We start from the raw sequence: 55021 nt of genomic DNA on the forward strand, positions 1-55021 counted from the left end.
ACGCCATGTTCGACGGCTGCGGCTGATAGAAGTAGATGCGCCCCTGACCCTGCGCGATGGACGGGATCCGACCTTGCAGCGATTGATATTTCGGGCCCGCGCAGCCGGCCAGCAGGACGGCGGTCGCCACGGCCGCCGCGATCTTTAGCCAGGTCGTCATTGACGCATCTCCACGGGCAAAGCGACGGGGCGGGACAGGGGCAGATAGGCCGCCTCCCCGGGCAGGTAGAAGCCCACCAGCTTTCCGGAAGACGCCACGACGTAGGCTTCGTTCTGGCGGCGCGTCTGGATCGTGAACAGCCCGCCCAGCGAGCGATAGACGTCGCCCTGCGGCAGCGCCCCGACGCGTTGCCACTGCGAACCGGCCGGCAACGTTGCCACGCCGTCGTTGGGCAGCACGGCGGTGACCGCGCGCGACGGCTGGATGATGCTGACCGGATCGGCAGCCGCCACGGGCACCATCCTGACTTTCTGGGTGCTGACCGACATGCACGCGCCCAATGCAAGCGCGCAGACTGAAGCCAGGATCACCCCTCTGCCCGCACGCGCAACACCTTCAAGCTTATGAACCAGCAACGACGCCATGAAGACCTCGGAGGAAATAAAGCGTGTAAGTATATGAGTGCGTCAGTTTTTTACAAAACGTGTGGCGTCATCAGTAGCGCAATGCCTCTCTGTCCCGCCGCCCCGCGCCCCAGTACCGCAGATCCGACAGCGCCTGCCGGGCGGCATCGGCGGATTCCTCCAGGCGCAAGACCTGCTTGCCGCCCGTGATGTCCACGCGCACATACTGGGTCTGCCCGGCGGCCAGCGGAACATTCAGCGCCTCTTTGCGCTCCTTGCGGTCGGTCGCGGTCATGACGGCGACCTCGCCGGCGGCGCGATCCACGAAAAAGAAATGGCCCGGCTTGGAGCGGCCGACCTTCTGGCCGTCGACCAGGATGGCGGGCTGCGCGATTTTTCCGCCGCTGGAAGTCACGGGTTGATAGAAGTAGATCCGTCCGTCCGCGGGCTCGATCGCAGGGATGCGCGTCGCCACGTCGGCATAGCGGGGGCCGGCGCAGCCGGCCAGCAACACGGCCGCGCCCAGCGCGGCAACACTCAGTTTGACCCAGCTTTTCATGTGTCGTCCTTCATGGGGGATACGTCTTGCAGGCGCGCGCGAACCGCCGCGCGCCTTACGCGACGCGGCAGTATAAACGGGGGACGCCCCCCTCAATCAGGAGAAAACCGGGGGAATCGATGCCCGATCAGTGGCCAAGCGACGCCTGACGCCGCTGCTCGAACAGGCAGATGGCGGCGGCGGCGCCCACATTGAGCGACTCCACGGCGGCCATGTCGTGCGGAATGCGCACCTTGAGGCGGGCGGCGGCAAGAATCGCCGCGGCCACGCCCTGGCCCTCATGCCCGAAAACCCAGGCGCAGCGCTCCGGCAGGCGGCCGGCGTACAAGTCCTGCGCGCCGTCCAGGGCCGTGGCCACCAGCGGCACCCGCAGCTTGGGCAGCAAGGCGGCAAGGTCGACGTGCTCATGGATGGCCAGCGCAAAATGGGCGCCCTGCCCGCTGCGCAACACCTTGGGCGACCAGGCCGCGGCCGTGCCCGTCGCCAGGAACACCCGCTTCACGCCCGCCGCCGCGCAGGTGCGCAACAACGTGCCGACATTGCCCGGGTCCTGGATGCGGTCGAACAGCACGCAGTTCTCGTCCACCTCGGCCGGCTGATGCGGAACCGGCGGCGTGACCAGGAACGCCACGCCCTGCCCGCTTTCCACCGCGGCCAGGGACTGCATCAGCCGCGCGTCCAGCGCCAGGCAGTCCCTGTCGGGCACCGCGGCCGCCAGCGCGGCGATGTCGGACTGGGAAAGGCGTTCCACATCGAAGACCGCCTGATCGGGCGCGCCGTAATGCTGCAGCCACGCCTGGCACAGGTGCACGCCGTCCAGCAGCACGGGCGCGCCGCGCTTGCCTGCCGTGCCGGCGAGCTTGACCAGCGCCTTGACCGCGGGATTGTCGCGGGAACTGATGTGCTTCATGAAACCAGGCCGAAGGCCTTGATGGGTGCGAAGCTGCGGCGGTGCTCCGCGCAGGGACCGTGCTCGCGCAGCCTCTGCAAATGCAATGCGGTGCCGTAGCCCTTGTGCTGGTCGAACGCGTATTGGGGATACAGCGCATGCAGGCGCAGGAGGTCGGCGTCGCGGGCGGTCTTGGCCAGGATGGACGCCGCCGAAATCGCCGGCACCAGCGCGTCGCCCTTGATGACGGTCTGCACGGTGCAGCCGAGCTTGGGCGCCTGGTTGCCGTCCACCAGCGCAAGCTGCGGCATCGTGGCCAGGCCCTGGACGGCGCGCTGCATCGCCAGCATCGTGGCGCGCAGGATATTCAGGCTGTCGATCTCGGCCACCGTCGCGCTGGCGATGCACCAGGCCAGCGCGTGTTCCTTGATCTGGAGGGCCAGCTCCTCGCGCCGGACCGCCGTGAGCACCTTCGAATCGGCCAGTCCGTCGATAGGCCTGTCCGGGTCCAGGATGACGGCCGCCGCGTAGACCTCGCCCGCCAGCGGGCCGCGGCCGGCCTCGTCGACGCCGGCTGTCAGCATCGCGGGTTGTTCCGGGGCCGCGAACAGGTCAGGCTGCTCCACCAGCTACCTCCAGGATCGCCTGTGCGGCCAGCGCCGGCGTATCGCGCAGCAAGTCCTGGTGCATGGCGGTGAACCGCGCTTCGACGCGGGCGATCAAGGCCTCGTCGGTCAATGCCTGCCAGGTCGCTTGCGCCAGCTTTTCGGGGGTGGCGTCGTCCTGCAACAGCTCCGGCACCACAAAGTCGCGCAACAGCACGTTCGGCAAGCCTACCCAGGGCAGGTACGGCCTCTGCTGCCCGGACTTCCAGGACATGATACGGCGCATCCAGGGCGACAGCACGTAGGAAATCACCATGGGCCGCTTGAACAACGCCGTCTCCAGGGTGGCCGTGCCGCTGGCCACCAGCACCGCCGTGGCGGCTTCCATGACGGACCACGCCACGGGCGCCTTGCGGTCCCCGCCCTCGCCGTGCAGGTCGTGCGCGGTGATGCAGCGCAGCCCGGGCACGGGATACTGGGCCAGGATAGCCAGGAACTCCGCGCGCCGCTGGTCATTGACCATGGGCACGACGCATTGCAGGGCGGGATCCTTCTTTTGCAGCTGTTGGGCGGCTTGCAGAAAGCGCGGCGCCAGGAGGCGGATCTCGGACGACCGGCTGCCCGGCAGAATCGCCAGCACGCGGGCGTTCTGGTCGATGCCAAGGCGTTCGCGCGCCGCAGCGCGGTCAGGCTGCATCGGCACGGCGCCGGCCAGCGGGTGGCCCACGTACGTTACCGGAATGCCTTCCTTGCGATAGATCTCTTCCTCGAACGGAAACAGCACCAGCATGTGCGACACCGATTCGCGGATCTTGTGGATGCGTTCATAGCGCCACGCCCAGATCGACGGGCCGACAAAATGCACCGTGGGCGTGCCCGCCTGCCGCAGTTGATGTTCCAGCCGCAGATTGAAATCGGGCGCGTCGATGCCGACGAAAACCGCCGGCGGCTCGGCCAGCCAGCGGCGCTTGACGTCCCGATACGTGCCGAGCAGGCTGGGCAGGCGCTTGAGCGCGTCCACATAGCCAAATACCGTCAGCGCATGCATCGGATGCCAGGTGTCGAATTCCCGGGCCTGCATCTGCGGTCCGCCGATACCCTCGCATTGGACGCCGGGATCGCGCGCTTGCAGACCGGCAATGATGCGACCGGCCAGCAGATCGCCCGAAGGCTCGCCGGCCACCATGCCGATCCGCGTGGTCATGGACGGATGATGCCGCGGGAAGCGACGTCCAGGAAATCGAGCAGCGTCTGCAGGTGCTCGGCGGCCTCGGGGATGGCCTGCTGGCGCTCGCGCAATTCGGCGCGCGCCGCGTCCAGGGGCAGCCCCCGGCGATAGATGATCTTATAGGCTTCGCGCAGGGCCGAAATGGCGGCGGGCGTGAAGCCGCGGCGCTTGAGGCCCTCGACGTTGATGCCGACCGGGCGGCAGGGATTGCCGGCGGCCAGCACGAACGGAGGCGTGTCCTGCATGAGCGAGCTGTTGCCGCCCGTCATGGTGTGCGCGCCCACTCGCGAGAACTGGTGCACGCCGGTCAGGCCGCCGATGATGGCCCAGTCGCCCACGTGGACGTGCCCGCCCAGCTGGACGGAATTGGCCATGATCGTGTTATTGCCGATGTGGCAATCGTGCGCCACATGGACGTACGCCATGATCCAGTTGTCGTTGCCCAGCGTGGTGACGCCGCCGTCCTGCAGCGTGCCCGTATTGAGCGTGACGAATTCGCGCACCGTGTTGCGGTCGCCGATCGTCAGGCGCGTGGGCTCGCCCGCGTATTTCTTGTCCTGCGGCATGCCGCCGATGGAGCAATAGCGGTAGAAGCGGTTATCGCGCCCGATGGTGGTCACGCCGTCGATCATGCAGTACGGACCGATCTCGGTCCCGGCGCCGATGGTCACATCGGGTCCCACCACTGCGAACGGGCCGATGACCGCCGTCGGGTCGATTTTTGCCGCCGGATCAACGACAGCGGTGGGATGGATGTTTCCTGCCATTTACTCTTCCAGGCTACGAATCGCGCACATCAGCTTGGCCGAAGCCACTTCCTGACCGTCGACCGTTGCGCGTGCTTGATACTTACAGATGCTGCGGCTCAGGCGCTCGGCCTCGACCTCGATGCGCAGCTGGTCGCCCGGCACGACGGGGCGGCGGAACCGCGCGCCATCGATGCCGACCAGGTAGTAGGCCGTCTTGGCTCCTTCGCACTTCAGGCCGCCATTCTCGTCGGTAAACGAAAACAGCGCCGAGGCCTGGGCCATCGCTTCCACGATGAGCACGCCCGGCATCACCGGATGATGAGGAAAGTGGCCGTTGAAAAACGGCTCGTTGATCGAGACGTTCTTGATGGCGACAATGGACTTGCCGGGCACCATTTCAACAACGCGATCGATCAGCAGCATCGGGTAACGATGCGGCAGCCTCTCCATGATCCCCTTGATGTCGAGTTCCATTTTTCTATGCTTTCCTGCAATATGAAATAATTTTCGCGGCGCGGACGCGCCAGGACGGCGACGCGCCCTAGTCTTTTTCCAGCGTCCGCACGCGGCGGCGCAATTGCGCCAACTGTTGTATCACGGCGGCATTGCGCTGCCATTCGCCATGCTCCGCATAGGGGAAGACCCCGGTATAGCGGCCAGGCTTGGAAATATTGGACGTCACCGCGGTGCCGCCCGAGATATGCACATCGTCGCCCAAGGTCAGGTGTCCCGAGAGCATGGCCGCGCCGCCGATGGTGCAGCGCTCGCCGATGGTCGTCGAACCCGCCACGCCCACGCAGGCCGCCATCGCGGTATGCGCGCCGATGCGCACGTTGTGGCCAACCATGATCTGGTTGTCCAGCTTCACGCCGTCGGACACCACGGTGTCTTCCAGCGCGCCGCGATCGACTGTCGTGTTGGCGCCGATTTCGACGTCGTCCCCGATGGACACGCCGCCGAACTGCGGAATCTTGCCCCAGGCGCCCTTGCCTAACGCGGGGTCCGGCGCAAAGCCGAAGCCGTCCGCGCCAAGCACCGCGCCGCTGTGGATGATGGCGCGGGCCCCTACCTTCACGCCTTCGTACAGCGTCACATGGGCGTGCAGGCGGCTGCCCGGGCCGATCGACGAGCCAGCGCCGATCACGCAGCCCGGTCCAAGCACGGTATCGCGGCCGATGCGGGCGCCGGATTCCACGACGCAATTGGGCCCGATGCGCACGCCCTCTTCGATTGTCGCGTCAGGCGCGACCACGGCGGACGGATGCGTCTCGGCGGGCAGCGCGGGCCGGCGGGCGGCGTCGAACCACTGCGCGATCCGCGCGAAAAGCAGATAGGGATGCTTACAGACGACCAGCGCGAAAGACGGCCGGGCGCTGCCTTCGGCTTCCAGCGTCTCGGCCACTTCGGGCGAGACGATGACCGCCCCCGCCCCGGTTGCGCCAAGCTGGCTTTGGTAGCGGGGATTGGCCAGGAACGAGATTTCCTGGCGGCCGGCCGAAGACAGGGTTCCGATGCCGCAGACCCTGAAAGGGTCCGCACCGGGAACCGCACTGATACGCCAGTCCAATCCCTGGGTGTTGGCAGCGCTCAACAGTGCTTCGAGTGTTGGCGCGCGGGCAAGATCCAGTAAAACCGGCATGGCTTGACGGGTATCGCTTTACTTGCCCAGGCTCTGAATCACCTTGTCGGTGATGTCGATGCGCGGGTTGACCGTCACGGCGTCCTGAATGATCAGGTCGTAACTTTCTTGCTCAGCGATGCGCTTGATGGCGTCGTTGGCCTTGGTCACGATGCCGGAGAACTCTTCGTTGCGGCGGCGGTTGAAGTCTTCCTGGAACTCGCGGCGCTTGCGCTGCAGGTCGGTATCCAGGTTGGACAGTTCGCGCTGGCGCTTGACGCGGTCGGATTCCGACAGGACAGGCGCGTCCTTGTCGAACTTCTCGGCTTGCGAACGCAGGCTGTTGTTCAGGCGCTGGAGCTCGTCGTCGCGCTTCTTGAATTCGGCTTCGATCTTGCTTTGCGCAGTCTTGGCCGGACCCGATTCACGCAGGATACGCTCGGTATTGACGAAACCGATCTTGGTGCCTTGAGCATGCGCGGGGATCGCAGCAGCCGAACCGAGAATGAGCGCACCCACCAGGGCAATAGAGCCGCCCAACTTGCCGCGGCGCTTGGCGCCCAGCGTATTCGATGATTTAAGTGCGAAATCAGACATCATGAAAATCTCACCTTCCAGTAAGGCAAAGCCAAAGTGTGTATTGTGCCACTAAACAGCAAGGGAGCCGGGCCGGTGGGCCCCTCCCTTGTTTTCAACAGTAACGCCGCGCTTAGAAACCGGTCCCGATCTGGAACTGGAAGCTTTGCTTGTCGTCGCCAGCCTTGGAGTTGAGCGGACGGGCGTAGGACAACTGCAAGGGGCCCATCGGCGACTGCCACGACAGGCCGACGCCCGCCGAGAAACGCCAGCCGCAAGGATCTTCCACCTCGGTATTGTCCCGGCCGCGGGTGCAGCTCAAGCCGCTGCCGGCCGACACCTGGCCGGCATCGCCGAAGACGAACCAGCGCAGGGTACGGTCCTTGGAAGCGCCCGGGAACGGCAGGTACAACTGCGCGTTCGCGACGATACGGCGCGTGCCGCCCAGATAATCGCCCGTCTTCGTGTCGCGCGGACCCAGCGAGGAGCCGTCGTAGCCGCGAACGGTGCCGATACCGCCGGCATAGACGTTCTTGATGACCGGGTAGTCCTTGTTGCCGTAGCTCTGGCCCCAATCAACCATGCCGTTCAAGGCCAGGGTGTAGGAGCCGCCCAGCGGCACGAAGTACTGCTGCTGGCCGGTCAGCATCGTGTATTGCAGGTCGACCGTCGACACGTCGGCCTTCAGGCGGGTGTACGAACCCTTGGTCGGGGCCAGCGCGCTGTCGCGCGTGTCCTTGGACCAGCCGGCGCTGAAGATCACCGAGTTCGTGGAGTCGCCATATTGATCGACGAAATCGTCATAGGCCTGCGGCGAGTTGCTGAACAGATCGATCTGGTTGCGCTCGACGTTCGCGCCCAGGAAGATCCGGTCATATTCGGAGATCGGGATCCCGAAGTTCATGCCCAGGCCGATGGCCTTGACGCGGTAGTCGCCGTCGTTGTTGTTCCAGGGCTCGGTCACGCGGTAGTACGCGGACGTGGTGCGGCTGATGCCGTCCTTGGTCCAGTACGGATCGGTGTGCGACAGCACGATCGCGCGGTTCGTCTTGCTGGTGTTCAGCTGCAGGGTCAGGTTCGTGCCGCTGCCGAAGACGTTGTCTTCGCTGATGCCGGCCGAAAGAATAGCCTTTTCGGATGAGCCGTAGCCCACGCCCAGGTTGATCATGCCGGTGGGCTTTTCCTTCACGTCGACGTTGACGTCGACTTGGTCGGGCGAGCCCGGAACCGGATCGGTCTTGACGTTGACGTCGCTGAAGTAACCCAGGCGGTCGACGCGGTCGCGGGAGGTCTTGATGTCCTTGGCGTCGTACCAGGCGGCTTCCTGCTGGCGCATTTCGCGGCGCACGACTTCGTCGCGCGTGCGGGTGTTGCCGCCGATCTGGATGCGGCGCACGTAGACGCGGCGGCTCGGATCGACGTAGAACGTCAGGTCGGCTTCGTGCTTGGCGCGATCGAGCTGCGGGTTCGGGTTCACGTTGGCGAACGCGTAGCCCAGTTCACCCAGGTAGTCGGTGATGGCCTTGGCCGAGTCGTTGGCCTTGGCCGCCGAGAAGGTTTCGTCCGGCTTGACCTGCACCAGCGCGTTGATTTCCTTGTCCAGGCCCAGCAGATTGCCGGCCAGCTTGACGCTGCGGACCTTGTAGGGCTCGCCTTCGTGGACCGTGATCGTGATGCGGATGTCCTGGCGGTCGGGCGAAATCGTGACCTGGGGCGGTTCCACCGAGAATTCCAGATAGCCCTGGTCCAGGTAGAACGAGCGCAGGCGCTCCAGATCGCCCTCGAGCTTTTCGCGCGAATACTTGTCGGTATCCGTGTACCAGGTCAGCCAGCCCGGCGTCGTCAGCTTGAACTCGTCAAGCAGGTCGCTTTCCGAGAAGGCCTTGTTGCCGACGAAGCGGATTTCCTGGATGCGCGCCACCGAGCCTTCGAACACGTCAAAGCTCACGCCCACGCGGTTGCGGGGCAGCGGCGTCACGGTGGAGGTCACTTCGACGCCGTACTTGCCCTTGGACAGGTACTGCTGCTTGAGTTCGTATTCCGCGCGCTCAAGCATGGAGCGGTCGAAAATGCGGCCTTCGGCAAAACCCACCTGGCCCAGCGAGGTGGTGATGGCCTTGGAGTCGAACTCCCGCATGCCGCTGAAATTCACCGAGGCGATGGTCGGACGTTCCTGCACGACCACAACCACGACATTATTGTCGGTCTGGATCTGCACGTCGGTGAAAAAACCCGTGCCGTACAGGCGGCGGATCGCTTCAGTGGCTTCTTCTTCGGTGAATTGCTCTCCGACCTTGACCGGAAGATAACCAAAGACGGTGCCGGCGTCGGTTCGTTGAATACCCTCTACGCGGATATCCCGCACGACAAAGGGCTCGAAGGCGTGGGCCATGGCCGGTAACAGCAGTGCGGCGATGAGACCCGGCAGTACACCCTTTTTGTGATGAAACATCCGGCGAAAAGACATCCTTGAGTATCCTCGGTCGTGCAAATGGCGGGGGATTTTATGCTAAATCGCGTTTACGTGAATAAACGCGTGAAATCGTTAAACAGCGCAAGGCCCATGAGACCTGCCAATAAACCAATGCCGGCGCGTTGTCCGATGTCGATCCACTTCGCTGGCGGCGGGCTACCCCGCACAATTTCGACGAGATAGTACAGCAGATGGCCGCCATCCAGCATAGGAATGGGAAGCAAATTTAATACGCCCAGGCTGATGCTGATCAACGCAATATAGGCGATATACGCAACAATGCCGATCCGGGCGGTCTGTCCGGCGTAGTCGGCGATGGTGACCGGGCCGCTGACATTGCGCCAGGAAACATCGCCCGTCACCATGCGGCCCATCATGCGCAGCGAGAACCAGGCGGTGTCCCAGGTTCGGACGGCGCCGCGCCACAGGCTGTCGAACACGCCGTAGCGCACCGTCACCATCGGCACATTGCCGCCGAGTTGCACGCCCAGGCGGCCGATTTCCTGGCCGTCGACCAGTTCCGGACGAGGCGTGACGTTCAGCGTGATATTGGCGCCGTCGCGCACCAGCGTCAGCGCCAGCGTCTTGCCCGCGCTTTCCTGGATCTGCCTGACCAGCGCGCCGGTGTCGGGCGTGGGCTGGCCGTTCACGGCGACGACCAGGTCGCCCGTGCGCAGGCCGGCCGCCTGCCCTTCCCCGCCGTCGTTCACGGCGCGCACGGCGGGCTTGGGCTGGGCCAGGCGGATGCCGGCGGCGGCCAGCGGGTCGCCGCTGGCCGGGTCCATCGTGTTGGAGGGAAGATCCAGCTCGCGCTGGTGGACGGCGCCGGCGGGGGTGCTGACTTCGATCCGCGCGCGCCCGCCCGTCGCCATCACGTCCATCAGGCGCCAGCGGGCGTCCGACCAGGACGCGACTTCCTGGTCGTCGATCGCCAGGATGCGGTCGCCCGGCAGCAGGCCGGCGCGGGCCGCCGGCGTGTCGGCCGCGGGCTGGGCAATGATGGCCACCGGCTCTTCGGTGCCGGCCATGTTCAGCCCGGCATATAGAAAGACGGCAAGGATCAGGTTGAAGATGGGGCCGGCGGCGACAATGGCGATGCGCTGGCCAACCGGCTTGCTGTTGAAGGCGCCGGCCGCTTCCGCGGCGCTGGCGCCGGCCGGGGGATCGTCCTGCATCTTGACGTAGCCGCCCAGCGGCAGGGCGGAAACCGCCCATTCCGTGCCGTGCCGGTCGGTGCGGCGCAGGATGACCTTGCCGAACCCCACCGAGAACCGCAATACCTTCACGCCGCACAGGCGGGCGACCCAATAGTGTCCCAGCTCATGGAAAATGATCAGTGAGCCAAGTGCAACGGCAAAGGCCAGCAGGGTGAAAAGCATGGGGGTCGGAATCTAGGAAAATCGAATCTGGAAAATCGGATCTGGCAACCGGATCGGGCAATCGGCGATGGCAACCGGGTTTACCAACCGGGTCTGGCAACCGGTCTGGCAACCCGGTCTGCCAACCGGGGCTGGAACCTGATTTGGCAGCCGGAGCTGGAACCCAATCTGGCGCCAGACGCGGCCGGCTATCAGGCCAGCCCCAAGCCACCCGCAAAGGTGCGCGCGTCGGCGTCAAGTGCAAGTATGTCGTCAAGACTGCTGAGGGTAACAGATGCTTGTCGAGCCTGCCACTCCAGGGAGGCCTCGATGACTCGGGGAATCCACGTATAGGCCAGCCGTCCCTCCAGAAAGGCCTCGACCGCGACCTCATTGGCGGCATTGAGCGCCACGCAAGCGCCCTGCCCCGCGCGCAGCGCGGCAAAGGAAAGCGCCAGGCAAGGAAACCGGGACAGGTCGGGTTTCTCGAAATCCAACCGCCCCAGGCGAGTGAGGTCCAGCGGACCCACGCCGCTTTCCAGGCGCTCGGGGAATCCCAGGCCATAGGCGATGGGCGTGCGCATGTCGGGCTGGCCCAGCTGCGCGAGCACGGATCCGTCCTCGTATTCGACCATGGAATGCACCACGCTTTGCGGGTGCACCACGACCTCGATGCGATCGGCGGGCATGGCGAACAGCCAATGCGCTTCGATTACCTCCAGCCCCTTGTTGAGCATGGTGGCGGAGTCCACCGAAATCTTGCGGCCCATGCTCCAGTTGGGATGGGCGCACGCCTGGGCCGGCGTGACCTCGTGCAGGTCTTCCAGGTCCCGGCCGCGGAACGGCCCGCCGGACGCCGTCAGCAGCAGGCGGCGCACGCCCCGGCCGGGCTGCTCGGGCGCCACGGCGCGCCCGCCATGCGGCAGGCACTGGAAAATAGCGTTGTGTTCGCTGTCGATGGGCAGCAATTCCGCGCCGTTGTCGCGGATAGCCTGCATGAAGAGGGAGCCGGCCGCGACCAGGGCCTCCTTGTTGGCGAGCAACACGCGCTTGCCGGCGCGCGCCGCCGCCAGGGCGGCGGGCAAGCCCGCCGCGCCCACGATGGCGGCCATGACGGAATCGCATTGCGGATCGGCGGCGGTATCGGCCAGCGCCTGCGCGCCCACCCGGATTTCGGGCATGGCCTCGGCGCCCGCCCAGGCCTCGATGAATTTCTTCCGCGCCGCGGCGTCGGGCACCACCACGACGGCGGCGCGGCTGGCCAGCGCCTGTTCGGCCAGGCGCTTCATCTGGCTGTACGCCGACAGCGCGTAAACCGCCAGGCGCTCGGGATGGCGGGCGATGACATCCAGCGTGCTTTCACCGATCGAACCGGTCGATCCCAGCACGACGACGCGTTGAAAAGCCGTCAAAACAACACTCCAGACAAAAGTAGCGCGAACGGCGCGACGGGGAGAATCGCGTCGATGCGGTCATAGACGCCGCCGTGGCCGGGCAAGAGCGTGCTGGAGTCCTTGCGGCCCGCGCGGCGCTTGAGCAGCGACTCGAACAGGTCCCCGACAATGGACAGCACGCCCAGCAGCGCGGCGATGGGCAGGGCCAGCCAGAAGGTCCAGCGCTCCACCAGGGCGTGGCCGTAGGTTCCGGCCCACAAGCTCGAAAGGCCGATCCACACCACGGCGCCCAGGACGCCGGCGACGGCGCCTTCAATGGTCTTGCCCGGACTCACCCGCGGAGCCAGTTTACGCTTGCCGAACGCGCGGCCGGCAAAATATGCCGCGATGTCGGCCACCCACACCAGGGCCAGAAGCGACACGACGAACCCCGCGCCGCGCGCGACGAACATCTGCGCCAGGACGGCCCAGGCCGCAAACGCGGCCGGCACCGAGAAGACGGACCAGCCGAGGCTCGCGGGCGCTGCGTCGGAACGGCCGCGGACCACGGCGGCGACGGCGCCGAACAGCCAGACTGCCGACACGGCGGGCACCACGTAGCGCATGACCCAGGCCGGATCGCTCAAGCCGCTGCCGTCGCCCGCCAGCCAGGCGGAGGCCAGCGCCAGCATGCCGGCAAGCAGCAGCACGGCAACGCCGATGGAAATCAGGGGGGATGGCGGTTGCGGCAGCGTCAATCGCAGCCACTCCCAATTGGCGCAGGCCGCAGCCAGGGCCAGCAGGGCGACGAACCACCAGGGGTTCGCGCTGATCATTGCGGCGGCCAGAATGGCCAACAGAACCGCGGCGGTAACGATACGCTGGCCCAACATATGACGGTCTCCTCGTGTGCAGCTTTGGAAAGACGCGCTGGTCGCCGTCCGCTTATTTTGTGCCGTTTTCGCTGACTTGCGCGCTGGTGCGGCCGAAACGCCGTTCGCGCGTGCGGTACCAGTCAAAGGCGGCCGTGAGCTCATTGGCGCCGAAGTCCGGCCAGAAAAGATCCGTGAAGTAAAACTCCGCGTAGGCCATCTGCCAGATCAGGAAATTGGAAATGCGCTGTTCGCCGCCGGTGCGGATGAACAGATCGGGTTCGGGCGCCCATGCCATGGAAAGGTGCCTGGCCAGGCGCTCCTCGTCCACCAATTCGGGCCGGGCCGCCAGGCCGGGCTCCGCGGCCAGCATGGCGCGCGTGGCCTGGAGAATGTCCCAGCGTCCGCCGTAGTTGGCGGCAACCGTCAGGTGCAGGCGATCGTTGTGCGCGGTGCGGGCCTGCGCCGCCATGATCAGTTCCTGCAGGCGCGGCTCAAACGCGCTCAGGTCGCCGATCACGTGCAGGCGTACGCCCTGCTCGTCCAGCTTGCCGATTTCGCGTTCCAGGGCCTGCACGAACAGGCGCATCAGCAAGGACACTTCCTCGGCGGGGCGGCGCCAGTTCTCGGAACTGAAGGCGAACAGCGTCAGGTAGCGCACGCCGGCGCGGCCACAGGCCTCGACCACGCGCCGCACCGCCTGCACGCCCTTGGCATGGCCCGCCGTACGGGGCAGCAGCCGCCGCGTCGCCCACCGGCCGTTGCCATCCATGATGATAGCGACATGCTCGGGGATGTCGCGAGTATCGGGAACCGCCTGGGTCGAACTGGTTGCCATTAGTGTTGGACTGCGCGCGGTGAGCCGGCGAAAAAAACGGGAGTACGGGAAAAACCTGCGCCGTCGTTCCCATCGCGACGTGGAAGCACCGCGAGGCAATGGGCAGGACGGCGCATAGGCGAGAGAATCCTGACGCCCGGGGCGATCGGCAACGCCGACCGCCCCGGGACGTGCTGGGATTATACGGTCATGATTTCCGCTTCTTTCTGGACGACCATCTTGTCGATGTCGGCCACGGCGCGATCGGTCAGCTTCTGGACGTCGTCCTGGGAGCGACGTTCGTCGTCCTCGGAGATTTCCTTGTCCTTGACCAGCTTCTTCAGCGCTTCGTTGGCTTCACGGCGCAAGTTGCGCACGGCGATCTTGGCATCTTCGCCTTCGCTGCGGACAACCTTGGTCAGATCGCGGCGGCGCTCTTCCGTCAGTGCCGGCATCGGCACGCGGATGGTGTCGCCCATGGAGATGGGGTTCAGACCCAGGTCCGATTCGCGAATCGCCTTTTCGATCGGGCCGGCCATGTGCTTCTCGTAGGGCTGCACGCTGATGGTGCGGGCGTCCACGAGGTTCACGTTGGCGACCTGGCCGACCGGCACGGGCGAGCCGTAGTACTCGACCTGCACGTGATCCAGGATGCCGGTATGGGCGCGGCCCGTGCGGATCTTGCCCAGGTTGATCTTGAGCGTATCAAGCGACTTGGCCATCCTGGCTTCGGCGGATTTGCGGATTTCTGCGGCGCTCATGAAATTTCCTTTTCTTTAGACGTGTACCAACGTGCCTTCGTCTTCGCCGCTGACGACTCGCTTGAGCGCGCCGGACTTATTGATCGAAAACACTTTGATCGGCAGTTTCTGGTCACGGCACAGCGCGAACGCGGTGGCGTCCATGACTTCCAGACGGCGGACAATCGCCTCATCGAAGCTGATGCGCGCATAGCGCGTGGCGGTGGGATCCTTGTTGGGATCCGCGCTGTAGATGCCGTCCACCTTGGTGGCCTTCAGCACGATCTCCGCGCCGATTTCGGCGCCGCGCAAGGCGGCTGCGGTATCGGTGGTGAAGAAGGGGTTGCCGGTGCCCGCGGCGAAGATGACGACCTTGCCCTCTTCGAGGTAGCGCAGGGCCTTCGGGCGGATGTAGGGCTCGACGACCTGATCGATATTCAGGGCCGATTGTACGCGGGTGTCGATACCCTTGTGCTTGAGCGCATCTTGCAGCGCAAGCGCGTTCATGATGGTGGCCATCATGCCCATGTAGTCGGCGGTTGCGCGGTCCATGCCCTGCGCGCCCGGGGCGACGCCACGGAAGATGTTGCCTCCGCCGATGACGATGGCCAGTTCGACGCCGGTGGCGGCGACTTCGGCGATCTCATCGGTCATGCGGACGATGGTGGAGCGATTGATGCCAAATGCATCATCGCCCATCAGCGCCTCGCCGGAAAGTTTGAGAAGAACCCGTTTGTATGCTCTGCTGCTCATAGGTGATATCCCGAAGAACAATCCGACGAAAGTGTAAGACAAAGAATGGGGAGCCCCCAACGCCGCACCCGCTGCGCGGGTTTGCTGCCCCCAGGGGTTTTCACCTTGGGGCGGCCCTGCGGCGAAAAGGGCCGGACTAGACTTTAATCTAGCGCCGGCCCTTAAGCACTACCCTGGGGTTAGGCGCGGCCAGCGGCGGCGGCGGCAACCTCAGCGGCGAAGTCGCTGGTCTTCTTCTCGATACCTTCGCCGACGACGAACAGCACGAACTTGGTGATCGAAGCGCCCTTTTCCTTCAGATGCTGCTCAACCGTGTGCTTGTCGTTCTTGACGAACGGCTGCGACATCAGGGTAACTTCCTTCAGGAACTTCTGCACCGAACCTTCGACCATCTTGGCGACGATTTCGGCGGGCTTGCCCGATTCGGCGGCCTTCTGCTCGGCAACCGAGCGCTCGGCGGCGATGTCGGCCGGGTTCACGCCGTCGGCGTTCAGGGCCTTGGGCTTGGTGGCGGCGATGTGCATCGCCAGGTCCTTGCCCACTTCCTCGGCGCCGGAGTATTCGACCAGCACGCCGATCTTGCCGCCGTGCACGTAGCTGGCCAGCGCGTTCGGGGTCTCGATGCGCTCGAAGCGGCGGACCGAGATGTTCTCGCCGATCTTGCCGATCAGGGCGGTGCGGGTGGTTTCAACGGTGCCTTCGCCGTACGGCAGCGCCGACAGGGCGGCCACGTCGGTCGGGTTCTGCGTGGCGACCAGTTCGGCCAGCTTGTTCACGAAGCCGACGAAGTCGTCGTTCTTGGCGACGAAGTCGGTTTCGCAGTTGATTTCAATCACGGCGCCTTGCTTGGCATCGGCGGAGATGAACAGGCCGATCAGGCCTTCGGCGGTGACGCGGGCGGCAGCCTTGCTGGCCTTGTTGCCCAGCTTGACGCGCAGGATTTCCTCGGCGCGAGCCAGATCGCCTTCGGCTTCCGTCAGGGCCTTCTTGCACTCCATCATGGGCGCGTCGGTCTTTTCGCGCAGTTCCTTGACCAGGGCAGCGGTAATTTCAGCCATGTTTGCTCCAAATTTTGCTAAGACACGCCCCGGCGGGCCGGGGCAGTGGTTTGATTCGATGGGACGCCCGCGATTTGCGGGCCTGGAAGATGGGAGCCCACCTTCGCAGTGCCGGCGAGGCGGGAGCGGACCGTTTCGGCGCCGCTCCCAGACACTAACCGCCGGACATGACAGCAGGCTTAGGCCTGGTTGTCCTGCACTTCAACGAACTCTTCCTGACCTTCGCCCAGCTCTTCGACCAGACCGTTCAGGTTCTGTTCGCGGCCTTCCAGCACGGCGTCGGCGATGCCCTTGGCGTACAGCGCGATGGCCTTGGCCGAGTCGTCGTTGCCGGGGATGACGTAGTCGATGCCGTCGGGCGAGTGGTTGGTGTCAACCACGGCGACCACGGGAATGCCCAGCGTCTTGGCTTCAGCGATGGCGATCTTGTGGTAGCCGACGTCGATCACGAACATGGCATCGGGCAAGCCGTTCATGTCCTTGATGCCGCCGATCGACTTGTTCAGCTTGTCCAGTTCGCGTTGGAACAGCAGGCCTTCCTTCTTGATCATGCGCTCGGCGCCGCCTTCGGCGACGACGACTTCCATGTCCTTCAGGCGCTTGACCGAGGTCTTGACCGTCTTGAAGTTGGTCAGCATGCCGCCGAGCCAGCGGGCGTCGACGTAGGGCATGCCGCAACGGGCGGCTTCGGAGGCGACCAGCTCGCGCGCTGCGCGCTTGGTGCCGACGAACAGGATGTTGCCGCCGCGAGCAGCCAGCTGCTTCACGAACTTGGTGGCTTCCTGGTACTTATCAACCGTCTTTTCCAGGTTGATGATGTGAATCTTGTTGCGGTGACCGAAGATGTACTGAGCCATCTTGGGGTTCCAGTAACGGGTCTGGTGACCAAAGTGGACACCCGCTTCCAGCATTTCGCGCATCAAAGACATGTAATTCTCCAAGGGTTGATTTCTTGCGCCGCACCTGCATCAGCATCTTGCTGACACCCTGGGTGGTGTTGCGCGCGATTTCCCGCAAATGCGGGATGACATGATTTTAACCGGGCCGGCCGATCACTGCCGCAATAACTACGACGTTCCAGACATATCGCGTTCAACGACTCGCCTTTAACGACTTCTACTACGCTGCCGCGATAAACCCAGACGGCCGCCACGACAAGGAGCCTTGCGCCGCGCACTTGCATCGCGCCCATCCGACACTCCAGGAATCTCCTGGAAGTTTCTTCAAGGCGCACCCGGACTTGTTTTGTTGGCAGCGAAATCCAGCTCTTCGCGCCCTAAGCCTTTCAGCCTGGTCGCGCATCAGGCCGCTGGGGCATCTCTTCAAAAAACACGGACTTTTTCAAGACCCCGTTTTCAAGAAATTAATCCAGCGCCCATACCGAACCTGCATCGCCGCTCTAAAACATGACCAGGCTTACAAGCACGCCGCGCCCAGCCGATGCGCACTTTCGCAGCCCAAACGCTTCCAGCCGGCACCCTGCCTGGCGCGCTCGCCCCAGAACCTGACGACCTGCCCGAACTCGCTCCACAACCTTCGCTTGCGGTGAAACTTCAGGGCCTGCCATCGATCTCATAAGACGACCACGCAAAACCAAAATGCCTGCCGGGATTGCCTGGACCCACAAGGCCCGCACCCGCCGGGTCGACTCTTCGCCATAGCGCTCGGCGACCCCGCATGTAGGAGTTCTGCCCTCGCTATCGGCTCTTGCCGTAACCCGATTGCTCCCCAAATTTTTTGGGAAGCCTATAATTCTACTATTCTTTCAAGCAGACATTCAAGCGAGAGATCGCCAAGCTACTCCATGGGCACAATCACCAACCCGGCCGACCTGGCCAAGATGCGCGCCGCCTGTCAGGACGCCGCCAAAGTCCTCGATTTCATCACCCCGCACGTCAAGCCGGGTGTAACCACCGGGGAATTGGACCGCCTCTGCCTGGAGTACCTGACGGACGAACTCAAAGTGAAGTCCGCCACCGTGGGCTACGCCCCGCCCGGCTACCCGCCCTTCCCCGGCGCCATCTGTACGTCGGTGAACCACCAGGTCTGCCACGGCATCCCGGGCGACAAGGTGCTGAAAAACGGGGACTCATTGAATATCGATGTCACCATCATCAAGGACGGCTGGTTTGGCGACACCAGCCGCATGTACCCGGTGGGCGAGCAATCCATCCTGTCGCGCCGCCTGACCGACATCACTTTCGAGTGCATGTGGAAGGGCATCCAGCAAGTCAAGAACGGCGCCACGCTGGGCGACGTGGGCAACGCCATCCAGAAACACGCCGAAGCCAACGGCTTCTCGGTGGTGCGCGAGTTCTGCGGGCACGGCATCGGACAGCGCTTCCATGAAGACCCCCAGGTGCTGCATTACGGCAAGCCCGGCTCGGGCGTAAAACTGGTGACGGGTATGCTGTTCACGATCGAACCGATGATCAACGCCGGCCGCCGCGAGATCCGCCAGTTGTCCGATGGCTGGACGGTTGTCACGCGCGACCACAGCCTGTCCGCCCAGTGGGAGCATGCTGTCTGCGTAACCGAGACCGGCTACGAAGTGCTGACCCTGTCGCCCGGCATGCCCCAACCGCCGGCTTTCATTACCGAGCCCATCGTCATTCCCGCCGTCTGAAGCCCCGCTGCTTGCCATGACCGCCGAAATCCTCACCGCACTGCGCGAACGCATCCAGGAATCCCGGCGGGCCGTGGTGGCCCAGTTCCGCGAGCACGAACGCCCGGACGCCCTGCTGTCCGAGCTGCGGCGGGTCGTGGACGCCGCCCTGCGCGATCTGGTCAAGCACTATCCGCTGCCTGTCGGCGCCACGCTGGCGGCCGTGGGCGGCTACGGCCGCGGCGAGCTCTACCCTCATTCCGACGTCGACCTGCTGATCCTGCTGCCCCACGCGCCCACGGCCGAGGACGAAACCGCCATCGAGCACTTGGTGGCCTCGCTCTGGGACCTGGGGCTGGAGCCCGGCCACAGCGTGCGCACCATCGAGGATTGCGAGCGCGAGGCCGACGCGGACATCACCGTCGAAACCTCGCTGCTGGAATCCCGCTGGCTGGCCGGCAGCCGCGTGCTGATGAGAAAATTCGACGCCGCGACCAAGTCGCGCCTGGACCCGCGCGCCTTCTTCCTTGCCAAGCGCGTGGAAATGCAGCAGCGCCACGCCCGCTACCACGACACGCCCTACGCGCTGGAGCCAAACTGCAAGGAATCGCCGGGCGGCTTGCGCGACCTGCAAGTCATCCTGTGGATGGCGCGGGCGGCGGGCTTTGGCAACAGCTGGCGCTCCGTGGCGCAGGCCGGCCTGCTGACCTCCTCCGAAGCGCGCGACCTGCGCAAGGCCGAACAGGCCTTCAAGCGGCTGCGCATCGAACTGCACCTGCTGTCGAACCGGCGCGAGGACCGGGTGCTGTTCGACCTGCAGCCGGCGCTGGCCGAGGTTTACCGCATCCATGCCACCGCCACGCGGCGCGGCAGCGAACTGCTGATGCAGCGGTACTACTGGGCGGCGCGGCTCGTGACGCAGCTCAACGGCATCCTGGTGCAGAACATCGAGGAAAGGCTGTTCCCGCGCCCGGACAGCGACGCGCGCGACATCGACGACGATTTCCGCAACCTGCGCGACCGCCTGGACATCATTCGGGACGACGGTTTCGAACGCAATCCCACCCTGCTGCTGCGCGCCTTCCTGGTGATGCAGCAGCGCCCTGAACTGACCGGCATGTCGGCCCGCACCCTGCGCGCCATCTGGCATTCCCGCCACCGCATCGATGCGCAGTTCCGCCGCAATCCGGTCAACCGCAAGCTGTTCCTGCAGATCCTGCAGCAGCCGCGCGGCATCGTGCATGAGCTGCGGCGCATGACCATGCTGAACATCCTGCCGCGCTACCTGCCGGTATTCCGCCGCATCGTGGGCCAGATGCAGCACGACCTGTTCCACGCCTATACCGTGGACCAGCACACGCTGGCGGTCGTGCGCAACCTGCGCCGCTTCACCATGCCCGAGCACGCCCAGGAGTATCCGCTGGCCAGCCAGCTGATCGCGGGCCTGGACCGGCACTGGCTGTTGTATGTGGCGGCGCTGTTCCATGACATCGCAAAAGGCCGCGGCGGCGATCACTCGGAGCTCGGCGCGCGCGAAGTGCGCAAGTTCGCGCAGGATCACGGCATGGACCCGGAAGACACCAAGCTGGTGGAATTCCTGGTTCGCCAGCACCTGCTGATGTCGGCCGTGGCGCAAAAGCGCGACCTGTCCGACCCCGCCGTCGTGCAGGATTTCGCCGCCACCGTGAAGGACGAACGCCACCTGACCGCGCTCTATCTGCTGACGGTCGCCGATATCCGCGGCACCAGCCCCAAGGTCTGGAACGCCTGGAAGGGCAAGCTGCTGGAAGACCTGTACAAGCTGACCCTGGCCGCGCTGGGCGGCGCCCACGCCGACGCGCACACCGTGCTGACCGAACGCAAGGAAGAAGCCGCGCGCCTGACCCGCCTGGCAGGCCTGCGCGACGACGCCCGCGAGGCCTTCTGGAATCAGCTGGACGTCGCGTATTTCCTGCGCCACGACGCCTCCGACATCGCCTGGCACACGCGCCACCTGTACCACCAGGTCGCGCCCGCCCAGGCCGTGGTCAAGGCCCGCCCCACCGAACACGGGGAAGGCCTGCAGATCATGGTCTACACGCGCGACGCGCCCGACCTGTTCGTGGCGATCTGCGGCTACTTCGACGCCAAGTCGCTATCCATTCAGGATGCGCGCATCCACACCACCCGCCACGGCTGGGCGCTGGACAGCTTCATCGTGCTGCTGCCCGAAGGCGCGAGCGATCTGCGCGCCCAGGCCACGCTGGTCGAGCACGAGCTGGCCGAACGCCTGAAGGATCCGCACGCCGCCGCCCAGGCGCAACCCAGCCGCGGCGGCTACTACGGCCGCGGCCGCCAGTCGCGCGTGTCGCGCGTATTTCCCGTCATGCCCCAGGCCGAACTGCAGCCCGACGAACGCAGCACCTCGTGGCGCCTGTCCGTGACGGCCACCGACCGCGCCGGCCTGCTGCACGCCCTGGCGCGCGTGTTTGCCCGCCACGAAGTCAACCTGCTGATGGCCAAGATCATGACGCTGGGCGACCGCGTGGAAGACGTGTTCATCGTGGACGGATCGGCGCTTGCGCGCCCCCGCAGCCAGATGCAATTCGAGCGCGACATCCTGGACGCGCTCGCCGGCGAGGAAACCCAGCAGCGCGCCGCCTGACGCCGCCCCCCGCCCAAGCATCGCCAGACTCCGCCCGGACCGCATACAATCCCGGTTTTCGGCCAGGCATTTGCCCGCACCCATGCAGATCAACGATTACCTGCGCGTCTTCGGTGGCAGCTTCTTCTTCGCATTGGCCACCTTGCTCCCCTTCCTGAACCCGCCCGCGATCGCGCCGATCTTCCTGTCGCTGACGGAAGGGGCGTCGTCCTCGACCCGGGTGGTGCTGGCAAAGCGGGTGGCGGTCAACGTGTGCCTGATGCTGATCGTGGCCATGGTGGCCGGCAACGTGCTGTTGAGCTTCTTCGGCATCTCGCTGTCCATCGTGCGGGTGGGCGGCGGCATGCTGGTGATCGCCAGCGCCTGGCGCCTGGTGAACTCGCCGGACGCCGACACCGAGCGCGTCGCGCGCATGGCCGAGTCGTTCACTCCCGAAATGGCGAAGGCCCGGGCCTTCTATCCGCTGACCTTCCCCATCAGCTGTGGTCCCGGCTCCATCGCCGCCGCCATCACGGTGGGCGTGTCGCTGCGCGACCAGAATCATGTGCTGAGCCTGGTGCGGCTGGGCGGCTCGATCCCCGGCATCATCGTGGTGTCGCTGACGCTTTACGTCTGCCTGCGCTTTGCCGCCCAGATGCTGCATCGCCTGGGCGACAACGGCACCGCCGTGTTCATGCGGCTGTCGGCCTTCATCATGCTGTGCCTGGGCGTGCAGATCTTCTGGGAAGGCGCGCGCGACCTGCTGCTGGGGGTGCTGACGCAAGTGATGCAACCAATTCCGATTCCGAAGGCCTAAGCCTGGCCGGGCGACACGCCCGCCTCTTTTCAACCCATTCCACAGTGACAATGACTTCCCGTTCAGAACGCCTGCTTCGCCTGATCGCCCTCTTCTGCTTCGGCGCCGTGGGCGTGGCCCTCGTATCCCAGCACGTCTTCGGCATGCCGCCCTGCGCCTGGTGCGTCATGCAGCGCCTGATTTATCTGGTGATCGGCGTGGTCGCCCTGATCGGCGGCATGGGCGGCGGACGGGCGCTGACGCGGATCTGCGGCGCGCTGGTCGCGGTGCTGTCCCTGTCCGGCGTCGTGGCGGCCTGGTACCAGTACAGCGTGGCGGCCAACATGCTGTCGTGCGACCAGACCTTCGCCGACCGCTTCATGACCGGAATCGGTCTGGAAAGCGCCGTCCCGTCGCTGTTCGGCATCTTCGCCACCTGCATGGACGCCAAGGTGCCCGTGCTGGGCATCGAATACGCCCTATGGAGCCTGGCGCTCTTCGTGATCCTGTTCTTCATGGCGCTGCCCGTCGTTTTCCGGCGCGGCCGCGCCTGAACCTGCGCCACCGAACGCGCGTTGATTGTGCAAGCCCTGAAATACCTGACCGGCTACCCCGAACCCCTGCTGGCGCAGGCTCAAAAGCTGCTGGACCACGGCAAGCTTGGCGCGGCGCTCTTGTCCAAGTACCCGGCAGGGGCGCACGGCGTGCGCACGGACAAGGCGCTGTACCAGTACGTGACCGAGCTGAAGAACACCTACATGCGCAACGGCGACCTCATCAACAAGGTTGCCTTCGACAGCAAGATCCACGTGATCCAGCACGCGCTGGGCCAGCATACGTACATTTCGCGCGTGCAGGGCGGCAAGCTGAAGGCCAAGCACGAAATCCGCGTGGCGACGCTGTTCAAGACGGTGCCCGCGGAATTCCTGAAGATGATCACGGTGCATGAGCTGGCCCACCTGAAGGAAAAGGACCACAACAAGGCCTTCTACAACATGTGCCTGCGCATGGAGCCGCACTATCACCAGTACGAATTCGACTTGCGCCTGTACCTGACGCACCTGGAGGCGACACGGGAAGCGTTGTGGGATCCCCAGGCATCGTAGGGGCTGCATGAATGCCCCCAACGCCGCCGTCCCGCGACGGCTGGCCCGGCGAAAAAAATGCCGTCCCGAGGGACGGCATTTTTCTTGCGGGCGAACTGCCGCGGACGATCAGGCGTCGCTGGCGGCGTAGCCCATGTTGAAGCGCAAACCGCTGGCGCCCTCGTCCTGGCCCGGCTCCGAGCGGGACTGGCCCAGGCGGGCCAGGTACTCGGGGGTGATGTCGCCGGTGATGTATTCGCCGTCGAAGCACGAGGCTTCGAAGCGCGACAGCTTGGGATTGAGGTCCCGGACCGACTGCTGCATGTCGTGCAGGTCCTGGTAGACCAGGCTGTCGGCGCCGATCGCGCGGGCGATTTCCTCGTCGGTGCGGCCGGTGGCGATCAGTTCGCTCTGCGTCGGCATGTCGATGCCGTACACGTTCGGGAAGCGGACCGGAGGCGCGGCCGAGGCGAAGTACACCTTGTTCGCGCCGGCGGCGCGGGCCATGTCCACGATCTCGCGGCTGGTGGTGCCGCGCACGATGGAGTCGTCGACCAGCAGCACGTTCTTGCCCTTGAACTCCATGCCGATGGCGTTGAGCTTCTGGCGCACGGATTTGCGGCGCACGGCCTGGCCCGGCATGATGAACGTGCGGCCCACGTAGCGGTTCTTGATGAGCCCTTCGCGGTAGTCCAGGTTCAGGCGAGCGGCCAACTGCATCGCGGCGGGACGCGAGGAATCCGGGATCGGCATGACGACGTCGATGTCGCCCAGGCGCATGTTGCGCGCCACCTTGTCGGCCAGGTATTCACCCATGCGCAGGCGGGCGTCGTACACGGACACGCCGTCGATCATCGAATCGGGACGGGCGAAGTACACGTATTCGAAAATGCACGGCACCAGTTGCGGGTTGTCGGCGCACTGGCGGCTGACGAAGCGGCCGTCCAGGTCGATGAACACCGCCTCGCCCGGCTCGACGTCGCGCACGAAGGCAAAGCCGCTGCCTTCCAGCGCCACGGATTCCGAGGCCACCATCCATTCCACGCCCTCTTCGGTTTCCTGGCGGCCGATGCACAGCGGACGGATGCCGTTGGGGTCGCGGAAAGCGAGCAGGCCGTAGCCGGAGATCTGGGCCACGACGGCGTAGGCGCCGCGCACGCGCTTGTGCAGGGCGGACACGGCGCGGAACATGGCGTCGTCGTCGAGCGACACGCCATTGGCCGACGACTGCAGCTCGTGCGCCAGCACGTTCAGCAGCACTTCCGAGTCGGAATTCGTGTTGATGTGGCGGCGATCGACCCGGTACAGCGATTCGCGCAGTTCACGCCAGTTGGTCAGGTTGCCGTTGTGGGACAACATGATGCCGAACGGCGCATTGACGTAGAACGGCTGGGCCTCTTCTTCGCTGGCGCTGGAGCCCGCGGTCGGATAGCGGACCTGGCCGACGCCGGACGTACCCGGCAACGCGCGCATGTTGCGCGTACGGAAGACGTCGCGCACTAGGCCGTGAGCCTTGTACATATTGAATTGGTTGCCTTGCGACGTCGCGATGCCCGCGGCGTCCTGCCCGCGATGCTGCAACAGCAGCAAGCTGTCATAGAGCAGCTGGTTGACCGGCCCGCGCCCGATGACCCCTACGATTCCACACATGGTGAGATTTCCTGGTTGATTTGAAGCTAATCAATACGGCAGCCACGTCGCCAGGGACGGCGGCAGCCACGTCTTGATATGTTTGATGGCCTCGATGGCCGAATGCGAAAACATGGCGTCCTTCCACCACGGCTCTTCCGGCAGCGGCGTATAGCCTGCGGCGGCGACCAGCGCCAGCACGATCAGCAGGCCACGGGCCAGCCCGAACATCCCGCCCAGGCCGTGGTCGGCGGGGCTCAGTCCGGTGCTGCGGATCAAGGCGGCAAGTGTCATATTGACCAACCCCACGCCGAGCAACACGATGATGAACACCACGGCGTATGAGACTCCCATGCGCAGCAGCGTCGTTTCAATATAGGGCTCCAGCCACGTATAGACCGTGGGGCCCCACCATATCGCGGCCACGAAGGCCAGCAGATAGGCGACCAGCGACAGCACCTCTTTGAGCAGGCCGCGCACCAGGCCCAGCACACCCGATACCGCCAGGATGGCCAGCACGACGAAGTCGAAACCGGTCACTATTGGGCGGCAATGAAACCATTGTCATAGCCCAGGGTGCGCAAACGCGCCTGGGCCGCCTGTGCCGCCTCGCGCGAGGGGAACGGCCCCACCCGCAGACGGTACTGCTGCTTGCCCCCGATGGAGGCTTGTTCGACAAATGCATTCGTGACGCCGGCCTGATGCAGCTTGCCGCGGCGCGACTGGGCGTCTTCAGACGTAGTGTAGGCCGCAATCTGCAAGACGAAATTACCCTTGGAGGCTGCCGGCTTGGGCGCCGGCGCGGCGGCCGGCGCGGAGCGGCCTTCCAGCAGCGCCAGGGCGCGCGCGCCGTCGTCGGAGCGCGAGTCCGGCTTGGGCGGCGTGGCCGGCTTGGCCTCGGGCTTGGGTTTCGCCTCGGGCTTGGGCGGCGCCGCGGGCGGCGTCGCCGGTTGCGCGGCGGGCGGCGTGACCGGCGCCACCGCCACCGGCGGCGGCGTGGAGGTCACGGCGGGCGGCGTCGGAACGGCGGCGGGGTCCGCCGGGGCGGCGCCTGGGGCTGGCGTGGCCGGCGCCGCGAGTTGCGGTTCGGCGACTTGCGGCTGGAACGGCGTATTGCGTTCCGGCACCTTGATGGGGATGTTGTCGGCGACAGGCGCCGGCTGCGAGTCCAGCACCATGGGCAGAATGATGACGGCGGCCAGCACGAGCGCGACGGCGCCTGCCAGCCTGCGCCGCGCGCGGCCGCGCAGCTCCGCAGCCTGGACCTCGCTAGGCACTGCAGCCCGTTTGGACGACTGCGCCTGGTCGGCAGGATCTTTGCGTTTGAAAAAACCCATGGAAGAGAATTCCTTGCGGCGCCTTGCGGCAATACGGCGGCGGGCCGCCACCACGCGATTGGCCCGGTTTGCCTATGCCTTGCGACCCAGAGCCTGCAAAACCGAGGCTACGGTGAGAAACGATCCGAACACCACGATTCTATCATTCTCCCCTGCCCGTTCGCGCGCGGCGGCAAAGGCCAGGGCGGGATCGGCATACGCCTCGATGCTCGGGCTTTCGCCCCCCGCCGGCGACGGCGGCAACGCAGCGGCGACCTGGTCGGCCAAGGCCTGGCCAGAGGTGCCGCGCGGCCCGGGCAGGCCCGCGCAGTACCAGTAGTCAGCGCGGGTTCCCATCTTGGCCACCACGCCGGCCAGATCCTTGTCGTTCAGCATGCCGAACACCACGTGGGTGTAGGGATGGAAGCCCATGTTGTCCAGATTCTGCGCCAGCACCGCCGCGGCGTGCGGGTTGTGCGCCACGTCCAGGATCACCGCCGGCTGCCCGGGCAAGATCTGGAAGCGGCCCGGCAGCGAGGCTTGCAGCAGCCCCAGGCGCACCGCCTGCTGCTGCACCGGCAGGCGATCGCGCACCGATTCGAGCGCCGCCAGCGCGGCCGAGGCGTTCAGCAGCTGGTTCGCGCCGCGCAAGGCCGGGTAGGCCATCGAGCTGCGGCGCTGCTCGCGCCCGCCATAGGCCCATTGCTGGCGATCGCCCGAATAGTTGTAATCGCGCCCGAAGAGCCACAGGTCGGCGCCGATCGTCTCGACATAATCCAGCAGCGATTGCGGCGGCACGGGATCGCTGCAGATGGCGGGCCGGCCGCTGCGGTAGATATGGGCCTTCTCGAAGCCGATCTTTTCGCGCGTGTCGCCCAGCCAGTCGGTGTGGTCCAGGTCGACGCTGGTAACAATGGAGCAGTCCGCGTCGATGATGTTCACGGCGTCCAGGCGGCCGCCCAGTCCCACTTCCAGGACGACGGCGTCGAGCCTGGATTGCGAGAACAGGCGCAAAATGGCCAGTGTGGTGAATTCGAAGTAGGTCAGCGAGACCGCGCCCCGCGCCGCCTCGACCGCCTGGAACTGGGCGATCAGCGCTTCGTCCGTGGCGATCTGGCCGTTGACGCGGGCGCGCTCGTTGAAATCGATCAGGTGGGGCGACGTGTACAGCCCGACCTTGTAGCCCGCGGCCAGCAGGATGGATTCCAGCATGGCACAGGTGGATCCTTTGCCGTTGGTGCCCCCGACGACAAACTTCACGCCGGATAGCTCCAGCCCCATGCGCCCGGCCACCTCGCGCACCCGGTCCAGGCCCATGTCGATCGCGGTGGCGTGGATGGATTCCAGGTACTGCAACCAGTCGGACAGGGAAGCGGAAGCGTCAGGCGTGCGGACAGAAGACATGGCGGGGTCGCGAAATGAGATCAGCCTTGGATTTTAGCAGTCCGCGCACGGTGTTTTCCCTAATCCCCTAGGGCGCGACACAGTATGCGGGCCGAAAAAGCACTTGCCGATGTTTTTCTCATACGTGAAAATAAATTCATGTATGAAAAACAAAAGGATGAGACATGACGCAGCAAAACACGCCACGGTGGCTGGTCCGGGAAGCCGACGTGCCCGGTTACCACCCCGCCAACCACACCGGCACGCTCAACCGCCGCCTGATCAGTCCGGAAACCGTGGGCGCCCGCGGCGTGGAAGTACTGCTGGGCGTGATCGACAAGGGCAAGGGCGCGCTGCCGCACGCGCACCCCGGCATCGAACAGGTCTGCTACCTGATCTCGGGCACCGCCCGCGCCCAGGTGCAGGACGAATGGGCCGACATGGGCCCGGGCGACTGCTGTTACTTCCCGCCCGACATTCCCCACGTTTTCACCGTGACGAGCGAAGAGCCCGCCCGCCTGCTGGTGATTTATACGCCCCCATATGAAGAATCCCCCGATCGCGTGATCCGCGATTTTCCGGCGCCCACCCCTGCCGCTTGATGCGGCGCAATGACAGGCAGCGGCCGCAGAAGCCGCGCCTCACCCCATAAAGACTGGAGACAAACCCATGCAACCTTTTCGCCTGCTAGGCGCCGCGCTCGTCAGCGGCGCCGCCATGATGGCCGCGCCCGCCGCCCATGCCGCCGACTACCCTTCCAAGCCGATCACGCTGATCGTGCCCTTCCCCGCCGGTTCCGGCACGGACGCCGTGGGACGGATCTTCGGATCCGAGCTGTCGGCCATCCTGGGCCAGCAGGTCGTGGTGGAAAACAAGCCCGGCGCCAACGCGACCATCGCGGCCAGCTACGTGGCTCGCGCCAAGCCTGACGGCTACACCCTGTTCGTCACGACCAATACCTCGCACTCGGCCGCCCCCTGGCTGATGAAGAATGTGCCGTACGATCCGGTCAAGGACTTCACTCCCGTCGCCCGCGGCGGCAACCTGCCCTTCATCCTGGTCGTGAACCCCAAGCGCCCGTGGAAGAACGTCGGCGAACTGGTGGCCGATGCAAAGAAGAACCCGGGCCGCATTACCTACGCCAGCGGCAACAGCACGGGCATCGTCGCCGGCGCCACGCTGGCCAACCGGGCCAAGATCGACATCCTGCACGTCCCCTACAAGGGCACGCCCCAGAGCCTGACCGACGTGGTGGGCGGCCAGGTGGATTTCATGTTCACCGACCTGGCCTCCGGCCTGCCCTTCGTGCAGTCGGGCCAGTTGCGCGCCCTGGCCGTGTCCACCGCCGAGCGCAGCGCCATCGTGCCGGACCTGCCATCCATGGCCGAGTCGGGCGTGAAGGACTTCGACCTGAATTCCTGGAACGGCTACTTCGGTCCGGCCGGCCTGCCGCCAGAGGTCGTTGCCAAGCTGAATGCCGCCATCAACCAGGTGGTGGCCAAGCCCGAGGTCAAGAAACGCCTGGCCGGCCTGGGCTTCGACGCATTTTCCGGCACGCCCCAGGAGTTTGCCCAGTTCGTCAGCGAGCAGCGCGACCTGTGGGGCAAGCTGATCCGCGACGCGGGGATCGAACAGCAATGATGGAGCAGCCCTCCCCCGACACGCGCTCCGCCGGCCCCTTGAGCGGCGTGCGCATCCTGGACCTGAGCTCGGTCGTCATGGGGCCTTACGCTACTCAGGTCCTGGCCGACCTGGGCGCGGACGTGATCAAGGTGGAGTCGCCGGCGGGCGACAACATGCGGGCCGTCGGCCCCATGCGCAACCCCGGCATGGGGCATCTCTACCTGCACCTGAACCGCAACAAGCGGTCCATCGTGCTGGACCTGAAGACGCCCGAGGGACTGGCCGCCTGCCTCAAGCTGGCGGAAAGCTGCGACGCCCTGCTCTACAACATCCGTCCCCAGGCGATGGCGCGGCTGGGCCTGTCCTACGAGACGGTGGCGGCGCGCAACCCGCGCATCGCATACGTGGGGGCTTACGGCTTTGGCGAGGCCGGGCCTTATGCCGGACGCCCCGCCTACGACGACCTGATCCAGGGCCAGACCGGAATCGCCGCGCTGTCGGCCCAGCAAAGCGGCGACGTGCCGCGCTACGCCCCGCTGACCCTGGCCGACCGCGCGGTCGGACTGCACGTGGGCATTGCGCTGGTGTCGGCGGTGCTGAGCGCCCGGGCGACCGGCCGCGGCCAGCAGGTCGAGATCCCCATGTTCGAAGGGATGGCCCACCTGGTGCTGGGCGATCACCTGGGAGGCGCGACCTTCGAACCGCCGCTGGGCCCCACCGGCTATGCGCGCCTGCTGGCGCCGCATCGCCGCCCCTATGCGACGGCCGACGGGTATATCTGCCTGCTGATCTACAACGACAAGCACTGGCGCAATTTCTTCGGCCTGATCGGCCGGCCCGAACTGTCGCAAGACACGCGCTTTTGCACGCATGGGGCGCGGGCCGCGAACATCAGCGAGGTCTACGCCTTCGTCGCCGACGTGATCGGCACGCGCTCAAGCCAGGAGTGGCTGGACGATCTGGCGCGGGCGGACATCCCCGCCTCGCAGCTCTATACGATCGACGGCCTGCTCCAGGACGAACACCTGGCCGCCACCGGTTTCATCCAGGAAATGGAACACCCCTCGGAAGGCCGGATCCGCACCACGGCCCCGCTGGGCCGGTACGAGGGCACCCCGACATCCATACGCCTGCCTGCCCCGAAGCTGGGCCAGCACAGCCGCGAAGTGCTGGCCGAGGCCGGCTACGACGCGGCCCGGATCGACGCCATGGTCGCCCGTGGCATTACCCAAGATGGAAACGACTGATGGACTTTGAATTCACCCCCGAGCAATTGGCCTTGCGCGACGCCGTCTCCCGCATCTGCGACCGGTACCCCGACGAATACTGGCTGGAGCGCGACCGCGAAGGCGGCTTCCCCGAACCGCTGCACGCCGACCTGGCCCGCGACGGCTGGCTGGGCATCGCCATGCCGCAGGAGTACGGCGGCGCCGGCCTGGGCATGACCGAGGCCGCATTGATGATGCAGACCATCGCCGCCTCGGGCGCCGGCTTCACCGGCGCCTCCGCCGTCCATATGAATATCTTCGGCCTGAATCCCGTCGTGGTGTTCGGCAGCGACGAACAGCGCAGCCGCTGGCTTGAACCGCTGATCGCCGGGCGCGAGAAGGCGTGCTTCGCCGTCACCGAGCCGGACGCCGGCCTGGACACCACCAAGCTCAGCACCCGCGCCGTGCGCCAGGGCGACGAGTACGTCGTGCATGGCCGCAAGATCTGGATTTCGACGGCGCAGGTAGCCAACAAAATGCTGCTGCTGGCGCGCACCACCCCGCTGGCCGAGGTGGAAAAGCCCACCCAGGGCCTGTCGCTCTTCTATACGGACCTCGACCGCGAAAAGATCGAAGTGCGCGAGATCGAGAAAATGGGCCGCAAGGCCGTGGATTCGAACATGCTGTTCATCGACGGCCTGCGCATTCCGGTGGCCGACCGCATCGGCGAGGAAGGCCGGGGCTTCGAGTACATCCTGCACGGCCTGAACCCCGAACGCATCCTCATCGCCGCGGAAGCGGTGGGCATCGGCCGCGCGGCGCTGGACCGGGCCGTGAAGTATGCCGGCGAGCGCACCGTGTTCGGCCGTCCGATAGGCCAGAACCAGGGCATCCAGCATCCGCTGGCGCAGGCCTGGATGCAGCTGGAAGCGGCGGACCTGATGGTCTTCAAGGCGGCCAGCCTGTACGACGCGGGCAAGCCCTGCGGCCCCTACGCCAATTCGGCGAAATACCTGGCGGCCGAAGCCGGCTACAACGCCTGCCAGACGGCGGTGATGACGCTGGGCGGCATGGGCTACGCCAAGGAATACCATGTGGAACGGCTGCTGCGCGAGAGCTTCATCCCGCGCATCGCGCCGGTCAGCCCGCAACTGATCATGTGCTTTATCGCCGAAAAGGTGCTCGGACTGCCGAAGTCCTACTGAACCTGGCCTGGCCGGCGGGCGAGCGGGCCTGGATCAGGCCTGCTGCTCCAGCCCCGTGCATGCCGCCCGCAGGATCCGGGCATAGGCTTCCTGCTGAGGTTCGATCCGGTAGATCGGGCCGCCCACCGAAATGGCGTAGTGCTCGCCCGACAGCGTGACGGGCCAGGCGATGGCGCCCACGTCGGCGATCGATTCCCCGCTGTTCATGAACCAGCCCCTTTGGCGCGACAACTGAAGGTCGTCCAGCAAGGCCTCCCGCGTGACCAGGGTGCGGTCGTTGTAGCGGGTCATGGTCATGCCGGCCAGCATGGCCTCGCGCGCCGGCTCGTCCAGCAGCGAGATGAGCGCCTTTCCCAAGGAATTTGCGTGAACGTCCTTGAACTCGCCGGCTACGGGCGCGTATCGGATCGTATGCGGCGAATCCAGCACATCCAGGTAGACAACGCGGCCGTCCGACGCCAGCTTGGCGAAAACGATGGTTTCGCGGGTGGCGTCCCTTAATTCAGTGAGGCTGGGATAAACGCGGTCCAGAACAGGGTCGGCGCGCGCGATGCGCTGCGCCATCGCCAGGAGGCGCCCGGTGGGGTAATAGCCCTGGCGCCGCCCGGTTTCATAGAGATAGCCCAGGCCGGTGAGCGTGCGGATCAGCGCCAGGCAGCTGGAAACGGGGACGTCGAGCAGACGGGCCAGTTCCGACAGGGGCAACGCGCGCTTTTCGCGGGCATAGGTTTCGATGATTTCGATAACTCGCAGCGCCGTCTTGACACTCATTGCCCGGTCCGAACTATTTAGCACGTGAAACATCTGGATCCACCGGGCTAAAGTTCCCTGCGGCCATGTCGTTATGGTAACTGAGAATTCCCTGAAAACAGCGCGTTCCTCCGAGACGCCCACCTCGCCGTTGGAGTGATCATGGCCGTAACCCCGTTAGCCCCCGCGTCGTTCGCACCGTTGCCGGTCGCGCTTGCCCCCGTCGCGCCAGACCCGTCAGCAACCGCCACGCCGGCAGCCGCGAGCACGAACAGCGGAGCCTCCGACAGCGCCACCTCGGAACAATCCAATGCGCAAAAGCTGCCGCTGGAAAAGGCGCTGGACGAAATCAACGACCAGATGAAGGCCTGGTCCACCCAGCTTCAGTTCGAAATCGACCCGAATGTCCACCAAGTGGTGGTGTCGGTGGTCGACGCGGAATCTGGCGACGTAATACGCACGATCCCCAGCGAAACCGTGCTCAAAATCGCCAAAATGATCGTGAACATGCAAGGCAATGGCATCAAGACAACAGCCTGATCCGGCACTTAAAACACCGTTCGTCACATGTTTTGGCGCCCCCCGGTGAGAGAACCGCCGAATTAGGCCCGCCTTATGCCCTTACCCGGCCAATCGCCGGCACCATATTTTTGACAGAATCGCATCGCTAGGAAGGAATTTCACATGGCCACCATCACCAACCTCGGTTCGACTTCGGGCTTGCCCCTGGAAGACATCCTCACGAAGCTGCAGGCAGCCGAGGAAAAGAAGCTGGAGCTGTACACCAGCCGCCAGACCAGCTTTGAAACCCGCGTCACGGCCTACGGCCAGCTGAAAAGCGCCGTGGAAGCCGTGCAGAAGGCTGCCGCCCTCCTGGGCAAGCCCGAAACGATGGGCGCCGTGAAAGGCAGCGTGACCGGCGGCGACGCCCTGACCGCGACCGTGGCCGCCGAAGGCGCCGTGGCGGGTCAGTACACGATCAACGTGACCAGCGTTGCTTCCTCGCAGACCCTGCAATCGGGCAGCGTGGCCGACCGCAAGGCGTCCAATGGCGCCACCGGTTCATTCCAGATCGAGCTGGCCGACGGCACCAAGAAGACCGTCGACCTGAAGAACGACACTTCGCTCAACGGCATCGTCAAGGCGGTCAACGCCGACGATACCCTGGGCGTGCGCGCCACCGTCATCACCGACGGCGACGGCAAAAGCTACCTGATGCTGACAGCCAAGAACACCGGCGTGCAGGCTTCGGTCAAGTCCATCACGGTGACGGGCGACCAGTCGCTCAAGGACGTCCTGAACTACAACACCGACGCCGCCGACACCAGCGCCAAGATGACGGCCACCGCCGCCACCGACGCCGAAATCGACATCAACGGCATCACGATCAAGAGCGGCAGCAACAACATTTCGACCGCCATCGACGGCGTGACGCTGAACCTGACCGCCAAGACCGAAGCCGGCAAGCCGATCACCCTGAAGCTGGAAAGCGATCCTTCGGTGGCGAGCAAGGCGATCCAGGGCTTCGTGACCGCCTACAACACGCTGCAAACGACGATCAAGAACCTGACGGCGTTTGACGCCGACGCCGCCACCAACCAGCCGCTGACCGGCGACGGCACGACCCGCAGCATCCAGTCGTCGCTCACCAGCGCGCTGCAGTTCGTGACGGGCGAAGGCACCCTGCGGTCGCTGGCCGACCTGGGCATCACGACGAACCCAAGCACCCGCCAGCTGACGCTGGACCAGGTCAAGCTGGACAAGGCCCTGGCCTCGAACGGCGCCGACGTCTCCCGCCTGCTGGCCGGCACCGATGGCCTGGCCAAGCAGTTCGAAACGGCCACCAAGAACATTCTCGGCGACACCGGCTCGATCAAGATCAAGGAAGACGGCCTGGCCAAGTCGATCGCGAACGTGAAAGACCAGTACACCCGCGCCAAGGCAGCCAGCGAAGCCTCCATGGAACTGATGCGTGCCCAGTTCGTTCAGCTGGACAAGTTCGTCTCGCAGCAGCAGGTCACGGCCAACTACCTGACCCAGCAGTTCGCGGCCATGAACAAGTCCAACTCTTAACTCCAAGAAGATGTATTAAATGACGTACGCCGCCCGCCGTCCCACTGGCTCACACTCTGCACGGTCCTACGCCGATATCGGCCTGGAAACGCAAGTAATGAGCGCCACCCCGGAAAGGCTGATCACTCTGCTCTACCACGGTGCGCGGGCGGCGATCGGGCAGGCCCGCATCCACCTGCAGGAAGGACGCGTGGCCGAACGGGGCGCGGCAATCACCAAGGCGATCAAGATCGTCGACGAAGGCCTGAAAATGGGCCTTAACATGGAGGCGGGCGGCGACATCGCCGCCAATCTCGGCCGCCTCTACGACTACATCGTCCGCACGCTGCTGATGGCGAACCTGAAAGCGGACGTCGAACAGCTCGAGATCGCCGACCGCCTGCTGGCGGATCTGGCCGAGGCCTGGCAGACATCCATCGATCGACCTGCCGCCAGTGCACAGCTTTGATGGCCCACACGACGAATTTAGCCAGCCATCGAACGCCCGAGATTTCTATGACGTCCCTTACCCAGTACTCCGCCATCCTGGACCTGTATCAGGAGATCGCCACATCCACGGGCGAGATGTTGACGGCCGCCCAGGCCGGCGACTGGGATACGGCGCTCGCCCTCGGCCAGCTTTACTGCGAGCAAGTGGAACGCCTGCGCCAAACCGAACGCGCAAGCCCGCTGGACGATGCCGGACGCGCCATGAAGTACGACCTGCTCGTGCGCATCCTGGAAAACGACGCGCTGACACGGGATCTGGCGCTACCGCAACTGGCGCGGCTGGGTGAATTGCTGGGACGCATGAAGCGCCAGCAGACCCTGCTGTCCGCCTACGGCAACCAGGCGCCTGACGAATGAGCATCGGTCCCGCCGCACTCGGCAACGTCCTGGTGCAGCGGCTGGACGCCGTGCTTGGCACGACGATGTCCGCCGCGAACGCCAACCAGGTTTCGGGCGCGCGGCCCGACGCAGTCAGCCAGCCGGGGAGCCCCGAAAAGCCCGGCCCATCGGACGGCTCTGCCCGCGATCCCCGGCAAGGCATACAAACTGGCGGCGCCCGAGGCGACCGCCAGAATACTGTTGTCGACCCCAAAACCGCCGCGGCGCTGGCGCTGGCCGCGCGCGGCCTGGTCACCAGCAGCGACACGACGGCATCGGCCCCGACCACGCTCGGCACGACCGCCCGCACCATTCTTGCCTTGCTGGCCCAGTATCCCGAGGCCGCGCCGGCAGTCCAGGGCCGCGCCCCGCTCTGGAGCGGGGAGGCGCCTGGCGGCCAGGCCGCCGCAGGCCAGGCGGGGCAACCCGCTCAAGCAGGCCAGCCGGGCCAGCCCGGCCAGCCCGGCCAGCCTGCCCCCGCCCCGGCGCCCGCGCAGTCCGCCGGCGCCGCCCCAAACCTGCCCCCGGCCCTGCCGGCAACGGCTGCCGGCGCCGCTGCCGAGGCGGCCGCCGCCAAACCCGCCGCGCATCCCGCAGGCCAGACGCTCGGCGCCAAGGGCCCCGACGCCGCGACCCATGCCGCGATCGCCGCGGGCGGCCCGTCCGCCCGCGCGCTCGGACAAGCCTTGCGCGTCGCCCTGCAGACCAGCGGCCTGTTCTACGAGTCGCACCTGACCGACATGGTCTTCGGCCGCACCAATCCCGCCACGTTGCGCAATGAACCGCAGGCCAGCCTGACCAGGGACCCCGCGGCGCAAGGCGGCGCGCACGCCCGAAGCCGCCCGGAGATAGCAAGCGCCGGCCGGTCCGGCGCCAGCGCCGACGCCCCTTCGTCCTCCGGCTCATCCGGCCCGTCCACGCCCGGCGCGCCCATCAGCGGGATCCACCAGGACCTGACCGTGCTGGTGCGCCAGCAGCTTGAGGTGCTGGCCAACCAGACGCTGACCTGGCAAGGCGAGGCCTGGCCCGGCACGCAGATGGAGTGGGAAGTGGAACGCGATCCCTATGGCGGAGACCCCGATTCGGCGGTTCCCACCTGGGCGACCCGATTGAAGCTGGACCTCCCGCGCCTGGGCCTGGTCGACGCCCGGCTGAACCTTGCCGGAGACCAGATCGTGCTGCAGCTCATCGCTCCGCACAGCGCGACCGAAATCAATGACTCCTCGGACATGCTGCGCTCGCGCCTGCTCGCCGCGGGCCTGACCCTGAGCAATCTATCGGTAAGCGTGGTGGAACCGCGCCCCGACATCCCGACCGATCTCTGATGAGCATGACCTCCAAATCCGAGGACAAGGGCCCCAACGCGAACCGCAACGCGGCGGTCGCCATTTCCTATGACGAAAAGGACGGCGCGCCGCGCGTCGTCGCCAAGGGCTACGGCCAGCTGGCCGACACCATCGTCCGCGCCGCCGAGGAAAACGGGCTGTACGTGCATGAATCGCGCGAACTGGTCGGTTTGCTCATGCAAGTCGACCTGGACGCGCATATTCCGCCCCAACTGTACGTAGCAGTGGCAGAATTGCTCGCCTGGCTCTATCGCCTGGAATCGCGCGAACTCCCCGACGCCGCGCAGCCCGATCTCATTACATAAGGACGACCAACGTGTTGGATCCCAGCGACCCAGAATTCCTGCTGACCCGGCCGGAAGACATGCGCTCAGCCCTTTTTGAGCTGACGCACCCCGACAGCCGCGTCATCGTGCGCGATGCCGCGGACCGCGAGATGGCCGTGATCATCCTGGGCGCGGACAAGCACACGCGTCAGTTTTTCTGGCGCCCGCGCGACTATGCCGGCGCGGACTTCGAGGAGTCCGACAGCATGGGCCTGGTGAGCGGCACCGCCTTCCACTTCAACGCCACCGCCTACGGCGGCGTGCAGATCCGCTTCCGCGTGCAGCGCCCTGAAGTGACTCACTTCGATGACGGCAGCGCCGCGCTGATGTCGCCGTTCCCGGACCGCCTGGTCCGCATCCAGCGCCGCAAGATGTTCCGCGCCTCGATGATCGCCAGCTCCAACCGCTGTTTTGCCACCTGGCAACCCGCGCCCGCTGAAAAGCCGATCAGCTTCAGCGTGCGCGATCTTTCCGTGGACGGCGTGGGCTTGCGCGCCAACCTGGCGGTTCCCGTCCTGCCCGCAAGCGGCGCCGTGATGGAAGGCGTGCTGCTGGATTTCGGCGACCAGGGCAAGCTCAGCGCCGACCTCGAGGTGCGGAACGTGTATCCGATTTCGGGCCAGCCCATGACTCAGCCCGAAGACCCGGACGCCCCGGCGCCCAAGCATGTGTCGCTGACCGGCGAGCCGCCGCTCAGCCATTTGGGAGCGCTTTTTCTGAATCTGGATGCGCGCCAGGAAAACTGGCTGCAGCAAGTGGTGTGGCGCCTGGAGAAAGGCGCGCAACGCAATTGAAATGACGCGGGCCTTTCCGGAAGAAAGGCCCCGCGCCGGCCTCGGGCCTCAGACGGCCATCGAGGAAATTTCCTTGTAGGCCGCAACCAGCTTGTTGCGCACCTGGACCGCCGTCTGGAAGCCGATGCTGGCCTTCTGCATGTCGATCATGACGTCATTCAACGAAAGATCGGGCGCGCCCAGCTCGAAGGCCTTGGCCTGGGCGGAAGCCGCGTTCTGCGCGGACGTCACGCGGCGGATGGAGCGCTGCAGTTCCGCGGCGAAGCCATCGGGCTGGCCGACCATTTCGCCCGCGGCCAAGTTACCGGTTTCCGCCTTGCTCACGACCGTGCGCATCTGCTGGAGCATGCTTTCGATGCCGGACAAGCCTGATACAGCCATTACCTGATTCCTTGCTGGTGGAGGATTACGCCAATGTGCACACAGCGTAACGCCGATCGGGCTTGCCCATAGCCGACAAGAACCGCCAAAAACCCCGACATTTCCGCGAATGCCGCCGGCCTCGACCAGGGATGGGCCCCGCTTTGCGCGTCGTCATGGACATAGGGGACAAGTAACGCCAAAAAACGGCTGTTTTCGACGATTGGGATTGCCGTCTCAGGGGCAATAATCCACGCTCTCCCCAGACCAGAAGCACGTTGCATGTGTAATCTGCCCTACCCAGACATGAAGCCTATTTCCCTGCTCCGCGAAGCCAGCGGGAGCCGTCGATGAATCAGCAGGCTACCCTGAGCTCGTCGCTTCTGGCCAAGTTCCCCGTGCTGGAAAAGATCCGGGCGCTGCCCAAGCCCATTCTGCTCGGCGCCGCCGCCGCGGCGGTCGCGGTGATTGTCGCCGTGGCCATGTGGAGCAGCGAACCCAAGTACAAGGTTCTGTTCTCGAACCTGGACGATCGCGATGGCGGCGCCATCGTGACGGCGCTGGGCACGATGAACGTGCCCTACCGCTACAACGAGACCGGCACCGCCCTCCTCGTCCCCGCCGACCGCGTGTATGACGCCCGGCTGCAGCTGGCCTCCCAAGGCCTGCCACGCGGCGGCTCCGTCGGCTTCGAGCTGATGGACAACGCCCGTTTCGGCGCCAGCCAGTTCGCCGAGCAGATCAACTATCAGCGCGGCCTGGAAGGCGAGCTGGCCCGGTCGATCGAAGCGATGCACACCGTGCAGCACGCCCGCGTCCACCTGGCCATGCCGCGCCAGTCGCTGTTCGTGCGCGAGCGCCAGGCGCCCACCGCGTCGGTGCTGCTGAACGTGTACCCCGGCCGCAGCCTGAGCGATGCCCAGGTTTCCGCGATTTCCTGGCTGGTCGCCTCTAGCGTGCCCGAACTGACCGCCGAAAGCGTATCCATCGTCGACCAGAACGGCCGCCTGCTGTCGGCGCCCGCCGGCGAAGGCCGCGGCATGGATGCCGACCAGATGCGCTTCGTGCGCGAAATGGAACAGCGCACCGTCGAACGCATCCTGACGATCCTGAACCCGCTGGTCGGCCCGGGCAACGTCCATGCCCAGGCCAGCGCCGACGTCGACTTCGCCCGCCGCGAAGAAACGTCCGAGGTCTACCGTCCCAACCAGGAACCGGGCCAGGCCGCCGTGCGCAGCCAGCAGACCAGCGATTCGACCCAGCACGGCATCAACCCCGCCCAGGGCGTGCCCGGCGCGCTGTCGAACCAGGCGCCGGGCAACGCCCAGGCGCCGATCGCCAATCCGCCGCAGCCGCAGCCGCCCCGCCCCGGCCAGCCGCCCCAGCCGGCCAACGCGCAGCAGCAACAGCAACAGCAGCAAACCGGCACGCAAACCGCCGGCGGCAGCCTGAACGAGCGGCGCGACGCGACCACCAACTATGAAGTGGACCGCACCATCAGCCACATCAAGCAGCCGGTCGGCAACCTGAAGCGCCTGTCGGTCGCCGTGGTGGTGAACTACATCCGCGACAAGGACGGCGAGCCGCAAGCCCTGCCGCCCGAAGAACTGAACAAGCTCACCAACCTGGTCCGCGAAGCCATGGGCTATTCCGAAACGCGCGGCGATTCGCTGAACCTGGTGAACAGCCAGTTCAACGACGGCCCGCCGCCGGTGCCGATGTGGCGCGATCCGGAAATGATCTCGCTGTTCAAGACGATCCTGGCCTGGCTGGTGGGCGGCGTGCTGGCGCTGTGGCTGTACCGCAAGCTGCGCCGCACCGTGGGCGAGTACCTGTACCCGCCGGTTGATCCGGAAATGGCCGAAGCCGAACGCGCCGAAGCCGCTCGCGAGGCCCAGGACGTGGCCCGCGCCAAGGAAGTGGACCGCTACCAGGACAACCTGGAGCGCGCCCGCAACATGGCCAATAAGGATCCGCGCGCCGTCGCAATGGTTCTGCGCACTTGGATGAGCAAAGATGAAAAATGATTCCCTACCCATGGACGGCATGACGCGCAGCGCCGTCCTGATGATGTCGCTGGGCGAGGACGCGGCGGCCGAGGTCTTCAAGTACCTCAGCGCCCGTGAAGTCCAGCAGGTCGGCGGCGCGATGGCCAGCCTGAAGCAGGTCACGCGCAACGACGTCGCCGTGGTGCTGGAAGAGTTCCGCCAGGAAGCCGACCAGTTCATGGCCGTCACGCTGGGCTCGGACGACTACATCCGCAGCGTGCTGACCAAGGCGCTGGGCAGCGACCGCGCGGCGGGCCTGATCGAAGACATCCTGGAAGCCGGCGACGGCGGCAGCGGCATCGACGCGCTGAACTGGCTGGATCCGAACACCGTGGCCGAGCTGATCGGCGACGAGCATCCGCAGATCATCGCGACCATCCTGGTCCACCTGGAGCGCGACCGCGCCGCCGGCGTGCTGGCCCTGCTGACGGACCGCCTGCGCAACGACGTGATGCTGCGCATCGCCACCTTCGGCGGCGTGCAGCCCGCGGCGCTCTCCGAACTGACCGACGTGCTCAATTCCGTGCTGGCCGGCCAGGGCGCCAAGCGCAGCAAGATGGGCGGCGTGCGCACCGCGGCCGAGATCCTGAACATGATGAACTCGACTCAGGAAGAAACCGTGGTCGCCAGCCTGCGCGAACGCGACAACGACCTGGCGCAGAAGATCATCGACGAGATGTTCGTCTTCGACAACCTGCTCGACGTCGAGGACCGCGCCATCCAGCTCATCCTCAAGGAAATCGACAACGACACGCTCATGGTCGCGCTCAAGGGCGCCCAGGAAGAGCTGCGCGCGAAGTTCCTGCGCAACATGTCCAGCCGGGCGGCCGAGATGCTGCGCGAGGACCTGGAGGCGCAAGGCCCGATCCGCATGTCCAAGGTCGAGACCGAACAGAAGAAGATCCTCCAGATCGCCCGCCGCCTGGCCGAAAGCGGCCAGATCGTCCTGGGCAACTCCGGAGACGACGCGTATGTCTGAAGCGGACCACGGCGCGGCGACGCTCATCTCGCGCAGCGCCGCCTGGCGGCGCTGGCAGATGCTGTCGTTCGACGAGCCGGCGCCCGTCGAAGTCGAGCCCGAACCCGAGCCCGATCCGGGCCCGGATCCGCAAGTGGTGATGGCCCAGCTGCGCGCCCAGGCAATTGCCGAAGGCCACGCGGAAGGCCAGGCGCGTGGACACGCCGAGGGTTACGAAGCCGGCCAGCAGGCGGGCCATGAAGCCGGCCTGGCGGCCGGCCGCGAAGCCGGCTACGCCGAAGGCCTGGCCCAAGGCCGCGAACAGGGCGCCGCGGAAGCGCAGCGCCTGCACGCCCTGGCCGAAGCCTGCGCCGTGTCGCTCGGCTCGCTCGAAGAAAAAATGGGCCAGGGCCTCCTGACCCTGGCCTTGGACATCGCACAGCAAGTCGTGCGCACCACCCTCGCCGAGCAGCCCGATACCGTGGCCAGCGCCGTGCGCGACGTGCTGCACATCAACCCGACCGCGGGCGGCCAGATGCGCTTGTGGGCCAATCCGGAAGACATCGAGCTGATCCGCCTGCACCTGGCCGACGAGCTGAAAGAAGGCCATTGGCGGGTTCTGGCCGACGAATCCATCACCCGCGGCGGCTGCCGCGCCGAAACGCCTTTCGGCGACATCGACGCCACCCTGCAAACCCGCTGGAGGCGCGTCGCGGCCTCGCTGGGCCGCAATGTGTCCTGGGAGGACCCGGCGTGAACGGCGATCCGGTCCCCACGCAGCCTGGCCAGACGGCCGCGCCTGTGCCGGCCGCGGCCGTGTCGGCCATACCCGTCATCGACCGCTGGCAGACCCAGTTGCAGATCGGCTCGATCCGCGCGGCGTCCACCGACCCCTGGCTTGTCAGCGGCAAGATCACCCGCGCCACGGGCCTGGTGCTGCACGCGACCGGCCTGCGCCTGCCCGTGGGCGCCGCCGCTCGCATCGAAATCGCGCGCGGCCATGACCACTGGGCCGACGCCGAAGTCGTCGGTTTCGACGGCCATACGCTATACCTGATGCCCCAGGCCGATATTTCCGGCCTGCCTCCCGGCGCGCGCGTCGTGCCCGGCGAACCGCCCGTGCAGCGCCAGATCCCGCTGCCGCGCAAAGCGGAATTGAACGGCAATGCCAAGCCCCAGCTCGGCCGCCACCTCCCGGTAGGCAACGCGCTGCTGGGCCGGGTGCTGGACGGCGCGGGCCGCCCGCTGGACGGACTGGGCCCGCTGACGGGCGCCGAGCTGGCTCCCCTGTCGGCCCAGCCCATCAACCCGCTGTCGCGCGCGCCGATCGATACCGTGCTGGATACGGGCGTGCGCGCCATCAACGGCCTGCTTACCGTCGGCCGCGGCCAGCGCATGGGCCTGTTCGCGGGCTCCGGCGTGGGCAAGAGCGTGCTGCTGGGCATGATGGCCCGCTACACCAAGGCCGACGTCATCGTGGTCGGCCTGATCGGCGAACGGGGCCGCGAAGTCAAGGAATTCATCGAGCACAACCTGGGTCCGGAGGGCCTGGCGCGCTCGGTCGTGGTGGCCGCGCCCGCCGACGTTTCGGCGCTGCTGCGCCTGCAAGGCGCCGCCTACGCGACGCGCCTGGCCGAGCACTTCCGCGACCAGGGGCTGGACGTGCTGCTGATCATGGACTCGCTGACCCGCTACGCGATGGCGCAACGGGAAATCGCGCTTGCCATCGGCGAGCCGCCCGCGACCAAGGGCTATCCGCCGTCGGTCTTCGCCAAGCTGCCGATGCTGGTCGAGCGCGCCGGGATGGGTTCGCCCGGTCCGTCGGGCAAGGCCGGCTCCATCACGGCGTTCTATACCGTGCTGGCTGAAGGCGACGACCAGCAAGACCCCATCGCCGACTCCGCGCGCGCCATCCTGGACGGCCACGTGGTGCTTTCGCGCCACCTGGCCGAAGCGGGCCACTACCCCGCCATCGATATCGAAGCGTCGATCTCGCGCGCCATGACCTCGCTCATCCCGACGCAGCAGTTCGCCGTGGTGCGCCGTTTCAAGCAAAGCCTGTCGCGCTACCAGCGCAATCGCGACCTCATCGCCGTGGGCGCCTACGCCGCCGGCAATGACCCGCAGCTGGACGACGCCATCGCCCGATATCCCCGCCTGGAAGCCTTCCTGCAACAGGACATCGGCGAGAACGTCGGCTATGAAGATGCCGTTACGCAATTGCGCGCGACGTTTGAGTTAAGGGACACCTATGCCTAGCCAATTGCCTCTGGACATGCTGATCAACCTGGCCAAGGAGAGCACGGACGAAGCCGCGCGCCTGCTCGGCCGGCTCAGCGCCGAACGAAGCAATGCAGAACGCCAGCTCACCATGCTGCACGACTACCGCCAGGACTACCTGGAACGCCTGCAGCAGGCGATGACGAGCGGCATGTCGGCAAGCGACTGCCACAATTACCAGCGCTTCATCGGCACGCTCGACGACGCTATCGGCCAGCAGCAAGGCGTGCTGAGCCAGGCGGACGAAAACCTGTCCAAAGGCCGGCTTTACTGGCAGCAGGAAAAACGCAAGCTCAACTCCTACGATGCCTTGGCGCAGCGCGAATTGCGCGCGCAGGCCGTGGTGGAGTCCCGCCGCGAACAGCGCGCCAACGACGAATACTCTGCCCGCCTGGTCCAACGCCAGGCTGGCGGCATGCATTAAGCAATACCTAACAGGAAGCCCAAGATGACCGCTCCCCTGCCCTTGCCCTCGATCGCGCCCGCCGCTCCGTCGTCGGTCGTCGACGCGCTCGGCGCCAAGTCCGCGCCCGCGAACAAGAAAGGCCCCAGTTTCTCCGACGTGCTGGCCCAACAGCGTCCGGCGCAGCAGCGCCCGGACCGTGCCGCCGATTCGCGCCCCGCGAACAGCGGCGCCAAGACTCCGGCCGGCGGCAAGGCCGCCGATGAACCGGCCGGCGCCGCGGAAGGCGCCGCCGCCGGCGCCATCGATCAAGCCGTGCAGACCGCCGTCCAGGCCGAAGCCGGCGCCCTGGCCGTCGCGGCCGCGCAGCAGCCCGGCGCGCCGGTCGCGCTGCCGCAGCAGGCCTTGGAAATCGCCGCCCAGGCCGCCGAGCAGGTGCAGCTGGCCCGCGGCAATGCCGCAGCCGCCGCCACCGCGATGAGCAACGGCGCCGCTGTGCTGACCGCCGCGCTGAACGCCGCCGACGCCGCCGGCGCGGCAGGCGCCGCAGCAACGCCGGCCGCGCAGGCCCCGGCTCCGGTCGCGGCCACGGCGCAGCAGGCCGAAGCCGCCGCCGCGCTGGCGATCCGCGACGCCCAGGCCGCGCTGCCCGTCGTGACCGCCGCCGTCAAGCCGGGCAGCGCCCCGGTCGCCCAGGCGCCCGTCGACGCCAAGCTCGCCGCCAAGACCGAAACGCCGCGCCTGGCGCCCGAGATCTCCCTGCCCCGTCCCGCGCGCGACCTGCGCGCCGAGGCCGAGCCGGCCCCCGCGCTGCCCGCGCACACCGCCGACGACGAGCAGGCCGCCCTCCTGACCACCACTGCGCAGCAGTTCCAGGCGCCTCAGCACGGAGCCTCCGCCCAGGAAACGCTCGCGCAGGCGCTTGCCGCCGCGACGCAGCGCCAGGCCGCTCCCGCCGTCAACCAAGCCGCCGTTGCCGCGCCCGTCGTGCCCGTCGTCATGCAAGTCGCCACGCCCGTGGGCGGCACGCATTGGGGCACCGAACTCGGCCAGCAGATGGTCATGATGACCAGCAACGTGCGCCAGGGCATGCAGACCGCCGAATTGCGCCTGGATCCGCCGGATCTCGGCCCGCTGCGCGTCAGCCTGAACCTGTCGGATGGCGTGGCCAGCGCCTCGTTCGTGTCCGCGCATGCCTCCGTGCGCCAGGCCATCGAAACCGCGATTCCGCAACTGCAGCAGGCCCTGGCCCAGGCTGGCATCTCGCTGGGCCAGACCAGCGTGGGCGAGCAATCCGCGCAGCAGGAGTTCGCGCAACAGAACGGCGGCGGATCCCAGCGCCAGCAGGGTGGCGCAGCCGGCGGGGCGGAAGTCCTGGCCGACAGCGCGCAGCCCGCGGCGACTTCGCCGCGCAACGCCAACGCGCTGGTCGACACCTTCGCGTAATGAACGGCCCGCCCGCAGCTGGCAACGGATGCGGGCGGTGCAGCAATAGCTTGAGATACGCGGCTTTCGCCCTGTTTTTCGCCTCCAAGACGAGGCGCGATTTCAGGCAGAATGCTTTCATCCACTAAGAATCCGTTTTCACCAGCGGCAAACACGCATCGATACCGAGATGGCGACTATCAAACCCATAACCGCGCCGTCGCGCGGCGCGACGACCTCCGGCGGCATCGGCCGTATCCTTCGGCCGCTGCTGGCGCTCCTGGTCCTGCTCATCGTCGCTGCCGCCAGCGCGGGAGCAACCTGGTTCATCACCCAGCGCATGCAGCCGCAAGCCGGCGCCACGGTGCAGCTGGGCGTAGGCCAGACTCCCGCCGGCCAGCCCGGACAGCCGGGCCAGGCCGGACAGGGCCCCCAGGCCACGCCGACCACCTTCGTCGCGCCTTCCGCGACGCCCATTGCCGTGCCCGCGCCGATCTTCGTTCCGATCGAAGCCTTCACCGTGACGCTGCAGAACGCGGAAACGGAACGCATCATGCACATCGGCCTGACGCTGCGCGTGAGCGACGAACAGACCCGCACCCGCCTCGAAAAGTACATGCCCGAAGTGCGCAGCCGCATCCTGATGGTGCTGTCGTCGCAATCGCCCACCGGCGTGCAGACGCAGCAAGGCAAGAACGACATGGTCGCGGCCATCAAGCAGGCGGTCAACCGCCCCTTTTCGCCCCTGCCTGACGGCCAGTATGTCACCGACGTGCTGTTCACGGCGTTCGTGGTGCAATAAGCATGGCCTACGAGGCATTTCTTTCGCAGGACGAAGTCGATGCGCTGCTGGCCGGCGTCACCGGCGAGAGCGATAGCAAGAAGGAAGCCGCGGGCCAGAACCCTGGCGCGCGCGCCTACGATCTGAGTTCGCCCGAGCGCGTGGTGCGCCGGCGCATGCAGACGCTGGAGCTCATCAACGAGCGTTTTGCGCGCCACATGCGCAACGTGCTGCTCAACTTCATGCGCCGCAGCGCGGACATCACTGTCGGCTCGATCAAGATCCTGAAATACGCGGACTTCGAACGCAATCTGCCGGTGCCCAGCAATCTGAACATGATTCAGATGAAGCCCCTGCGCGGCACGGCGCTCTTCACGTATGACCCGAACCTGGTGTTCCTGGTCATCGACAGCCTGTTCGGCGGCGATGGCCGCTACCACACCCGCGTCGAAGGCCGGGACTTCACCACCACCGAACAGCGCATCATCCGGCGCCTGCTCAACCTGACCCTGGAAAGCTACGGCAAGTCCTGGGACCCCGTCTATCCGATCGAGTTCGAGTATGTGCGCTCGGAGATGCACACCAAGTTCGCCAGCATCACCGGCAACAATGAAGTGGTGGTCGTCACCTCGTTCCATATTGAATTCGGCGCGACCGGCGGCGACCTGAACATCTGCCTGCCCTACTCCATGATCGAGCCGGTGCGCGATCTGCTGACGCGTCCGCTGCAGGAGACCACGCTCGAAGAAGTGGACCAGCGCTGGTCGCAACAGCTTTCCCGACAGGTGCGCAGCGCCGACATCGACGTGGTCGCCGAGTTTGCGCGCATTCCGTCGTCGATCCGCGAGCTGATGAGCCTGAAGGCAGGCGACGTCCTCCCCGTGGACGTGCCGGAAACCATCATCGCCAACGTGGATGGCGTGCCGCTGATGGAATGCGGCTACGGCGTCTTCAACGGCCAGTACGCCCTGCGCGTACAGAACATGTTTACCTACGACACAGAATCCAACGAGGCCTCTGACCATGACTGACAAGAACGAGCCCGGCACCGGCTCGTCCCCGGCCGACGACTGGGCCGACGCGCTCGCCGAACAATCCCGCGCCACGCCGCCCACGCAAGCCGACGGTCTGAAGCCGCAGGACGACTGGGCCGCCGCGATGGCTGAACAAACCGCCGCCACGCCGCCGGCAGCTCCGGCGCCCGCGCCGGCTGCCGCAGCCCCGGCTGCCGCAGCACCGGCTGCCGCCGCGCCCGCCCAATCGGCGGCGCAGTCGGTGTTCAAGCCGCTGGCCGGCTCCGCCGCCGGCGCCGGCACCGACATCGACCTGATCATGGACGTGCCCGTCCAGCTGACGGTTGAATTGGGCCGCACGCGCCTGACCATCAAGAACCTGCTCCAGCTGGGCCAGGGATCCGTGGTCGAGCTCGACGGCCTGGCCGGCGAACCGATGGACATCTTCGTCAACGGCTACCTGATCGCCCAAGGCGAAGTCGTGGTCGTCGAAGACAAGTACGGCATCCGCCTGACCGACATCATCACCCCGTCCGAGCGGATCAACCGCTTGAACAACCGTCGTTGACGCCCGGGCCATGACCGAATCCGCCCTGCCGCGCGTCATCATCGGCCTTGTGCTGGTGCTGGCCGCCATCCTGGTTTCGGCGTGGCTGGCAAAGCGCGCCGGGCTGATGCAGCGCGGCGGCGGCAACCTGCTCCGGCAAGTCGCCAGCCTGCCGGTCGGGGCGCGCCAGAGCATCGTCGTCGTTGAAATCGAGGACACCTGGCTGGTGGTGGGCGTAGGCCCGAACCAGCTCACCACCCTGCACACCCTGCCCGCCGGCCAGTTGCCGGAGGGTTCGCCGCAGCCCGCCGCCGCCTTCGCGGCCAAGCTGGGCCAGGCACTCAAGCGCCGCTAGCGCCGCGGCGCGATCCAAGCGACACCCATGAGTTTGCTCACAAGCACGACATCCGCCCGCGCCCGCCAACGCGCGCTGCCCTTGCTGGCGGCCGCCGCCGTCCTGGGCCTGGCTTTCTTTCCGGCCGGTGTCGTTGCGCAGGCCACGCTGCCCGCGCTGACCGCCACGCCCGGATCGGACGGTTCGCAGACGTATTCGCTCAGCATGCAGACCCTGCTGCTGATGACGTCGCTGTCGTTCCTGCCGGCGGCGCTGCTGATGATGACGGGCTTCACGCGCATCATCATCGTGCTGGGCCTGTTGCGCAGCGCCATGGGCACGGCCATGTCGCCGCCCAACCATGTGCTGATCGGCCTGGCGCTGTTCCTGACCTTCTATACGATGTCGCCCGTGTTCGACAAGATCTACGCCGACGCGTACAAGCCCCTGTCCGAAGGATCGATCCAGTTCGAGACCGCGGTGGAGCGGGCGGCCGGCCCGCTGCGCACCTTCATGCTGCACCAGACGCGCGAGAACGACCTGTCGCTGTTCGCGAACCTGGCCAAGCTGCCCGCGCTGGAGGACCCGTCGCAGGTGCCCATGCGCATCCTGGTGCCGGCCTTCATCACCAGCGAACTGAAGACGGCGTTCCAGATCGGCTTCACGATCTTCATTCCCTTCCTGATCATCGACCTGGTGGTCGCCAGCGTGCTGATGGCGCTGGGCATGATGATGGTGCCGCCCGTGACCGTGGCGCTGCCGTTCAAACTGATGCTGTTCGTGCTGGCCGACGGCTGGAACCTGCTCATGGGCTCGCTCGCCCAGAGCTTCTATCAGTAGCGCCGGGAGGAAAATCGCCATGACCGCCGAAACCGTCATGACCATGACCTACCAGGCGATGAAGATCGTCCTGGCGATGGCCGGTCCGCTGCTGCTGGTCACCCTGGTGGTCGGCCTGGTCATCAGCATCTTCCAGGCCGCCACGCAGATCAACGAAATGACGCTGTCGTTCATTCCGAAGCTGCTGGCCATGTGCGGCGTGCTGGTCCTGCTGGGCCCGTGGCTGATCGGCGTCATGGTCGACTACATCCGGCAGCTGATCGGCCAGATTCCCATGCTGGTGTCCTGAGCGGCGCCCGCCGCCCGACGCCGGCCCCCTCGCCATGATCGCCTTCACGCTCGAGCAGCTCAACGGCTGGATCGGCCAGTTTCTCTGGCCGTTCGTGCGTATCCTGGCGCTGGTGGGCACCGCTCCCCTCTTCTCCGAGTCGCTCATCCCCGTCAAGGTGAAGGTGGGCCTGTCGTTCGTCCTGGCCGTGGCCATCAGCCCCGCGCTGGATCCCATGCCGCCGATTGCGCCCGGCTCGTTCGCCGGGCTCTGGATGGTGATGCAGCAGGTGCTGATCGGCATCGCAATGGGCTTTACCATGCGCATGGTGTTCGCCGCCGTGCAAACGGCCGGCGAATTCGTGGGCTTGCAGATGGGCCTGTCGTTCGCCTCGTTCTTTGATCCCAGTTCCGGCGCCAACACGGCCGTGCTGTCGCGCCTGTTCAACATCGTCGCGATGCTGACCTTTCTTGCGCTGGACGGGCACCTGCTGGTCCTGGCCGCCCTGGTGCGCTCCTTCGACACCTTGCCCGTCGCCATGATCCAGCTGCACCAGAACGGCTGGGGCGCGGTGGTGGAATGGGGCAAGACCATCTTCGTCTCGGGCCTGCTGCTGGCGCTGCCGCTGATCTGCGCCCTGCTGACCATCAACCTGGCCATGGGCATCCTGAACCGCGCCGCCCAGCAGCTGTCCGTGTTCTCGGTGGGTTTCCCCGTCACGCTGATCGTAGGCGTCAGCGTGCTGACCGTCGTGCTGCCCCACGCCGGCCCCTTTCTCGAATCGCTGTTCGAGTCCGGCCTTTCCGCCATGAGCCGCGTCGTCGATGCGCTGGCGGGGCGATAGGCAGGGAGAGAAACTAGCAGAGGTGTCAGACACCCTTGGGAAACTGGCAGAGGTGGGCAGAGGTGTCAGACACCCTTGGGCAGAGGTGTCTGACACCCTTGAGACACCCGCACAAGTTGTAGTCCGTCTCGCACGGGTGTCAGACACCGGCAGGAGCCGGCGGCGCTACGTAGAGGTGTCTGACACCCCTGAGACACCCGCACAAGCTGTAGTCCGTCTCGCACGGGTGTCAGACACCGGCAGGAGCCGGCGGCGCTACATAGAGGTGTCTGACACCCCTGAGACACCCGCACAAGCTGTAGTCCGTCTCGCACGGGTGTCAGACACCGGCAGGAGCCGGCGGCGCTACGCTAGGGCTGCCCGACAAGTCGGAACACGCGTATGGTCTCGCGCAACGCGCCCGACTGCGCTCCCAACTGCATCACCGCGCCGCCCAGCTCCTGCACCAGCGCGGTGTTCTGCACCGTCATCACGTCCATTTGCGACACGGCGGTATCCACTTGCTCGATGCCGCTGGATTGCTCCTGCGACGCCTGCGAAATCTCGCCGATGATGTTGGTGACGCGATGCACCGCCGCCACGATCTCTTTCATCGTGGCGCCCGCCTGCTCGGCCTGCGTCGAACCCTCAGTGACGCGCTCCACCGAGTCCTCGATCAGGCCTTTGACCTCCTTGGCGGCCTGCGCGCTCTTCTGCGCCAGGCTGCGGACTTCGCCTGCCACGACCGCGAAGCCCTTGCCGGATTCGCCCGCCCGGGCCGCTTCCACCGCGGCGTTCAGCGCCAGGATGTTCGTCTGGAAGGCGATGCCCTCGATGATGGTGACGATGTCCGCGATCTCGCGCGAGCTGTCGGAAATGCCATGCATGGTTTTCACCACCTGGCCCACCGCCACGCCGCCGCGCCGCGCCACGTCCATGCTGCTGGCCGCGAGCTGGTTGGCCTGCCGCGCATTGTCGGCGTTCTGGCGCACCGTGGACGTCAGTTGCTCCATGCTGGCGGCGGTCTGCTGCAGGGAGGCCGCCTGGCCTTCCGTCCGGCCGGCCAGTTCCTGGTTGCCGCGCGCGATGTGCACAGCGGCGTGCGTCGTGCCTTCGATGCCGCGGTAGACGTCCTGGGCAATGCCAATAAGGCTCTTGCGCATGACTTCCAGCGAGAATTTCAAGCTGCCCACTTCGTCGTCGGAATCCGCCACAATCTGCGTGGTGAGGTTGCCGGCAGCGACCTGGCGCGCCATGTTGGCGGCGTCAAGCATCGGCTCCAGCAGGGAGCGCGACAGGCTCCACCCCATGGAGAAGATCGTCACGACGCCCAGCGCGATCGCGCCGCAGCCCAAGCCGGCGCTCCAGGCGTCCAGATCGGCCCAGTTGGCGTGCAGGCCATAGGCGCCGGCCGCGGCGACGATGCCGGACGACACCGACGCATGCCGCAGCATGCGGCTGCGCACGCCGGCCCGGAAGGGAAACGCCAGCACGTCCAGGCCACGGCGCCAGCCTGCGCGCACGGGCCGCCCGCGCAGGATGCGCACGCCCTTGGCCGTGCCCTCGCGCATGCGCGCGTAGAGATCCTCGGCCATTTCGATCTGCTCTTCGGAGGGGCGCACGCGCACCGAGGAATACGCCACCACCTCGCCGTTTTCGATGATGGGCGTGGCGTTGGCCAGCACCCAGTAATAGCCGCCGTTCTTGCGCCGGTTCTTGACCAGGCCCAGCCATGACTCCCCTGCTTCCAGGGTCTGCCACAGGTCCTCGTAGGCTTCGGGCGGCATGTCGGGATGGCGCACGATGTTGTGCGGCTTCCCGATAAGTTCGTCGCGCGAAAAGCCGCTGACCTCGATGAAAGCGGGATTCGCGTAGACGATGCGGCCCTTGCTGTCGGTGCGCGAGATCAGGTATTGATCCTCGCGCAGCTTGGTTTCCACATCAGTGACGGGTAGATTGACGCGCACAGATTGTCTCCGGTTACAACGTGTACAGCGAACGAATAACGGGCGGACAACCCGGACCAGACGCCCCGCATCGACCCGTTGCACGCGCGTCCGGCCGCCTTCGCGGTAGGCGCGGGCAGCCGTCGGACACTGTTTGCCGCCCAAAATCAGGCGTTATTATTATTAACGGTCATATGCGCGGAAAGTTAACGCCCTAATGACCCGCAAGCGATGACTTATAGCCAAAATGCATATAGGCCATGGCCGCACATCAGCGCGGCCATGGCTCATCCGAATGCAAAAAGGGCCGCGCCCGACTCCGTGACAACGGCATCGGCTGCGGCCCGGCGCGACGCTTACTTCAACGTCGGCGCGGAATAGCCGCCCAGTTGATGCGCCGGCACTTCGATCACTTCGCCCGCATTGATCTTGAACACGGCCACCGCTTCGGCCAGGCGCTGCGCCTGCTCCTGCAGCGATCCGGCCGCGGCAGCCGCTTCTTCCACGAGCGCCGCGTTCTGCTGCGTCACTTCGTCCATCTGCGACACCGCACGGTTGACTTGGTCGATCCCGCTGGACTGCTCCTCGGACGCCGCCGAGATCTCGCCCATGATGTCCGTCACCCGCTTGACCGACGACACAATCTCCTGCATCGTCGCGCCGGCGCGCTCGACCTGCTGCGAGCCCGCGCCGACCTTCGTCACCGAGTCCTCGATCAGGCCCTTGATTTCCTTGGCCGCCTGCGCGCTGCGCTGCGCCAGCGAGCGCACTTCGCCCGCCACCACCGCAAAGCCCTTGCCCTGCTCGCCCGCGCGCGCCGCTTCCACCGCGGCGTTCAGCGCCAGGATGTTGGTCTGGAACGCAATGCCGTCGATCACCGACACGATCTCGGAAATCTTGCGCGAGCTGGCCGAAATGCCCTGCATCGTGCTGACCACTTCCGAGACCGCCGAGCCGCCGCGTTCCGCCACGTCCGACGCGCTGGCCGCCAGCTGGTTGGCCTGGCGGGCGTTATCGGCGTTCTGCTTCACGGTGGACGCCAGCTGCTCCATGGAAGCCGCGGTTTCCTCGAGCGAGGCCGCCTGCTCTTCCGTGCGGCTGGACAGGTCCGTGTTGCCCGCCGAGATTTCGCTCGAGCCCACGGTGATCTCGTCCACGCCGCGGCGCACGGTCGACACCGTGCGGGTCAGGCTTTCCTGCATGCGCTTGAGCGCCGCGAACAGCTGGCCGATTTCGTTGTGCGAACGCACTTCGACGCGGCTGGTCAGGTCGCCGGCGGCGATCCTGTCGAAGTGCTGGCCGGCTTCCACCAGGGGACGGACAACCAGGCGGCCGAACAGGATGCGGGCAAGAATCATCAGCAGAAGCGCCAGGCCGACCGCCACGCCCACCGCCACCATGGCGCGGTTGAAGTTGGCTTCGGCCTGATCGATCGTGGCCTGCTGCTCGCCGCCGATGTACTTGCTGAATTCGTTGATTGCCTCGATGAAGGCGGCGCTGCGCGGCGTGCCGTATTCGTTGTTCACCATGTAGAACGTCGAATAGTCTTCGCTGCGCAGGGCTTCCACCATGGTGTCCACGCCGTCGTCGATATAGGAGCGATAACGGCGCACCAGGTTCATGGACAGCTGGCGGCCAGTGTCGTCCTGCAGCATGTTCTTCTGGAAGTCGGCGAACCGGCTGCGCACGCCGGTCAGCAGGTCCGTCGCGCCCTTGAGCGCGGCGGCGGCGTCGCGCGCGGAGTTCTCGCCGCTGCCCCAGCCGGATTCCTGCAAGTGGCGTGCCGCGACCATCAGGCTGACGCGGGCGCGCAGCATGTCGCTATTGATCACCTCGACCTGCTTGGCGCGCTCGGTCAGGGCATTGACCTCGCGTATCGATTCGTAGTTGCTTTGCAGGAAATAGGTTGCCAGCCCCCCCACCGCCGCGATCAACACCGCGAAGAACGCCATGACCCACAGCAGCATCGTGCCGACGCGGGCATCGCGCAGCGTCAGTTTGCGCTTGACCTTGGGTGCGCGCGCGGTTTTTTTCTTGCCGGCCTTGCCGGGCTTTGCACCGGATTCGAGACTCGCTTCCATGTATTTCCCCATCCCTCAGGAACTGCTCTGACCAAATGAAAAACCACCCTGTGGACACGCCCTGTTACACGGGGCATAGACTCAGGGCGACGTACATTGCGGCTCGCGCCGCAATGCTCTCTGCTGAACGACAGGGCTACTTGCCCTGAGGCGCCAAACCGGACGGTTCGCCCGGTCCCGGTATATAGATGGTTTGCACCTCGGGTTCCGTCACGGGCCGCGTCCAGTCCTGAGGCAAATCAGGCGCAGGCGCCGGTCCCAGCAACTTTTGGCGCTCCCAAGGTTCCAGCAGAATATTGGTGCTGTCGACGAGCCGCATCAGCCGGCCGTCAGGGCCGAACTGCAACAGGGCTTCCTTGCGGCTGTACAGGCCGTCGGCGACAAAGGTGATCTTGAAGGACCAGAGCGCCAGGAACGTGCCGTCGCTCTGTTTGTAGAATTTGGCGGGCGGGGCGGTCAGCGCCCGCGAGGCCTCTTCCAGCGTTGTCTGCCCAGGCGTCAGGGTCGACAGCTTGCCCGGGTCGAAATTGTGACCCGTTGCCGCGCAGCCGGCGAGAAAGACCGCAATCGCGGCCGTCGCCAGAAGATGTATATAACCTCGCATACCCTACCCATTTGCCGGCATCGCCGGCGTCAAAAAGATTCCCAATCGTCGTCCGAAGGGGCTTGCCGCCGGCTGGAGGCGGGCGCCGGCTTCGGCTCGGCCGATGCCGTGGCCACGGGGCGCGGCGCCGGCCGGCGCGGCGCTCGCGCCGCCGTGGCGCCCGCGGCTGCTTCCGGCCTGGCGCGCGGCGCCGCATGGGTCAGACGCGCTGCGGGAGCCGCCCTGGGCGCCGCGGCGGCCGCTGCCGGCTCGGCCTGGCGCGCTGGCGTCGGCTGAGCAGCCGGGGCTGCCGGGGCTGCAACCCTGGGCGCGGCCCGGCGCTGCTGAGCCAATTGGCGGGCCGGCACTTCGATCACTTCGCCCGCGTTGATCTTGAACACGGCCACCGCTTCGGCCAGGCGCTGCGCCTGCTCCTGCAGCGATCCGGCCGCGGCAGCCGCTTCTTCCAC

At 66.2% G+C, this 55021-nt stretch carries 57 protein-coding genes and 1 pseudogene (1 of these 58 only partly in view); 29 read left to right on the plus strand and 29 right to left on the minus strand.

What is annotated here, in order from left to right:
* From ACFWP0_RS24915 to rpsB, 19 genes are all read right to left on the minus strand, one after another.
* Window positions 1-160, minus strand: partial view of a DUF2846 domain-containing protein gene (locus ACFWP0_RS24915; RefSeq protein WP_377846679.1) — the start only. It extends 311 nt beyond the left edge of the window; the window shows 160 of its 471 coding nt (coding positions 1-160); it begins with the start codon at window positions 158-160; its stop codon lies off the left edge, out of view.
* On the minus strand, window positions 157-489 hold the full coding sequence (locus ACFWP0_RS24920; protein ID WP_377846681.1) for a hypothetical protein: 333 nt from the start codon (window positions 487-489) through the stop codon (window positions 157-159). The genes ACFWP0_RS24915 and ACFWP0_RS24920 overlap by 4 nt, the downstream gene beginning before the upstream one ends.
* 166 nt (window positions 490-655) lie before the next feature.
* Window positions 656-1123: a DUF2846 domain-containing protein gene (locus ACFWP0_RS24925; RefSeq protein ID WP_377846683.1), complete on the minus strand. Its 468-nt coding sequence runs from the start codon at window positions 1121-1123 to the stop codon at window positions 656-658.
* 127 nt (window positions 1124-1250) lie between these two features.
* The gene (locus ACFWP0_RS24930) at window positions 1251-2033 is read right to left on the minus strand and encodes a TrmH family RNA methyltransferase (RefSeq protein WP_377846685.1); all 783 of its coding nucleotides are present in this window, start codon (window positions 2031-2033) and stop codon (window positions 1251-1253) included.
* Entirely contained in the window at window positions 2030-2638 is a 609-nt protein-coding gene (gene rnhB, locus ACFWP0_RS24935; RefSeq protein WP_377846687.1) for a ribonuclease HII, read from the minus strand. Before rnhB ends, ACFWP0_RS24930 begins: the two co-directional genes overlap by 4 nt.
* Complete coding sequence (lpxB, locus tag ACFWP0_RS24940; protein ID WP_377846689.1) at window positions 2625-3821, minus strand: lipid-A-disaccharide synthase; 1197 nt, start codon at window positions 3819-3821, stop codon at window positions 2625-2627. The genes rnhB and lpxB overlap by 14 nt, the downstream gene beginning before the upstream one ends.
* Complete coding sequence (lpxA, locus tag ACFWP0_RS24945) at window positions 3818-4612, minus strand: acyl-ACP--UDP-N-acetylglucosamine O-acyltransferase (protein WP_377846691.1); 795 nt, start codon at window positions 4610-4612, stop codon at window positions 3818-3820. Before lpxA ends, lpxB begins: the two co-directional genes overlap by 4 nt.
* Entirely contained in the window at window positions 4613-5068 is a 456-nt protein-coding gene (fabZ, locus tag ACFWP0_RS24950; RefSeq protein WP_006385190.1) for a 3-hydroxyacyl-ACP dehydratase FabZ, read from the minus strand.
* 67 nt (window positions 5069-5135) lie between these two features.
* Window positions 5136-6233 carry a UDP-3-O-(3-hydroxymyristoyl)glucosamine N-acyltransferase gene (gene lpxD, locus ACFWP0_RS24955; RefSeq protein ID WP_377846695.1) on the minus strand — a complete coding sequence of 366 codons (1098 nt, stop codon included), beginning with the start codon at window positions 6231-6233 and terminating at the stop codon, window positions 5136-5138.
* Between the two features lie 18 nt (window positions 6234-6251).
* The gene (locus ACFWP0_RS24960) at window positions 6252-6812 is read right to left on the minus strand and encodes an OmpH family outer membrane protein (RefSeq protein ID WP_377846697.1); all 561 of its coding nucleotides are present in this window, start codon (window positions 6810-6812) and stop codon (window positions 6252-6254) included.
* 109 nt (window positions 6813-6921) lie between these two features.
* Window positions 6922-9255, minus strand: coding sequence for an outer membrane protein assembly factor BamA (bamA, locus tag ACFWP0_RS24965; protein WP_377846699.1), 2334 nt, complete (start codon window positions 9253-9255; stop codon window positions 6922-6924).
* A 53-nt stretch (window positions 9256-9308) separates the two neighbouring features.
* Window positions 9309-10640: an RIP metalloprotease RseP gene (gene rseP, locus ACFWP0_RS24970; protein ID WP_377846701.1), complete on the minus strand. Its 1332-nt coding sequence runs from the start codon at window positions 10638-10640 to the stop codon at window positions 9309-9311.
* Between the two features lie 191 nt (window positions 10641-10831).
* On the minus strand, window positions 10832-12031 hold the full coding sequence (locus tag ACFWP0_RS24975; RefSeq protein WP_377846703.1) for a 1-deoxy-D-xylulose-5-phosphate reductoisomerase: 1200 nt from the start codon (window positions 12029-12031) through the stop codon (window positions 10832-10834).
* Window positions 12028-12885 (minus strand): phosphatidate cytidylyltransferase, encoded by an 858-nt coding sequence (locus ACFWP0_RS24980; RefSeq protein WP_377846705.1) that lies wholly within the window; start codon window positions 12883-12885, stop codon window positions 12028-12030. Before ACFWP0_RS24980 ends, ACFWP0_RS24975 begins: the two co-directional genes overlap by 4 nt.
* Before the next feature lie 52 nt (window positions 12886-12937).
* The gene (gene uppS / locus ACFWP0_RS24985) at window positions 12938-13702 is read right to left on the minus strand and encodes a polyprenyl diphosphate synthase (RefSeq protein WP_377846707.1); all 765 of its coding nucleotides are present in this window, start codon (window positions 13700-13702) and stop codon (window positions 12938-12940) included.
* A gap of 179 nt (window positions 13703-13881) precedes the next feature.
* Window positions 13882-14442 carry a ribosome recycling factor gene (frr, locus tag ACFWP0_RS24990; protein ID WP_377846709.1) on the minus strand — a complete coding sequence of 187 codons (561 nt, stop codon included), beginning with the start codon at window positions 14440-14442 and terminating at the stop codon, window positions 13882-13884.
* A gap of 15 nt (window positions 14443-14457) precedes the next feature.
* Window positions 14458-15174, minus strand: a complete 717-nt coding sequence (pyrH, locus tag ACFWP0_RS24995; protein WP_054425864.1) for a UMP kinase — start codon at window positions 15172-15174, stop codon at window positions 14458-14460.
* A gap of 179 nt (window positions 15175-15353) precedes the next feature.
* On the minus strand, window positions 15354-16232 hold the full coding sequence (gene tsf, locus ACFWP0_RS25000; protein ID WP_377846711.1) for a translation elongation factor Ts: 879 nt from the start codon (window positions 16230-16232) through the stop codon (window positions 15354-15356).
* Window positions 16233-16411: 179 nt separating this feature from the next.
* Window positions 16412-17161 (minus strand): 30S ribosomal protein S2, encoded by a 750-nt coding sequence (gene rpsB / locus ACFWP0_RS25005; RefSeq protein ID WP_377846713.1) that lies wholly within the window; start codon window positions 17159-17161, stop codon window positions 16412-16414.
* An 875-nt stretch (window positions 17162-18036) separates the two neighbouring features.
* On the opposite strand from rpsB, the gene map reads away from it, so the two are divergent.
* From map to ACFWP0_RS25030, 5 genes are all read left to right on the plus strand, one after another.
* Window positions 18037-18858 carry a type I methionyl aminopeptidase gene (map, locus tag ACFWP0_RS25010; RefSeq protein ID WP_377846715.1) on the plus strand — a complete coding sequence of 274 codons (822 nt, stop codon included), beginning with the start codon at window positions 18037-18039 and terminating at the stop codon, window positions 18856-18858.
* A 16-nt stretch (window positions 18859-18874) separates the two neighbouring features.
* A complete protein-coding gene (locus ACFWP0_RS25015; RefSeq protein ID WP_377846717.1) occupies window positions 18875-21481 on the plus strand; it encodes a [protein-PII] uridylyltransferase in 2607 nt (868 codons plus the stop codon).
* An 82-nt stretch (window positions 21482-21563) separates the two neighbouring features.
* Complete coding sequence (locus tag ACFWP0_RS25020) at window positions 21564-22277, plus strand: MarC family protein (protein WP_377846719.1); 714 nt, start codon at window positions 21564-21566, stop codon at window positions 22275-22277.
* Between the two features lie 50 nt (window positions 22278-22327).
* The gene (locus tag ACFWP0_RS25025) at window positions 22328-22810 is read left to right on the plus strand and encodes a disulfide bond formation protein B (protein WP_377846720.1); all 483 of its coding nucleotides are present in this window, start codon (window positions 22328-22330) and stop codon (window positions 22808-22810) included.
* Window positions 22811-22837: 27 nt separating this feature from the next.
* Window positions 22838-23362 carry a YgjP-like metallopeptidase domain-containing protein gene (locus tag ACFWP0_RS25030; protein ID WP_377846722.1) on the plus strand — a complete coding sequence of 175 codons (525 nt, stop codon included), beginning with the start codon at window positions 22838-22840 and terminating at the stop codon, window positions 23360-23362.
* Between the two features lie 108 nt (window positions 23363-23470).
* Here the strand turns inward: ACFWP0_RS25030 and purF are convergent, their stop codons facing one another.
* The 4 genes from purF to folC form a co-directional block, all read right to left on the minus strand.
* Complete coding sequence (gene purF / locus ACFWP0_RS25035) at window positions 23471-24991, minus strand: amidophosphoribosyltransferase (protein ID WP_377846724.1); 1521 nt, start codon at window positions 24989-24991, stop codon at window positions 23471-23473.
* A gap of 30 nt (window positions 24992-25021) precedes the next feature.
* Window positions 25022-25510, minus strand: a complete 489-nt coding sequence (locus tag ACFWP0_RS25040; RefSeq protein WP_057284443.1) for a CvpA family protein — start codon at window positions 25508-25510, stop codon at window positions 25022-25024.
* On the minus strand, window positions 25510-26307 hold the full coding sequence (locus tag ACFWP0_RS25045) for an SPOR domain-containing protein (RefSeq protein WP_377846726.1): 798 nt from the start codon (window positions 26305-26307) through the stop codon (window positions 25510-25512). The genes ACFWP0_RS25040 and ACFWP0_RS25045 overlap by 1 nt, the downstream gene beginning before the upstream one ends.
* A 72-nt stretch (window positions 26308-26379) precedes the next feature.
* Complete coding sequence (folC, locus tag ACFWP0_RS25050; RefSeq protein ID WP_377846728.1) at window positions 26380-27690, minus strand: bifunctional tetrahydrofolate synthase/dihydrofolate synthase; 1311 nt, start codon at window positions 27688-27690, stop codon at window positions 26380-26382.
* A gap of 164 nt (window positions 27691-27854) precedes the next feature.
* On the opposite strand from folC, the gene ACFWP0_RS25055 reads away from it, so the two are divergent.
* From ACFWP0_RS25055 to ACFWP0_RS25070, 4 genes are all read left to right on the plus strand, one after another.
* Entirely contained in the window at window positions 27855-28271 is a 417-nt protein-coding gene (locus ACFWP0_RS25055; protein WP_377846730.1) for a cupin domain-containing protein, read from the plus strand.
* Between the two features lie 67 nt (window positions 28272-28338).
* On the plus strand, window positions 28339-29310 hold the full coding sequence (locus ACFWP0_RS25060) for a Bug family tripartite tricarboxylate transporter substrate binding protein (RefSeq protein WP_377846731.1): 972 nt from the start codon (window positions 28339-28341) through the stop codon (window positions 29308-29310).
* The gene (locus tag ACFWP0_RS25065; RefSeq protein ID WP_377846787.1) at window positions 29310-30539 is read left to right on the plus strand and encodes a CaiB/BaiF CoA transferase family protein; all 1230 of its coding nucleotides are present in this window, start codon (window positions 29310-29312) and stop codon (window positions 30537-30539) included. The genes ACFWP0_RS25060 and ACFWP0_RS25065 overlap by 1 nt, the downstream gene beginning before the upstream one ends.
* Complete coding sequence (locus ACFWP0_RS25070; RefSeq protein ID WP_377846733.1) at window positions 30539-31705, plus strand: acyl-CoA dehydrogenase family protein; 1167 nt, start codon at window positions 30539-30541, stop codon at window positions 31703-31705. The genes ACFWP0_RS25065 and ACFWP0_RS25070 overlap by 1 nt, the downstream gene beginning before the upstream one ends.
* Before the next feature lie 33 nt (window positions 31706-31738).
* On the opposite strand, the gene ACFWP0_RS25075 is transcribed toward ACFWP0_RS25070, so the two are convergent.
* On the minus strand, window positions 31739-32476 hold the full coding sequence (locus tag ACFWP0_RS25075; RefSeq protein WP_377846735.1) for an IclR family transcriptional regulator: 738 nt from the start codon (window positions 32474-32476) through the stop codon (window positions 31739-31741).
* A gap of 141 nt (window positions 32477-32617) precedes the next feature.
* Here ACFWP0_RS25075 and ACFWP0_RS25080 point away from each other — a divergent pair, with 141 nt between their 5' ends.
* The 7 genes from ACFWP0_RS25080 (at window position 32618) to ACFWP0_RS25110 (ending at window position 37861) form a co-directional block, all read left to right on the plus strand.
* Window positions 32618-32995 carry a flagellar protein FlaG gene (locus ACFWP0_RS25080; RefSeq protein WP_377846737.1) on the plus strand — a complete coding sequence of 126 codons (378 nt, stop codon included), beginning with the start codon at window positions 32618-32620 and terminating at the stop codon, window positions 32993-32995.
* Between the two features lie 144 nt (window positions 32996-33139).
* Window positions 33140-34528 carry a flagellar filament capping protein FliD gene (fliD, locus tag ACFWP0_RS25085; protein ID WP_377846739.1) on the plus strand — a complete coding sequence of 463 codons (1389 nt, stop codon included), beginning with the start codon at window positions 33140-33142 and terminating at the stop codon, window positions 34526-34528.
* Between the two features lie 19 nt (window positions 34529-34547).
* Complete coding sequence (gene fliS, locus ACFWP0_RS25090) at window positions 34548-34976, plus strand: flagellar export chaperone FliS (protein WP_377846741.1); 429 nt, start codon at window positions 34548-34550, stop codon at window positions 34974-34976.
* 47 nt (window positions 34977-35023) lie between these two features.
* Window positions 35024-35374 (plus strand): flagellar protein FliT, encoded by a 351-nt coding sequence (locus tag ACFWP0_RS25095; RefSeq protein ID WP_377846743.1) that lies wholly within the window; start codon window positions 35024-35026, stop codon window positions 35372-35374.
* The gene (locus ACFWP0_RS25100; RefSeq protein WP_377846745.1) at window positions 35371-36720 is read left to right on the plus strand and encodes a flagellar hook-length control protein FliK; all 1350 of its coding nucleotides are present in this window, start codon (window positions 35371-35373) and stop codon (window positions 36718-36720) included. Before ACFWP0_RS25095 ends, ACFWP0_RS25100 begins: the two co-directional genes overlap by 4 nt.
* On the plus strand, window positions 36720-37046 hold the full coding sequence (locus tag ACFWP0_RS25105) for an EscU/YscU/HrcU family type III secretion system export apparatus switch protein (RefSeq protein ID WP_377846747.1): 327 nt from the start codon (window positions 36720-36722) through the stop codon (window positions 37044-37046). Before ACFWP0_RS25100 ends, ACFWP0_RS25105 begins: the two co-directional genes overlap by 1 nt.
* Before the next feature lie 14 nt (window positions 37047-37060).
* On the plus strand, window positions 37061-37861 hold the full coding sequence (locus ACFWP0_RS25110) for a flagellar brake protein (protein WP_377846789.1): 801 nt from the start codon (window positions 37061-37063) through the stop codon (window positions 37859-37861).
* Window positions 37862-37909: 48 nt separating this feature from the next.
* Here ACFWP0_RS25110 and fliE read toward each other — a convergent pair whose 3' ends face one another.
* Entirely contained in the window at window positions 37910-38242 is a 333-nt protein-coding gene (gene fliE, locus ACFWP0_RS25115) for a flagellar hook-basal body complex protein FliE (RefSeq protein ID WP_377846748.1), read from the minus strand.
* Between the two features lie 329 nt (window positions 38243-38571).
* Between fliE and fliF the strand changes: the two genes are divergently transcribed.
* The 13 genes from fliF to fliR all read left to right on the plus strand — a co-directional run bounded on the left by fliF (window position 38572) and on the right by fliR (window position 49962).
* Complete coding sequence (fliF, locus tag ACFWP0_RS25120) at window positions 38572-40248, plus strand: flagellar basal-body MS-ring/collar protein FliF (protein ID WP_377846750.1); 1677 nt, start codon at window positions 38572-38574, stop codon at window positions 40246-40248.
* Entirely contained in the window at window positions 40238-41248 is a 1011-nt protein-coding gene (gene fliG / locus ACFWP0_RS25125; protein ID WP_377846752.1) for a flagellar motor switch protein FliG, read from the plus strand. The genes fliF and fliG overlap by 11 nt, the downstream gene beginning before the upstream one ends.
* Window positions 41241-41984: a flagellar assembly protein FliH gene (gene fliH / locus ACFWP0_RS25130; protein ID WP_377846754.1), complete on the plus strand. Its 744-nt coding sequence runs from the start codon at window positions 41241-41243 to the stop codon at window positions 41982-41984. The genes fliG and fliH overlap by 8 nt, the downstream gene beginning before the upstream one ends.
* Before the next feature lie 68 nt (window positions 41985-42052).
* Window positions 42053-43486 carry a flagellar protein export ATPase FliI gene (gene fliI, locus ACFWP0_RS25135; RefSeq protein ID WP_377846791.1) on the plus strand — a complete coding sequence of 478 codons (1434 nt, stop codon included), beginning with the start codon at window positions 42053-42055 and terminating at the stop codon, window positions 43484-43486.
* Window positions 43479-43931, plus strand: a complete 453-nt coding sequence (fliJ, locus tag ACFWP0_RS25140) for a flagellar export protein FliJ (RefSeq protein ID WP_377846755.1) — start codon at window positions 43479-43481, stop codon at window positions 43929-43931. Before fliI ends, fliJ begins: the two co-directional genes overlap by 8 nt.
* A 24-nt stretch (window positions 43932-43955) precedes the next feature.
* A complete protein-coding gene (locus tag ACFWP0_RS25145) occupies window positions 43956-45356 on the plus strand; it encodes a flagellar hook-length control protein FliK (protein ID WP_377846757.1) in 1401 nt (466 codons plus the stop codon).
* Window positions 45357-45525: 169 nt separating this feature from the next.
* Window positions 45526-46137, plus strand: a complete 612-nt coding sequence (gene fliL / locus ACFWP0_RS25150) for a flagellar basal body-associated protein FliL (RefSeq protein WP_377846759.1) — start codon at window positions 45526-45528, stop codon at window positions 46135-46137.
* Window positions 46138-46139: 2 nt separating this feature from the next.
* On the plus strand, window positions 46140-47147 hold the full coding sequence (fliM, locus tag ACFWP0_RS25155; protein WP_377846761.1) for a flagellar motor switch protein FliM: 1008 nt from the start codon (window positions 46140-46142) through the stop codon (window positions 47145-47147).
* Complete coding sequence (fliN, locus tag ACFWP0_RS25160; protein ID WP_377846763.1) at window positions 47140-47697, plus strand: flagellar motor switch protein FliN; 558 nt, start codon at window positions 47140-47142, stop codon at window positions 47695-47697. Before fliM ends, fliN begins: the two co-directional genes overlap by 8 nt.
* Window positions 47698-47707: 10 nt before the next feature.
* Window positions 47708-48031 (plus strand): flagellar biosynthetic protein FliO, encoded by a 324-nt coding sequence (fliO, locus tag ACFWP0_RS25165; RefSeq protein ID WP_377846765.1) that lies wholly within the window; start codon window positions 47708-47710, stop codon window positions 48029-48031.
* 27 nt (window positions 48032-48058) lie between these two features.
* On the plus strand, window positions 48059-48850 hold the full coding sequence (fliP, locus tag ACFWP0_RS25170) for a flagellar type III secretion system pore protein FliP (RefSeq protein ID WP_377846767.1): 792 nt from the start codon (window positions 48059-48061) through the stop codon (window positions 48848-48850).
* 19 nt (window positions 48851-48869) lie between these two features.
* Window positions 48870-49139 carry a flagellar biosynthesis protein FliQ gene (gene fliQ / locus ACFWP0_RS25175; protein ID WP_008163193.1) on the plus strand — a complete coding sequence of 90 codons (270 nt, stop codon included), beginning with the start codon at window positions 48870-48872 and terminating at the stop codon, window positions 49137-49139.
* Between the two features lie 34 nt (window positions 49140-49173).
* The gene (fliR, locus tag ACFWP0_RS25180; RefSeq protein ID WP_377846769.1) at window positions 49174-49962 is read left to right on the plus strand and encodes a flagellar biosynthetic protein FliR; all 789 of its coding nucleotides are present in this window, start codon (window positions 49174-49176) and stop codon (window positions 49960-49962) included.
* 350 nt (window positions 49963-50312) lie between these two features.
* Here fliR and ACFWP0_RS25185 read toward each other — a convergent pair whose 3' ends face one another.
* From ACFWP0_RS25185 to ACFWP0_RS25200, 4 genes and pseudogenes are all read right to left on the minus strand, one after another.
* Entirely contained in the window at window positions 50313-51908 is a 1596-nt protein-coding gene (locus ACFWP0_RS25185) for a methyl-accepting chemotaxis protein (RefSeq protein ID WP_377846771.1), read from the minus strand.
* A gap of 335 nt (window positions 51909-52243) precedes the next feature.
* Window positions 52244-53968 carry a methyl-accepting chemotaxis protein gene (locus ACFWP0_RS25190; protein WP_377846773.1) on the minus strand — a complete coding sequence of 575 codons (1725 nt, stop codon included), beginning with the start codon at window positions 53966-53968 and terminating at the stop codon, window positions 52244-52246.
* Window positions 53969-54104: 136 nt separating this feature from the next.
* Window positions 54105-54572 carry a hypothetical protein gene (locus tag ACFWP0_RS25195; RefSeq protein WP_377846775.1) on the minus strand — a complete coding sequence of 156 codons (468 nt, stop codon included), beginning with the start codon at window positions 54570-54572 and terminating at the stop codon, window positions 54105-54107.
* 29 nt (window positions 54573-54601) lie between these two features.
* A pseudogene (locus ACFWP0_RS25200) lies at window positions 54602-55021 on the minus strand (methyl-accepting chemotaxis protein); the annotation flags it as partial.

This window comes from Achromobacter sp. NPDC058515 (genome assembly GCF_042721735.1).
Lineage (GTDB): Bacteria > Pseudomonadota > Gammaproteobacteria > Burkholderiales > Burkholderiaceae_B > Achromobacter.

What these genes read in the sequence shown, in the direction of transcription:
- ACFWP0_RS24925 (WP_377846683.1), bottom strand. Translation starts at nt 1,123, where the DNA reads ATGAAAAGCTGGGTCAAACTGAGTGTTGCCGCGCTGGGCGCGGCCGTG.
- ACFWP0_RS25020 (WP_377846719.1), top strand. Translation starts at nt 21,564, where the DNA reads ATGCAGATCAACGATTACCTGCGCGTCTTCGGTGGCAGCTTCTTCTTC.
- ACFWP0_RS25145 (WP_377846757.1), top strand. Translation starts at nt 43,956, where the DNA reads ATGACCGCTCCCCTGCCCTTGCCCTCGATCGCGCCCGCCGCTCCGTCG.
- ACFWP0_RS25060 (WP_377846731.1), top strand. Translation starts at nt 28,339, where the DNA reads ATGCAACCTTTTCGCCTGCTAGGCGCCGCGCTCGTCAGCGGCGCCGCC.
- folC (WP_377846728.1), bottom strand. Translation starts at nt 27,690, where the DNA reads ATGTCTTCTGTCCGCACGCCTGACGCTTCCGCTTCCCTGTCCGACTGG.
- bamA (WP_377846699.1), bottom strand. Translation starts at nt 9,255, where the DNA reads ATGTCTTTTCGCCGGATGTTTCATCACAAAAAGGGTGTACTGCCGGGT.
- ACFWP0_RS25025 (WP_377846720.1), top strand. Translation starts at nt 22,328, where the DNA reads ATGACTTCCCGTTCAGAACGCCTGCTTCGCCTGATCGCCCTCTTCTGC.
- fliD (WP_377846739.1), top strand. Translation starts at nt 33,140, where the DNA reads ATGGCCACCATCACCAACCTCGGTTCGACTTCGGGCTTGCCCCTGGAA.
- ACFWP0_RS25100 (WP_377846745.1), top strand. Translation starts at nt 35,371, where the DNA reads ATGAGCATCGGTCCCGCCGCACTCGGCAACGTCCTGGTGCAGCGGCTG.
- rpsB (WP_377846713.1), bottom strand. Translation starts at nt 17,161, where the DNA reads ATGTCTTTGATGCGCGAAATGCTGGAAGCGGGTGTCCACTTTGGTCAC.
- pyrH (WP_054425864.1), bottom strand. Translation starts at nt 15,174, where the DNA reads ATGAGCAGCAGAGCATACAAACGGGTTCTTCTCAAACTTTCCGGCGAG.
- lpxD (WP_377846695.1), bottom strand. Translation starts at nt 6,233, where the DNA reads ATGCCGGTTTTACTGGATCTTGCCCGCGCGCCAACACTCGAAGCACTG.
- fliQ (WP_008163193.1), top strand. Translation starts at nt 48,870, where the DNA reads ATGACCGCCGAAACCGTCATGACCATGACCTACCAGGCGATGAAGATC.
- fliS (WP_377846741.1), top strand. Translation starts at nt 34,548, where the DNA reads ATGACGTACGCCGCCCGCCGTCCCACTGGCTCACACTCTGCACGGTCC.
- fliN (WP_377846763.1), top strand. Translation starts at nt 47,140, where the DNA reads ATGACTGACAAGAACGAGCCCGGCACCGGCTCGTCCCCGGCCGACGAC.
- ACFWP0_RS25045 (WP_377846726.1), bottom strand. Translation starts at nt 26,307, where the DNA reads ATGGGTTTTTTCAAACGCAAAGATCCTGCCGACCAGGCGCAGTCGTCC.
- fliE (WP_377846748.1), bottom strand. Translation starts at nt 38,242, where the DNA reads ATGGCTGTATCAGGCTTGTCCGGCATCGAAAGCATGCTCCAGCAGATG.
- map (WP_377846715.1), top strand. Translation starts at nt 18,037, where the DNA reads ATGGGCACAATCACCAACCCGGCCGACCTGGCCAAGATGCGCGCCGCC.
- ACFWP0_RS25055 (WP_377846730.1), top strand. Translation starts at nt 27,855, where the DNA reads ATGACGCAGCAAAACACGCCACGGTGGCTGGTCCGGGAAGCCGACGTG.
- fliF (WP_377846750.1), top strand. Translation starts at nt 38,572, where the DNA reads ATGAATCAGCAGGCTACCCTGAGCTCGTCGCTTCTGGCCAAGTTCCCC.
- lpxA (WP_377846691.1), bottom strand. Translation starts at nt 4,612, where the DNA reads ATGGCAGGAAACATCCATCCCACCGCTGTCGTTGATCCGGCGGCAAAA.
- ACFWP0_RS25105 (WP_377846747.1), top strand. Translation starts at nt 36,720, where the DNA reads ATGAGCATGACCTCCAAATCCGAGGACAAGGGCCCCAACGCGAACCGC.
- ACFWP0_RS24980 (WP_377846705.1), bottom strand. Translation starts at nt 12,885, where the DNA reads ATGTTGGGCCAGCGTATCGTTACCGCCGCGGTTCTGTTGGCCATTCTG.
- uppS (WP_377846707.1), bottom strand. Translation starts at nt 13,702, where the DNA reads ATGGCAACCAGTTCGACCCAGGCGGTTCCCGATACTCGCGACATCCCC.
- ACFWP0_RS25095 (WP_377846743.1), top strand. Translation starts at nt 35,024, where the DNA reads ATGACGTCCCTTACCCAGTACTCCGCCATCCTGGACCTGTATCAGGAG.
- fliG (WP_377846752.1), top strand. Translation starts at nt 40,238, where the DNA reads ATGAAAAATGATTCCCTACCCATGGACGGCATGACGCGCAGCGCCGTC.
- ACFWP0_RS25065 (WP_377846787.1), top strand. Translation starts at nt 29,310, where the DNA reads ATGGAGCAGCCCTCCCCCGACACGCGCTCCGCCGGCCCCTTGAGCGGC.
- ACFWP0_RS24930 (WP_377846685.1), bottom strand. Translation starts at nt 2,033, where the DNA reads ATGAAGCACATCAGTTCCCGCGACAATCCCGCGGTCAAGGCGCTGGTC.
- purF (WP_377846724.1), bottom strand. Translation starts at nt 24,991, where the DNA reads ATGTGTGGAATCGTAGGGGTCATCGGGCGCGGGCCGGTCAACCAGCTG.
- ACFWP0_RS25080 (WP_377846737.1), top strand. Translation starts at nt 32,618, where the DNA reads ATGGCCGTAACCCCGTTAGCCCCCGCGTCGTTCGCACCGTTGCCGGTC.
- fliR (WP_377846769.1), top strand. Translation starts at nt 49,174, where the DNA reads ATGATCGCCTTCACGCTCGAGCAGCTCAACGGCTGGATCGGCCAGTTT.
- tsf (WP_377846711.1), bottom strand. Translation starts at nt 16,232, where the DNA reads ATGGCTGAAATTACCGCTGCCCTGGTCAAGGAACTGCGCGAAAAGACC.
- ACFWP0_RS25070 (WP_377846733.1), top strand. Translation starts at nt 30,539, where the DNA reads ATGGACTTTGAATTCACCCCCGAGCAATTGGCCTTGCGCGACGCCGTC.
- ACFWP0_RS25075 (WP_377846735.1), bottom strand. Translation starts at nt 32,476, where the DNA reads ATGAGTGTCAAGACGGCGCTGCGAGTTATCGAAATCATCGAAACCTAT.
- fabZ (WP_006385190.1), bottom strand. Translation starts at nt 5,068, where the DNA reads ATGGAACTCGACATCAAGGGGATCATGGAGAGGCTGCCGCATCGTTAC.
- frr (WP_377846709.1), bottom strand. Translation starts at nt 14,442, where the DNA reads ATGAGCGCCGCAGAAATCCGCAAATCCGCCGAAGCCAGGATGGCCAAG.
- ACFWP0_RS24960 (WP_377846697.1), bottom strand. Translation starts at nt 6,812, where the DNA reads ATGATGTCTGATTTCGCACTTAAATCATCGAATACGCTGGGCGCCAAG.
- ACFWP0_RS24920 (WP_377846681.1), bottom strand. Translation starts at nt 489, where the DNA reads ATGTCGGTCAGCACCCAGAAAGTCAGGATGGTGCCCGTGGCGGCTGCC.
- ACFWP0_RS25195 (WP_377846775.1), bottom strand. Translation starts at nt 54,572, where the DNA reads ATGCGAGGTTATATACATCTTCTGGCGACGGCCGCGATTGCGGTCTTT.
- fliM (WP_377846761.1), top strand. Translation starts at nt 46,140, where the DNA reads ATGGCCTACGAGGCATTTCTTTCGCAGGACGAAGTCGATGCGCTGCTG.
- fliP (WP_377846767.1), top strand. Translation starts at nt 48,059, where the DNA reads ATGAGTTTGCTCACAAGCACGACATCCGCCCGCGCCCGCCAACGCGCG.
- ACFWP0_RS25015 (WP_377846717.1), top strand. Translation starts at nt 18,875, where the DNA reads ATGACCGCCGAAATCCTCACCGCACTGCGCGAACGCATCCAGGAATCC.
- fliH (WP_377846754.1), top strand. Translation starts at nt 41,241, where the DNA reads ATGTCTGAAGCGGACCACGGCGCGGCGACGCTCATCTCGCGCAGCGCC.
- fliL (WP_377846759.1), top strand. Translation starts at nt 45,526, where the DNA reads ATGGCGACTATCAAACCCATAACCGCGCCGTCGCGCGGCGCGACGACC.
- rseP (WP_377846701.1), bottom strand. Translation starts at nt 10,640, where the DNA reads ATGCTTTTCACCCTGCTGGCCTTTGCCGTTGCACTTGGCTCACTGATC.
- lpxB (WP_377846689.1), bottom strand. Translation starts at nt 3,821, where the DNA reads ATGACCACGCGGATCGGCATGGTGGCCGGCGAGCCTTCGGGCGATCTG.
- ACFWP0_RS25190 (WP_377846773.1), bottom strand. Translation starts at nt 53,968, where the DNA reads ATGGAAGCGAGTCTCGAATCCGGTGCAAAGCCCGGCAAGGCCGGCAAG.
- fliJ (WP_377846755.1), top strand. Translation starts at nt 43,479, where the DNA reads ATGCCTAGCCAATTGCCTCTGGACATGCTGATCAACCTGGCCAAGGAG.
- fliO (WP_377846765.1), top strand. Translation starts at nt 47,708, where the DNA reads ATGACCGAATCCGCCCTGCCGCGCGTCATCATCGGCCTTGTGCTGGTG.